42 protein-coding genes, 1 pseudogene, 3 riboswitches and 2 other annotated features are annotated in these 41,371 nt (G+C 38.4%); of the genes and pseudogenes, 16 read left to right on the forward strand and 27 right to left on the reverse strand.

Annotated elements, in window-relative coordinates:
• Positions 1-335: 335 nt before the first annotated feature.
• The 6 genes from menC to H514_RS0111075 are packed head-to-tail and all read right to left on the reverse strand — an operon-like array spanning position 336 to position 7,777.
• Positions 336-1,436, reverse strand: a complete 1,101-nt coding sequence (menC, locus tag H514_RS0111050; protein WP_027447030.1) for an o-succinylbenzoate synthase — start codon at positions 1,434-1,436, stop codon at positions 336-338.
• Entirely contained in the window at positions 1,433-2,920 is a 1,488-nt protein-coding gene (locus tag H514_RS0111055) for an o-succinylbenzoate--CoA ligase (RefSeq protein WP_324604044.1), read from the reverse strand. Before H514_RS0111055 ends, menC begins: the two co-directional genes overlap by 4 nt.
• Before the next feature lie 60 nt (positions 2,921-2,980).
• Positions 2,981-3,799, reverse strand: a complete 819-nt coding sequence (menB, locus tag H514_RS0111060; RefSeq protein WP_027447032.1) for a 1,4-dihydroxy-2-naphthoyl-CoA synthase — start codon at positions 3,797-3,799, stop codon at positions 2,981-2,983.
• A gap of 16 nt (positions 3,800-3,815) precedes the next feature.
• Positions 3,816-4,634, reverse strand: coding sequence for a 2-succinyl-6-hydroxy-2,4-cyclohexadiene-1-carboxylate synthase (gene menH / locus H514_RS0111065; protein WP_027447033.1), 819 nt, complete (start codon positions 4,632-4,634; stop codon positions 3,816-3,818).
• An 18-nt stretch (positions 4,635-4,652) separates the two neighbouring features.
• The gene (menD, locus tag H514_RS0111070; RefSeq protein WP_027447034.1) at positions 4,653-6,392 is read right to left on the reverse strand and encodes a 2-succinyl-5-enolpyruvyl-6-hydroxy-3-cyclohexene-1-carboxylic-acid synthase; all 1,740 of its coding nucleotides are present in this window, start codon (positions 6,390-6,392) and stop codon (positions 4,653-4,655) included.
• Positions 6,389-7,777, reverse strand: a complete 1,389-nt coding sequence (locus tag H514_RS0111075; RefSeq protein WP_027447035.1) for an isochorismate synthase — start codon at positions 7,775-7,777, stop codon at positions 6,389-6,391. The genes menD and H514_RS0111075 overlap by 4 nt, the downstream gene beginning before the upstream one ends.
• Before the next feature lie 480 nt (positions 7,778-8,257).
• On the opposite strand from H514_RS0111075, the gene H514_RS0111080 reads away from it, so the two are divergent.
• From H514_RS0111080 to H514_RS0111090, 3 genes are all read left to right on the forward strand, one after another.
• Positions 8,258-9,205 (forward strand): 1,4-dihydroxy-2-naphthoate polyprenyltransferase, encoded by a 948-nt coding sequence (locus H514_RS0111080; RefSeq protein WP_027447036.1) that lies wholly within the window; start codon positions 8,258-8,260, stop codon positions 9,203-9,205.
• A 286-nt stretch (positions 9,206-9,491) separates the two neighbouring features.
• The gene (glnA, locus tag H514_RS0111085) at positions 9,492-10,802 is read left to right on the forward strand and encodes a type I glutamate--ammonia ligase (RefSeq protein WP_027447037.1); all 1,311 of its coding nucleotides are present in this window, start codon (positions 9,492-9,494) and stop codon (positions 10,800-10,802) included.
• A gap of 153 nt (positions 10,803-10,955) precedes the next feature.
• Positions 10,956-12,371, forward strand: coding sequence for a LysM peptidoglycan-binding domain-containing protein (locus tag H514_RS0111090; protein ID WP_027447038.1), 1,416 nt, complete (start codon positions 10,956-10,958; stop codon positions 12,369-12,371).
• Positions 12,372-12,427: 56 nt separating this feature from the next.
• Here the strand turns inward: H514_RS0111090 and H514_RS0111095 are convergent, their stop codons facing one another.
• From H514_RS0111095 to H514_RS0111120, 5 genes are all read right to left on the reverse strand, one after another.
• Entirely contained in the window at positions 12,428-12,859 is a 432-nt protein-coding gene (locus H514_RS0111095) for a DinB family protein (RefSeq protein ID WP_027447039.1), read from the reverse strand.
• 166 nt (positions 12,860-13,025) lie between these two features.
• Positions 13,026-13,889 carry an RNA polymerase sigma-70 factor gene (locus H514_RS0111100; RefSeq protein ID WP_027447040.1) on the reverse strand — a complete coding sequence of 288 codons (864 nt, stop codon included), beginning with the start codon at positions 13,887-13,889 and terminating at the stop codon, positions 13,026-13,028.
• Positions 13,890-13,894: 5 nt separating this feature from the next.
• Positions 13,895-15,169 carry a phytoene desaturase family protein gene (locus H514_RS0111105; protein ID WP_027447041.1) on the reverse strand — a complete coding sequence of 425 codons (1,275 nt, stop codon included), beginning with the start codon at positions 15,167-15,169 and terminating at the stop codon, positions 13,895-13,897.
• A gap of 358 nt (positions 15,170-15,527) precedes the next feature.
• Positions 15,528-16,064, reverse strand: coding sequence for a GNAT family N-acetyltransferase (locus H514_RS0111115; protein ID WP_027447043.1), 537 nt, complete (start codon positions 16,062-16,064; stop codon positions 15,528-15,530).
• 93 nt (positions 16,065-16,157) lie between these two features.
• On the reverse strand, positions 16,158-16,712 hold the full coding sequence (locus H514_RS0111120) for a GNAT family N-acetyltransferase (protein ID WP_027447044.1): 555 nt from the start codon (positions 16,710-16,712) through the stop codon (positions 16,158-16,160).
• Positions 16,713-16,889: 177 nt separating this feature from the next.
• On the opposite strand from H514_RS0111120, the gene H514_RS0111125 reads away from it, so the two are divergent.
• A complete protein-coding gene (locus tag H514_RS0111125; protein ID WP_027447045.1) occupies positions 16,890-17,267 on the forward strand; it encodes an SET domain-containing protein in 378 nt (125 codons plus the stop codon).
• Between the two features lie 48 nt (positions 17,268-17,315).
• Here H514_RS0111125 and H514_RS0111130 read toward each other — a convergent pair whose 3' ends face one another.
• The 6 genes from H514_RS0111130 to H514_RS0111155 all read right to left on the reverse strand — a co-directional run bounded on the left by H514_RS0111130 (position 17,316) and on the right by H514_RS0111155 (position 21,780).
• Positions 17,316-17,651 carry a hypothetical protein gene (locus tag H514_RS0111130; protein ID WP_027447046.1) on the reverse strand — a complete coding sequence of 112 codons (336 nt, stop codon included), beginning with the start codon at positions 17,649-17,651 and terminating at the stop codon, positions 17,316-17,318.
• An 86-nt stretch (positions 17,652-17,737) separates the two neighbouring features.
• Positions 17,738-18,211: a GNAT family N-acetyltransferase gene (locus tag H514_RS0111135; protein ID WP_027447047.1), complete on the reverse strand. Its 474-nt coding sequence runs from the start codon at positions 18,209-18,211 to the stop codon at positions 17,738-17,740.
• 137 nt (positions 18,212-18,348) lie between these two features.
• The gene (locus H514_RS0111140; RefSeq protein ID WP_027447048.1) at positions 18,349-18,792 is read right to left on the reverse strand and encodes an HIT family protein; all 444 of its coding nucleotides are present in this window, start codon (positions 18,790-18,792) and stop codon (positions 18,349-18,351) included.
• Positions 18,793-18,871: 79 nt separating this feature from the next.
• Positions 18,872-20,221 (reverse strand): DUF4179 domain-containing protein, encoded by a 1,350-nt coding sequence (locus H514_RS0111145; protein WP_027447049.1) that lies wholly within the window; start codon positions 20,219-20,221, stop codon positions 18,872-18,874.
• Positions 20,190-20,732, reverse strand: a complete 543-nt coding sequence (locus H514_RS0111150) for an RNA polymerase sigma factor (protein ID WP_027447050.1) — start codon at positions 20,730-20,732, stop codon at positions 20,190-20,192. Before H514_RS0111150 ends, H514_RS0111145 begins: the two co-directional genes overlap by 32 nt.
• 178 nt (positions 20,733-20,910) lie before the next feature.
• Positions 20,911-21,780, reverse strand: coding sequence for an SDR family oxidoreductase (locus H514_RS0111155; protein WP_027447051.1), 870 nt, complete (start codon positions 21,778-21,780; stop codon positions 20,911-20,913).
• Positions 21,781-21,878: 98 nt separating this feature from the next.
• Here H514_RS0111155 and H514_RS0111160 point away from each other — a divergent pair, with 98 nt between their 5' ends.
• From H514_RS0111160 to H514_RS0111185, 6 genes are all read left to right on the forward strand, one after another.
• Positions 21,879-22,634: a cyclase family protein gene (locus tag H514_RS0111160; protein WP_027447052.1), complete on the forward strand. Its 756-nt coding sequence runs from the start codon at positions 21,879-21,881 to the stop codon at positions 22,632-22,634.
• A gap of 130 nt (positions 22,635-22,764) precedes the next feature.
• A riboswitch (TPP riboswitch) is annotated at positions 22,765-22,875 on the forward strand.
• 137 nt (positions 22,876-23,012) lie between these two features.
• Positions 23,013-24,017 (forward strand): ABC transporter substrate-binding protein, encoded by a 1,005-nt coding sequence (locus H514_RS0111165; RefSeq protein WP_027447053.1) that lies wholly within the window; start codon positions 23,013-23,015, stop codon positions 24,015-24,017.
• 6 nt (positions 24,018-24,023) lie between these two features.
• A complete protein-coding gene (locus H514_RS0111170; RefSeq protein WP_027447054.1) occupies positions 24,024-24,317 on the forward strand; it encodes a thiamine-binding protein in 294 nt (97 codons plus the stop codon).
• Complete coding sequence (locus H514_RS0111175) at positions 24,314-25,084, forward strand: ABC transporter permease (RefSeq protein ID WP_027447055.1); 771 nt, start codon at positions 24,314-24,316, stop codon at positions 25,082-25,084. The genes H514_RS0111170 and H514_RS0111175 overlap by 4 nt, the downstream gene beginning before the upstream one ends.
• Entirely contained in the window at positions 25,077-25,814 is a 738-nt protein-coding gene (locus H514_RS0111180) for an ABC transporter ATP-binding protein (protein WP_027447056.1), read from the forward strand. The genes H514_RS0111175 and H514_RS0111180 overlap by 8 nt, the downstream gene beginning before the upstream one ends.
• The gene (locus H514_RS0111185; protein ID WP_027447057.1) at positions 25,811-26,587 is read left to right on the forward strand and encodes a TatD family hydrolase; all 777 of its coding nucleotides are present in this window, start codon (positions 25,811-25,813) and stop codon (positions 26,585-26,587) included. The genes H514_RS0111180 and H514_RS0111185 overlap by 4 nt, the downstream gene beginning before the upstream one ends.
• Before the next feature lie 31 nt (positions 26,588-26,618).
• On the opposite strand, the pseudogene thrS reads toward H514_RS0111185, so the two are convergent.
• The 3 genes and pseudogenes from thrS to H514_RS0111200 all read right to left on the reverse strand — a co-directional run bounded on the left by thrS (position 26,619) and on the right by H514_RS0111200 (position 30,529).
• Positions 26,619-28,525 (reverse strand): annotated as a pseudogene (thrS, locus tag H514_RS22915) (threonine--tRNA ligase).
• A 48-nt stretch (positions 28,526-28,573) separates the two neighbouring features.
• Positions 28,574-28,794, reverse strand: a binding site (T-box leader).
• A gap of 32 nt (positions 28,795-28,826) precedes the next feature.
• Positions 28,827-29,046 (reverse strand) — a binding site (T-box leader).
• Between the two features lie 61 nt (positions 29,047-29,107).
• Positions 29,108-30,100, reverse strand: a complete 993-nt coding sequence (locus tag H514_RS22920) for an NADPH:quinone oxidoreductase family protein (protein WP_036842414.1) — start codon at positions 30,098-30,100, stop codon at positions 29,108-29,110.
• Between the two features lie 114 nt (positions 30,101-30,214).
• Positions 30,215-30,529, reverse strand: a complete 315-nt coding sequence (locus H514_RS0111200; RefSeq protein WP_027447058.1) for a hypothetical protein — start codon at positions 30,527-30,529, stop codon at positions 30,215-30,217.
• Between the two features lie 183 nt (positions 30,530-30,712).
• Here H514_RS0111200 and H514_RS0111205 point away from each other — a divergent pair, with 183 nt between their 5' ends.
• The 3 genes from H514_RS0111205 to H514_RS0111215 are packed head-to-tail and all read left to right on the forward strand — an operon-like array spanning position 30,713 to position 31,998.
• A complete protein-coding gene (locus H514_RS0111205) occupies positions 30,713-31,096 on the forward strand; it encodes a hotdog fold thioesterase (RefSeq protein ID WP_027447059.1) in 384 nt (127 codons plus the stop codon).
• A gap of 29 nt (positions 31,097-31,125) precedes the next feature.
• A complete protein-coding gene (locus H514_RS0111210; protein ID WP_027447060.1) occupies positions 31,126-31,491 on the forward strand; it encodes a TraR/DksA C4-type zinc finger protein in 366 nt (121 codons plus the stop codon).
• Between the two features lie 18 nt (positions 31,492-31,509).
• Positions 31,510-31,998, forward strand: coding sequence for a TspO/MBR family protein (locus H514_RS0111215; RefSeq protein ID WP_027447061.1), 489 nt, complete (start codon positions 31,510-31,512; stop codon positions 31,996-31,998).
• Positions 31,999-32,042: 44 nt separating this feature from the next.
• Here H514_RS0111215 and H514_RS0111220 read toward each other — a convergent pair whose 3' ends face one another.
• A complete protein-coding gene (locus H514_RS0111220) occupies positions 32,043-32,624 on the reverse strand; it encodes an ECF transporter S component (protein ID WP_027447062.1) in 582 nt (193 codons plus the stop codon).
• Between the two features lie 156 nt (positions 32,625-32,780).
• Positions 32,781-32,948, reverse strand: a riboswitch (FMN riboswitch).
• A gap of 115 nt (positions 32,949-33,063) precedes the next feature.
• The gene (locus H514_RS0111230; protein WP_027447063.1) at positions 33,064-34,122 is read right to left on the reverse strand and encodes a M20/M25/M40 family metallo-hydrolase; all 1,059 of its coding nucleotides are present in this window, start codon (positions 34,120-34,122) and stop codon (positions 33,064-33,066) included.
• 136 nt (positions 34,123-34,258) lie between these two features.
• Between H514_RS0111230 and H514_RS0111235 the strand changes: the two genes are divergently transcribed.
• The gene (locus H514_RS0111235) at positions 34,259-34,729 is read left to right on the forward strand and encodes a ferritin-like domain-containing protein (protein WP_027447064.1); all 471 of its coding nucleotides are present in this window, start codon (positions 34,259-34,261) and stop codon (positions 34,727-34,729) included.
• A 53-nt stretch (positions 34,730-34,782) separates the two neighbouring features.
• Here the strand turns inward: H514_RS0111235 and H514_RS0111240 are convergent, their stop codons facing one another.
• Positions 34,783-36,090: a nucleobase:cation symporter-2 family protein gene (locus H514_RS0111240; protein WP_027447065.1), complete on the reverse strand. Its 1,308-nt coding sequence runs from the start codon at positions 36,088-36,090 to the stop codon at positions 34,783-34,785.
• Positions 36,087-36,674, reverse strand: coding sequence for a xanthine phosphoribosyltransferase (locus tag H514_RS0111245; protein ID WP_027447066.1), 588 nt, complete (start codon positions 36,672-36,674; stop codon positions 36,087-36,089). The genes H514_RS0111240 and H514_RS0111245 overlap by 4 nt, the downstream gene beginning before the upstream one ends.
• Positions 36,675-36,849: 175 nt before the next feature.
• Positions 36,850-36,951, reverse strand: a riboswitch (purine riboswitch).
• A 174-nt stretch (positions 36,952-37,125) separates the two neighbouring features.
• Here H514_RS0111245 and H514_RS0111250 point away from each other — a divergent pair.
• Both H514_RS0111250 and H514_RS0111255 read left to right on the forward strand, forming a co-directional pair.
• The gene (locus H514_RS0111250) at positions 37,126-37,503 is read left to right on the forward strand and encodes a VOC family protein (protein WP_027447067.1); all 378 of its coding nucleotides are present in this window, start codon (positions 37,126-37,128) and stop codon (positions 37,501-37,503) included.
• 127 nt (positions 37,504-37,630) lie between these two features.
• On the forward strand, positions 37,631-38,635 hold the full coding sequence (locus tag H514_RS0111255; protein ID WP_027447068.1) for a potassium channel family protein: 1,005 nt from the start codon (positions 37,631-37,633) through the stop codon (positions 38,633-38,635).
• On the opposite strand, the gene H514_RS0111260 is transcribed toward H514_RS0111255, so the two are convergent.
• From H514_RS0111260 to H514_RS0111270, 3 genes are all read right to left on the reverse strand, one after another.
• A complete protein-coding gene (locus H514_RS0111260; protein ID WP_027447069.1) occupies positions 38,624-39,028 on the reverse strand; it encodes a YugN-like family protein in 405 nt (134 codons plus the stop codon). The genes H514_RS0111255 and H514_RS0111260 overlap by 12 nt on opposite strands.
• An 85-nt stretch (positions 39,029-39,113) precedes the next feature.
• Complete coding sequence (locus H514_RS0111265; protein ID WP_027447070.1) at positions 39,114-39,422, reverse strand: hypothetical protein; 309 nt, start codon at positions 39,420-39,422, stop codon at positions 39,114-39,116.
• Positions 39,423-39,571: 149 nt separating this feature from the next.
• The gene (locus tag H514_RS0111270) at positions 39,572-40,918 is read right to left on the reverse strand and encodes a glucose-6-phosphate isomerase (protein ID WP_027447071.1); all 1,347 of its coding nucleotides are present in this window, start codon (positions 40,916-40,918) and stop codon (positions 39,572-39,574) included.
• Positions 40,919-41,371 lie beyond the last annotated feature (453 nt).

Here is a 41,371-nt window from a genome sequence, read left to right on the forward strand (position 1 = left end):
TCTGGGATGAGGTGTTCTAATTCCAGGTAGTATAATCCTATCATGACAAGGTTTTGAGCAACTTCTGTGAATATAAATTCCAATCAATTTGAGATGGGAAAGTCCAAATTATGGTCCGTTAATCTCCATAATCGCGTGGAGGGAAGGAAACGGCAAACTGTCGTGGTAACAAAGGGAAGACGAGACCCCGCAGGCACGAGGAGGCTCGGCTTTTCTTCCACAACAGGCTTGCCGTTTCACTGACCGGAACAAATTACACAAAAGCAACGGACTCCTCTCAGTTTCAAGTCTTCAACATAACTGCCATAATCTTGAATAAGTTCCTAAGGAAAGCCTTATAACTGAATATCATATGTTTCTTGAGTAACTGACCCCAAGTAGGGTCGATCAATTTCGTAACCTATTCCATCTTGTTGTGACACCTGAACTCTACCATCTTCAACCATAACCTCAGGTACAATAACATCTTGATACCAATACCTCGATGAAGCTGATATATCACCCGGAATTGAAAAGCCCGGTAGAGAAGCTAGAGCAATGTTATGTGCACGGGAAATACCTGTCTCAAGCATTCCACCACACCAAACAGGTATATCATGCTCCATGCATAAGTCATGGATTTTAATCGCTTCTGTTAATCCACCTACTCGACCAACTTTAATATTAATCGTTTTACAAGCTCCTAGTTGAATAGCTTGATAAGCATCATGGTCATTCGTGATACTTTCATCAAGACATATAGGGGTGTTCATTTTTTGTTGTAGCTGTTGGTGAAGATAAAAATCCCCTGCTTTAAAGGGTTGCTCTATCATTAGCAGCCCTAAGTCATCTAGAGAAACTAAATGAGGAATATCCTCTTCTGTATATGCACCATTACCGTCAAACATAACAGATGCTTTCGGCGCTAGTTCACGGACTGATTCCACATCTTCTCGTTCTTTTCCTTTACGTACTTTAATTTTAAAACGTTCATATCCTTCTTCTAAATAATAAGGTATAAGTTCTTCAAGTTTGTCATCTAAACTTAACACAACCCCTGTCTGTAATGAACTTCGAACTCCACCTATTAATTGAGACAAAGGAACTCCTTTTTGTTTTGCATACAGATCCCACGCTGCTCCTTCAAGCCCTGCTTTAGCCATATCGTTTCCTTGATAAGATTTCAAAGTAACATAAATATCGCTCGGGTGAGATATCTCCTCATTTTTGATTTCTGGTAAAAAGACATCTCGCAACATGTGCCAAGAAGTTTCCACTGTTTCAGCAGTATAAAAAGGCAATGAGAAAGCAACGCCTTCCCCCCAACCACTGACACCATTTTCATCAATCATTTCTATAAGAATACTTTCACGATTATGAACCGTCCCAGCGTGCGTACGAAATGGAGATTTTAATTTCATAGCAATTTTATATAATTTGATTTCCTTTACTCTCATTCCATGTGTCTCCTCTGCTTTAACCAATGCACCAATTCTCTTCTCAAAATTTTATTTGAAGCATTTCGAGGTAGATGATCTACAAAATGGATTTCTTTAGGGACTTTATATTTCGCCAACTTCTCTCTGCAATACTTCACAACCAAGTCCTGGTTCAAATCTGCCTTGCGGTCCCCAACTATAAAAGCAACGGGGACCTCTCCCCACTCGCTACTTTCTTTACCAATCACACCAGCTTCAATCACTCCATCTATCCCACTTAACATACTTTCAATTTCAGCAGGATATATGTTTTCACCACCAGAAATAATAAGGTCCTTACGACGGTCTACTACATAAAGAAACCCTTCTTCATCTACATAACCTAGATCACCAGTTGCAAGCCAGCCATCTTTAATCGTTTCCTCATTTGTTTCAGGTCGTTTAAAGTACCCTTCTGTTACCATAGGACCTTTCACTGTAATTTCCCCCACTTCATTGGCACCAGCTTCCCGATCTTCATGTTGAATGGAGAGTTGAGCCGGGAAAAGCGCCTTTCCAGCAGAACCGAGTTTCTTCAGGGCATCTCCAGGACTGAGGGTCACAATTTGCGAGGATGTTTCTGTCATTCCATACGTTTGAAATACAGGTATCTCTTTTGCTTTCGCCTTTTCCAATAGCGGTTTAGGAGCTGGTCCACCACCTAAGAGCATACAACGAAAGGCTTCCGGGTAACGCTCCTCACCTAAACGATCTAGCAAACGATTCAATATGACCGATACAACGGAGACCATCGTTACACCTTCATTCATAATCGCATTATGAACACGCTCCTTATCAAAAGAGGAGAGAAGATAAACTGGCATACCATATATGACACTCTTCATTAAGATCGAAAGTCCACCAACATGAAATAAAGGAAGAGCTGCTAACCACTTATCGTTCTCGGTCAGTCCTAAATTCAAAGCTGAACTAACAGCACTCCACCAGTGGTTTCCATAGGTTAAAACCACCCCTTTTGGCGAACCAGTAGTACCAGAGGTATATAAAATCGTGTAGGGTTTATCTTGAGGAAGCTCTGTATAAAATGAGCAAGGTTCTGGCTCTAATTTAGATAGCTCATTAAATGAAATGAGTTTTGTAGTTGAAGGAATATCTTGAATGTTCGGGATATCACCATCATGAACAACATGTGAACATTCAGCATCAGAGACTTGGAATGAAACCTCTTTATCTGTTAACCGAGTATTCAACAAAACACCTACGGCTCCCAAATAGGTTAACGCATGGACTAAATAAACCATCTCCACACTATTTTTAAAATAAATTGCGACATGATCTCCATCTTGGACTCCAAAAGCATGTAATTGAGAAGATAAGGTTCTGGCTTTTTGTTGTATATCTTGAAATGAATACGTATTTCCATCAAAAACGATTGCTGTTTCATGTGGACTTAAAAATGCTCGTTTGTCTAACCAATGTGGAATCATTTCGGTGCTCATCATGAATCGTTCCTTTCTAGTTGAGATAAGAAAAACCCTTGCTTGAGCAAGGGCTTAATCTTCTTATGGGAAACGAGGGAATTGTTTGAAGTCTGGCTTACGTTTTTCTTTAAACGCATCGCGACCTTCTTTTGCCTCTTCTGTTGTGTAATAAAGTAACGTAGCGTCTCCGCCCATTTGCTGAAGACCTGCTAATCCATCTGTATCTGCATTGAAAGATGCTTTTAAGAAACGTAGGGCTGTAGGAGACTTTTCAAGCATCTCTTCACACCATTGAACTGTTTCTTCTTCAAGCTTGTCCACAGGAACAACTGTATTTACTAGTCCCATGTCTTCTGCTTCCTTAGCAGTATATTGACGGCATAAGTACCAAATTTCACGAGCTTTCTTATGTCCAACCATACGAGCGAGTAGGCCAGCACCATATCCAGCATCAAAGCTACCTACTTTCGGGCCTGTTTGACCGAAGATCGCATTATCTGCTGCAATCGTTAAGTCACACACGACATGAAGTACATGTCCTCCCCCAATCGCATAACCCGATACCATTGCCACTACTGGTTTAGGAATAACACGGATTAAGCGTTGTAAATCAAGTACATTTAAACGTGGAATCTCATCTTCTCCAACATAACCGCCATGGCCGCGTACTTTCTGGTCACCACCAGCACAGAATGCATCGTCACCAGCACCCGCTAACACGATTACGCCAATGCTAGAATCGTCGCGTGCATATGCAAATGCATCAAGCAACTCTTGTACTGTGTGTGGACGGAATGCGTTGCGCACCTCTGGACGGTTGATTGTAATTTTTGCAATACCATTATAAGTCTGATATAGAATATCATCATAATGACGCTCATTAATCCATTCAACTGTCATATGATCTCCTCCTCTATTAAGCGTTTTCATATTCTTCTACTTCTAAAAGAAATTCCCTAACTATTGTACCAAAAATTCGTGGTTGTTCCACATGAATTGCATGTCCTGCTTGAGAAATTATTTTATGCCTAGAATCTTGGAAGTGTTTGTTCATTTCCTTGGAAATATTGTAGAATTTGTCGTCCTTCTCGCCTGTCAACAATAACACTTTTCTCGGAAACACAGATAACTTGTCCCACCATGACGGTTGAATCCCCGTCCCCATTCCTCTAAGCGATGCGGCTAGTCCTGAAGCTGACTGGCTTAATCGTTCTTGACGAATGGATTCCTTTATATCTGTTGATAAACTTTTTTGAGTTTCAAACATTGGTAAGTTTTCCCACTTACCGACGAACTGCTCTATTCCATTAGCTTCAATTTCTTCTGCTAACCCTTCATCCTTCATCTGTCTAGCTAATTGTTCATGCGTTGAATCAAGACCAGGACTGGCACTCTCTAAAATAAGAGAATGCACACGAGCTGGATGGAGCATCGCAAATGATAAAGCAGTTCGTCCTCCCATTGAATACCCCAGAACATGGATAGCTGGTAGCGAGAGCTCATCAAGTAAATCATTCAAATCGCCACATACAGATTCCATTGTAAAATTCGCATCCCCAATGGTCTCTCCATGTCCCGGCAAATCTACCCGAATAAATTGAAAAGAATTTTTGTGAGTTTCAACAAGTTGATCCCATGTATGTAAACTTCCTGTGAAACCATGTAAAAGTAATACAGGAGGCCCTTCACCTTGTATATCAACCCTATACTTAATTTGATTTATACGTCTATACAATGTGAAGTCCTCCTCATTTTATAAGTCTTCAATTTCTTGACCTATGGCTTCTTCAACGGCTCTCCATTTGGATCGATGCCAATTTGCATTTTCATCTCTTCTGGTTATGACTTCTATTACGGACAAGCCTTCACGTGTTTCTAATAATTCATTACGCAAATGAGACCATGATTCCACACGTGAAAATGCCCCTCCATACATGGAAACGACTTTTTCAAAATCAATATCGAGAGGAGTTCCAAATAAGGCCTCAAAATGATCAGGATGCTGTGCTTGAGGAAGAAAAGAGAAGATCCCCCCACCCTGATTATTAATTACAATGATCCGTAGACGTATACCATATTGTTTTGCTACAAGTAATCCATTTAAATCATGGAAGAACGATAAATCACCTAATATCAAGGTTATCTCTTCTCCATGTGCAGCAGCTCCAAGTGCACTGGAAGCTAATCCGTCAATTCCATTTACACCTCGATTAGCTAATACGCGTATGGACTTAGGACTTGTTAACATAAATGTATCCAAATCACGCACAGGCATACTATTCCCTACATAAATCGTACCTTGCTCTGGTAACAACTCCATTAATTCACTAAATACATGCCCTTCCGTTAAAGGCTCTTTACCTCTATCTTCTAGCAAAGTAGCCTTGGCGATGCGATTCGATTCTTGCCAAAAATTTAACCATTCTTTATCAAAAAACAAATCAGAGCTCTCCTGTGCCAAAGCTTTACAAAATGCTTTTCCATCCGCATAAATAAATTCAGTAGGGCTTGTCGTAGGCTCACGATGCCCTTCAAAATCCTCTACAACGAAGTGTGATATATCCTGATACTCTTTTAACATAAGCATATAAGGTTTGGATACAGGCATAGCACCAAAACGAATGATAAAGTCAGGCTTCATCTTTTCTCTTAACTTAGGACTTTTTAGAATAGCATCGTATGATTCGATAACATGATCTTTTTCATGCTCCCCTGCTCTAATCTGTGATAAAGGATCTGCTAGAACAGGTAACTGCAATACCTTTGCTAATTGTGTAACTTGTTCTGGAAGTTCCTCGTCCCACTGAGGTCCACATACGATTAGACCTTTTTTGCGCGATTGAATTTTCTGTTTCAATTCCGCCAAATTTTGAGAGTCTATATGACGCTCTCCTGTAATGTGAGTATGAAAGCCATTCGTCCGGGCACCCCAGACATTCTCGAGCGTGAAGTCTGGAACAAGAGGTTCACGAAAAGGAAAATTCAAGTGAACTGGACCCTGATTACCATCTGAGGCAGTATGACAAGCACGAGCGGCTATACTCCGAATATAACGGAGCATACGCTCGGAGCTTTCAGGCAGTGCGACCTCTTGAAACCATTTCACGAAATGACTATACATATGAATCTGGTCAATGGCTTGCGGAGCACCAACATTCCGAAGTTCGTGTGGTCGATCTGCAGTTAAAATAACTAGCGGAACTCGACTATAATAAGCTTCCACAATTGCAGGATAATAGTTCGCCGCTGCTGTCCCAGAGGTACAAACTAAAGCTACGGGTTTCTTTTGTTGCTTCGCCATACCAAGAGCAAAAAAGGCAGCTGAACGTTCATCAAGCTGGATCCAATGGTTCATACCAGTATGCTCAGCTGCCGTCATAGCAAGAGGGGTTGAGCGAGAGCCTGGTGAAATAACGATATCCTCCACACCACTTGCTACTAGTTCATCAATAAAATGTCCCACGTACCTTGTTAACGATTCTGTATGATTCATGTTCTTCCTCCTAGAGCGTTTAACATAGGGAGGAATTTAATAGCTGTTTCCTCATATTCCGCTTCAGGCATAGAATCTTCTACAATCCCACAACCTGAATAGAGCACAGTTTTGTTCTTTTTGACCAAACCTGAACGGATCGCAACAGCAAATTCACCGTTGTCCTTATAGTCAAACCAACCTACGGGTGAAGCGTACCAACCTCTATCAAAAGGTTCATGTTCTCGTATATAAGAAAGGGCCTCTTGACGCGGATATCCATTAAGCGCGGGAGTAGGATGAAGCTTTTCTACCACCTCTAAAATTGTGTATCCAACTCGAAGTTTTGCTTTAACTGGTGTGTATAAGTGTTGAAGGTTTCTCAACGGATAAATTACCGGTTCACTTGGAATTTGCACTTGATCACAACATGATTCCACTGCCTCTCGAATCATTTGTACAACAAAATCATGTTCCTGAAGATTTTTGTTATCATGAAGTAACTCCTCACCAAGAGCTTGGTCCTCTTCAACCGTATCCCCTCTAGCAATCGTACCAGCCAGGCAAGCTGAATGTAGTTCTCTATTATCCACCTTAACTAGTCGTTCAGGTGTAGCTCCTATGAAGCAAGAATCACCACTCTCAACCGCAAAAACATAACTCTGTTGTTGCTCTCGTTGCAACGCATCAAGCACTGAAACAATATTTACATCTCGATCAAAATTCACTTCTAGTTCTCTAGCCAACACAACTTTACTCATGTATCCTGATTGGATATCATGAGCTGCTTGTTTCACAATATCTTTCCATTCTAAAGGTTGAATCTCTTCCTTACCTATTATAGATGGCATTTCATCTATTGAAGTTCCACCTTCCAAAAACTCCTGATAAGCCTGTGTTACAAACTGATAAATATCCTCAATATCATCTTCAGGATGAACCATGATATTAACTGTAATATAATTTGCACTCTCCGTTTTGGTTAGCAGAAACATCGGAATGCTCACCTTGCTATCAGGAAAATCTTCCCACGCTGTTCTTGAATGGTCGTGAGGATCAAATGAAAAACCACCCAATGCAACAGGGCCTGTTCCTGATGATTCATAAGGATTATCAATAACAGCTTCCTCCATCAAAGCTTTCCACGCTTGTTGTATCGTGTTAAATCGGTCCTCCTCAGCTTCCAATGTATAGGCAGAACCAATTCCAACTAACGTAAAAACCTGGTCTGTACTTGTCCAGTAAACACGTTCCCCTTGATAAGCCTTTCCAGCTTGATAAAAACGAAATGGATTAGCGGTTGCCATTTGTTCCGTTACACTAATAAGCTGAGGCGTTTCAATATGGTGAATTTGCGATAAAGCTTTATAGAGTCTTTCATTATAATGTGTTGTTGTTTTAATCATAAATTGCCCTCCAATCCCTCAAGGACTTCTTCGAGACAATGGTCTATATAGACTAAGCTCGTTCTATAAGATCTAATTTCATAAATTCCCATCTTTTATTTTATTCTCTTTTTCCCGATTCCTCAACCTATGCATATTATTCCCATTCACTTCCTTCTCCGCGATTGACACCATAGGGCACTTTGCCTAAACTAAAGAATGGATTATGTATGAGCTAAAGCGCAAGTGCCCGTTTAGCAACGAAGGGACTGGACTGAGCCCGTAGTACGATAAAGGAAACACGATGAACAAAGTGAATCGATGTTGACTTATCGTACGGAGAAAGAATGATCGACTAAGTTCGTCACGTCCTGTGACAACGTCGATCTGACCCACGTCGTGTGGGCCCAAGTCCCTTCGTTGCTGGGCGCTGGAGTTGGATGGGGTTGCTCCAAACTTAAAGTTCACCCAAACAAGCTTCATACAAAGGGAGAGAAGACCATGACAAACATGAATAAAAAAGACATACAATCAGCATTAAATGAACGAAAAGGCTGGCAAGTTTGGTGGAGATTACTTAGACCTCACACATTAACTGCGGCTTTTGTACCTGTATTCATTGGAACGATGTTAGCAAGCCTCGAAGAATCTATTAACTTTCCATTATTTTCTGCAATGCTTTTTGCCTCTATTTTAATTCAGGCAGCAACAAATATGTTTAATGAATACTATGATTATGTACGAGGATTAGATACAGAGCAATCCATAGGCATAGGGGGCACTATAGTAAGGGATGGAATCTCCCCCAAAACTGTGCTCGGTCTTGCACTCGGATTCTTTGGTATAGCCATATTGCTTGGTGTTTATATTTGTATAGCTACCACTTGGTGGATTGCTGCGATAGGTGCTATCTCCATGGCTTTTGGATACCTTTACACAGGCGGTCCTTATCCTATTGCTTATACACCATTTGGAGAAGTGGTTGCAGGTTTCTTCATGGGAACAGTTATCATTGGCATTAGCTATTATATCCAAACATTATCTTTATCCATTTCAGTATTATTTGTATCACTACCTGTAGCTATCCTTATTGGAGCCATTCTGCTTGCCAATAACATTCGAGATTTAGAAGGGGACAAACAGAATGGTCGAAATACAATCGCCATTTTATTAGGAAAGCGTGGAGCTATACAATTCCTAAAAGTTCTTTTCATTGCTGCTTATAGCTCAGTTGGGATTTATATTGCCCTCGGTATCTTACCGATTTGGTCAGCTATTGTTCTGTTAGCTCTACCTAAAACAATCGGAGCTATTCAAGTGTTTAAATCAGGTGATACACCGCTTGAGATGATGCCAGCTATGAAATACACCGCTCAAACAAATACGATCTTTGGCTTTTTATTAGGCATCTCTATTTTAATTCAGTTACTCATACCATTATCCATTTAATCACTAAAAAACCTCCAAGCAATGATATAAGCTTGGAGGTTTTTTATATACAAAATCAGGTTATGAAATATTTTACAACCATTATTAATAACTATCGCGGGCAACATAAAAAAGCTGACATTACTGCTCTAGTATTAAATTTTAAGTTTATTAAAATTTTTTTACGGGTAATTATTGACCATATGTCAGCTTTAGGTTACACTACATGTAATGTTTCCTGACATAATAAAACGTGTTACTCATATACATAAATGTGTAACAACAAAAAACAAAGCGAGGAGATCTTATGGCTAATACTAAAGAACTCATCAAAAAAGAAGTAGAAGAACATGGGGTAGAATTTATTCTACTAGAATTCACAGATATGCTTGGTTACACCAAAAACGTTGAACTTCCGGTTGAAGAACTGAATAATATCTTAGAAAATGAAGCAATGTTTGACAGCTCGTCCATCGTTGGTTTCTCTGATATTCAAGAAAGTGATATGTATCTATACCCTGATTTAGATACGTTCAAAGTACTACCTTCAATCGTTTCCGAGGAGCCAACTGCACGATTTATTTGTGATATTTATAAACCTGATGGCACACCATTCGAAGGTGACCCTCGCTACATTCTTAAACGCGCAATGCAAGAAGCAGAAAACATGGGGTATACCATTAACGTTGGACCTGAACCAGAATTCTTCTTATTCAAATTGAATGAAGAAGGTTACCCAATCCGTAAAATGAACGACCGTGGTGGTTACTTTGACGCTTCTCCTAAAGACAAAGGGGATTCCGTCCGTCGTGACATCGTTCGTACACTTAAGAAGTTCGGTTTCCAAATGGAAGCTTCTCACCACGAAGTAGCTCAAGGACAACACGAAATCAACTTCCGTTTTGATGATATGCTGAAAACAGCAGACAATATCCAGACATTCAAAAGCGTTGTAAAAGACGTGGCTACAAACCACGATTATCACGCAACGTTTATGCCAAAACCAATCAGCGGTGAGAACGGTTCAGGAATGCACGCTCACTTATCCTTATTCCAAAATGGCGAGAGTGCTTTCTATGACGAGACAGCTGAAGATGGCGTTTCTGAAACAATGAAACAGTTTATGGCTGGTATTTTGAAACACGCAAATGCCATTGCAGCTATTACAAACCCAAGTGTTAACTCTTACAAGCGTCTAGTACCTGGTTACGAAGCACCTGTAAGTGTTGCATGGTCTCACTCTAACCGTTCTTGTATGATTCGCGTACCGAATACACGTGGACTTGGTACACGATTCGAAGTTCGTAACCCAGATCCGTCCGCCAATCCGTATTTAACTTTAGCTGTTTTAATTCAAGCTGGTCTTGAAGGAATCCGTAAAGGTATGGATGCTGGTGAGGCAGAGACTCGTAACCTATATGAGGTTGAAGACGATAGCGTACCAACATTACCTACTAACTTAAAAGAAGCGATTACTGCACTTCAGAAAGATGAACTTCTTATGAATGCACTAGGCGAACACACTTCTTGTGTCTTCATTAAAGAAAAAGAAGCAGAATGGTCTGAGTATTCCCTACAAGTAAGTAAGTGGGAAATGGATAAATATATGCACAACTAATAGTAAAGATAAAGCAGATGTGAATCCTCACATCTGCTTTTTTATTTACTAATTTCCCTCACAATCCTCATAGAATATTCACATTCCTATACATGTATCCCATTTATTCGAATACATTTGTATTATGAATGTCATCTTAGAGGAGGACGTACTTTGATTATTCATGTTGTCCAAAAAGGAGATTCTTTGTGGCAAATTGCGAACCGTTACGGTGTTAGCTACTCTGATATTTCCGCTATTAATGAATTACCTAACCCTAATCAATTAGTCGTCGGTCAATCTTTAGTGATTCCTATACCAGCTAAACAACACACTGTAAAAAGTGGTGAATCACTTTGGCAAATTGCTCAAAACTATGGTGTGTCACCGCAGTCCATTATTCAAGCAAACCAGCAATTAAGTGATCCATCATCGATCAGTCCAGGAATGAATATCGTGATACCAGCTAGAACACACGTCGTTCAACCTGGAGAAAATCTCTCACAAATTGCCGAACAATACGGTATTTCCGTAAATGCAATCGTTGAAGAAAATCAAATTCAAGATCCAAGCGCGATATCACCAGGTATGAGTTTAGTCATCCCTTACCCCAAGCCAACCATTGAGGTAAATGCTTTTGTCACAAAAATGGGAGAAGAAGGTGCTCAGCTCACAAGAGAAAGAGCCCCGACTTTAACGTATATCACACCCTTTGTTTACACAATGAAACCAGATGGAAGTTTTGATTCAATTGATGACACCCCTATTATTCAAGCAGCTAAAAATAATAATGTTGTACCTATGATGAGTATTACGAACTTCACTCCAACGGATCCAGGTTCTGATTTAGCTCAGACTATACTCTCTAGCACGGAACTACAAAACACTTTACTTGATAACATCGTTAATATTATGCAAAACAAGGGTTATGAAGGTATTAACATAGACTTTGAAAATGTGTATCCAGAAGATAAAGAGAATTATAATCAATTCCTTCAACGTTCTGTGGATCGTCTAAAACCATTAGGGTATTTTGTTTCTACTTCTGTAGCCCCTAAAGAAAGTGCTGAAAAGAAAGGGTTATTATACGAGGCACATGACTACGAAGCTCATGGAAGAATCGCTGATTTTGTAGTTTTAATGACTTACGAGTGGGGTTACCGATTAGGACCACCCCAAGCCATTTCACCTGTTAACCAAATGGAAGACGTTGTTCAATATGCTTTATCTGTGATGCCTCCTGAAAAAATACTATTAGGATTCCAATTATATGCACGTGACTGGCTCCTTCCACACCAAGAAGGGCAAGAAGCCGAAACCTTTGATATGCAAGAAGCTATTCGAAGAGCCGCTAAATATAATGCTGATATCCAATACGATGAATTAACGCAATCGCCTTTCTTCAGGTACTACGATGAACAAGGACGACAACATGAGGTCTGGTTTGAGGATGCGAGAAGTACTCAAGCTAAATTCGATCTCGTTACGGACAATAACTTAAGAGGACTCAGTTACTGGGAGCTAGGATTTCCATTCCCTCAAAACTGGGTGTTGCTTCAAGATCGATTTAATACCAAAAAAATTGAATAACAATAACCAAAAAGGGGCGTTCGAACATTCAGTTCATAACGCCCTTTTCATTCGTTTTAAATTGAATCCCATTCCCCTAGTATGCGTCGTATGACTACAACTTGTGCAGCATGATAACTGTTATGCATAACTAGCTCTAAAAATAACTCATTTTTGTCAGTTAATTTTTTATCCGCTAACTCTTCTGCTTTTAAAACCCCAGCTTTAAAATGAGCAACCTTTGTCTCCCATTCCATTTTCTCTGCAGGAAAACTCTCAATTGCCCATTCCTCTTCATTATCCTTAGGTGGAGGTGGGTTGTTTCCCTCTACTAATTCAAGAATAAAATCTTGCCAAAAACTCATGTGATGGAGGATCTGTCCGATGGTGTATGGCATGTTCTCCACTTTTTTACTTGCCTTCTCCCAACTTAAGTCATCAAAAACCTTTGTGGGATCTACATGTACAGACTCCCCATGTAATCCTTTGCTAAAAATGCTTTTTGACATTCTCTCTACTCTCCCATTATGTATTTTGTTAACTATTCTACTATGGTACGTTCGACAATCCTAAAGCTCTAATGGAGAAAGGAATACCACAGCCCAGAATTATATCTCAAAAAGAAGAAGTTCTTCGTTAGTCATTTAGGTACCGTATTATGATACGGTACCATCTTTATTCTACCGGAAGTTTTTCAGGATTCATTGTGATATAAACTTCTTGGATTTCATCTTCAACAACAAAAAAGCTAACAATACTTTGCATACCACCATTCATGAAGTTAACTAATGCAGGCTGCCCGTTCACATTTCGAATTTCATAGTAAAAATCATCAGGAACATTTTTACCAATACTAAATAAAAAAGGAATAACTCGTGCAGATGTAACCACTGGTTTAATAGCAACACGTACTTTCCCTCCGCCATCAGAGTATAACGTGACGTTTTCTGATACCAATTTAAGTAATGCTTCTCGATCATTATTTTGAAAAGCTCTAATAAAATGATTAACTATGGATCTATTTTTCTCGTAAGGTAAATTTTCTTCCTCAACATCTAATATCTTTTTCTTTGCTCTACTATAAATCTTCCTGCAAGCATCACTTTTCTTTCCAACGATCTCAGCAGCCTCACCATGTGAGAATTCAAATACATCTCTTAATAATAAAACCGCTCTCTCTTCAGGAGTTAAATGTTCCATCATGCGTAAATAGGCAATGGAAAGACCCTCTTTTTGCAATAGTCTATCAGCTGGATTTTCGTCGCCTGATTCAGTTAATAATAAAGGTTCCGGATTCCACGGCCCTATATATTGTTCTCGTTTAACCCGTGAGGATTTCAACACATCCAAACACCGATTCGTCATCATTTTACAGAGGTAAGCTTTCTTATTCTCTACTTTTCGTTCATCGACTTGATAAGCCTGTAGAAATGTATCCTGTACGACATCTTCTGTTTCCGCAATGGAACCGAGCATACGATAGCCTAATGAAAATAATAATGGCTGATACGAGCGAAACTCATCATTACTTATTTGCATTTCTATCACCTCAATTCATGCAAAATTTCTTGTGCGGCTCGTTTCCCACTCGTAATAGCTGCTTCAGATAGCATTGAATCTGGACTTGCCCAATCCCCAGCTACATATATAGGTCGAGAAAATAACATGGACTTGGTAAATTCACCCTTATCTTCTACTTTAGGTAGTCTTTGATTAACGGTCATAGCAGGAAGCAGACGACTTGTAATCTTGTATTCTTTCCACCCTGGTTGCATTCGTTCTAGAAATTGTTCTAGTTCTTCCTTTATCTTTCGGTGATCTAAGTCTTCATCTGGGTGTAAATATTTCAAAACATGAAGAACAATTCCTTTGTTATCCTCTGAAAGTCTTGCATAGCCCGAGTGTACCGAAAAATAGAGTGGATCATTTAGTCCCACTGCAAACTTCTTTTTCGGGTTAGGAAGTGTAGATAATGCAACATCCAATGTAGCAGCTTTAACCGGTTCGATTCTCTCTGCTAATTGAATAGATTCTTCGCCATCAGTGATAATTCCTTTCATGTCCTGAGGAGAGCCTGTAAAAATAACACGTTCCGCATTTATTGTCTCACCATTGGATAATTGTAATTCTGTGAGGTCTTCTTCCCGAGTAACGATTTGCTTTACATGAGACTTCTTCTGCACTTCAACCCCTGCCATTATTGCTTGATTGTGCAATTGATCAATCATGAATTGCCACCCTCCATCCAAATAAATCACACCACCATTTACTCTTTGTATGTGAGAAAGAATGATTTTAGCACTAACCTTTTCAGGAGCATGACAATACGTAGCGATTCGGGCCAAAATGTAAAGGAGTTGTTGAACATTTGAGGATCTTACGTTTTGTTGCACCCATAGTTGATAGGTTATGGTAGCTAACTCATTGATATCGATTTTATTTATACGAGCCAGTACACCAATCCACTCCATACGTTCTCTCCAATTTAAAAACCTAGTTGAGAAAAGACCTCCGGGAGTAAACGGGGCTTTATATTCTTGATCTTCTCCCACTAATACACCATTAAGTTTTGGAGACTGTCCTGAAATGTGAATGTCCAGCTCATCTAATATGGGTTTTGCCCTACCCTTTTTATAGAGCGCATGAGGACCGATATTAAAATATTGCCCTTTTAATACATCCGTACGAGCACGTCCGCCGAGTTTCTTCCCCTTTTCTAAAAGCAATATATTTAACGATGTTTTGCCTAAATAATTTGCAGCTACATACCCTGCTAAACCTCCTCCAACAATAACAACATCCCAGTAATTCTGTTCCACAAATATACCTCCTTCATAAATCTTTCATACTCAAGACGAATGAAGGAGGTCATGTGTGACAAAATAAAGTCACTTTTTTAATTTTTTCTAAAGGTTCTCCACGAATTTAAGATTGAAGTCGTAAATAGTATAAAACTTGTTATCATAAAGGTCCTGGCATAGTGAGGGATATTCTCTTCAACAACATGATCATTTACTTCAAAACCCAGCAAAAATACCTCTACTCCACCCCCATCTACATTAGAGTCGAGAGAATATAAATGAACTCCTTTTCTAAAGAGGAAAACAGCTACCAGTATCAACAGGAATGACACACTCCATCGAGTGATCTTATTCATATGCTTCACCCCCATATACCTCACACTTTAAACTCCATAAGATAACAGTCACGATATTCTCCTTCATGAAATTCATGTTGAGGTAATTCTTTAACCTTACTGAAATGACACTTTTCATAGCATTTAACCGCTCTAAAATTCCGCTTTTGAGGATCCATTACAATAACATCCGCATTATGATGTTCTATTAAATACGTTGTCATGGATTGAATCAGTCTACGTCCTATTCCTTGATTCCAACATTCTACTTCACCAATGAATTGATCTAAACCAAAGATTAGATCATTATTCTTGTATCCAAAATTCACTTTAGTTTCATTGTCTAATTTATAAAATTGAATATAACCGACCTCGTTTTGCTCGAACTCAACGATACATCTAATTACATTATCTGACCTACCAAGAAATTTTTTATAAACTTTTTCATAAGAAAAATGTTTATCTCTTCCTTCATAAAACTCTAATAAATTTGGATTAGACAACCATTTCACTAATAAGGGGATATCTACTTCCTGTATGGGGCGTACTAGTAATTTATTATTTTGTAGTATTTTCATTTCTTCCTCCCATCTACATGTCTTCTTTTATAATAAGACGATATTACTTGTAAAATTGTCACAAAAAACACTTACCCTTATAGGATAAGTGCCTTAATCAGTATATAAGTTACGATATTCATGCTCGAGCATACTCATGATTGTTGAATTATAGTATTGGTGATTGTAATAAACGACATCTCGTTTATTACCCTCGACTTGAAAACCTAATTTCTCATAAACATGAATGGCACGTTCATTAAATGAATATACCTCTAACTCAATTCGGTGTAAGTTTAAAATACCAAATCCATACTCAAGCATGAGTTTCATTGCTTCAGTACCGTAACCGCTGTTCGTATAGGAGCTAAAAATAGCAATCCCTAATTCTGCGCTTCTATTATATGGTGGTTGCATATCATTAAAACCAATATCCCCAATTACTTGATCATCTTTTTTAGTTACTATAGCAAAGCTGATGCGTCCTTTATCTTGGGAAAGACTTTGTAGAATACTCTCAATTTCGTTATGTGAAAATGCTCGATGCGTTCCGGTTAGCCTCATGTTTTCAGGGTCATTAAAAGAATGATATAACATCTCTGCATCCTTAACCTCCATTGGTCTAAGGTAGATGTTTTTTCCCTCTAAAACCTTTAATCGGTTGGACAACTATCATACACCTTCCATCATTAATACTTCGCTACCTACCATTATTTCAAATTTTTTCATATCATTCAAATTCCTATAGTAAGAAAAATTAAACAATTGCTTCCTCACCTATAACATGTCAGACTAGGAAGAAGGTTAATTGGACTGACAAGAATGACAAAAAGCGTAGGTGAGAACATGATTGAATTAAAAACTTCTACAATTAACGACGATGAGTTTGATAAAGGCGTATTCGCTAAGTGCGATATAGCAAAGGGGCAGCTTATTCACGAAGCACCTGTACTTCCTTACCCAAATGAAGAGCATGTGCACATTGAAAAAACACACCTGGCTGACTATGTGTTTGAGTACGGAGAAAACCACTCAGCATTTCTTTTAGGCTTTGGTATGATGTTTAACCATTCATACACGCCAAATGCAGATTACGAAATAAACTTTACAAACCACACTTTTGAATTTTATGCTCATAAGGATATTAAAGCCGGTGAAGAAATTCTTATTAACTATAATGGTGAGATCGAAAACGACTCCCCACTCTGGTTTAACGAAGAATAAGAAAAGCCTAATTTCTCTATTTTCATTAAGAGAAGTTAGGCTTTTTACTTATTCAATAATTTTAATCACATTTGCTACTTTATTATGACGATCTTCATCTACCCAAAGCTTTACTTCTTGCCCTTCTTTTAGGTCATCAATAGAATTCCCTTCTCCCTTGACCTTCGTATTTTCGTTAAAATGAATTTCCTGTACACTAAACTCTGACTCATGGTCTACATTTAATGGCTCTAAAGTGAATATACTCCCCTCAAGATCCGTTAGAACACCATGGTAATCTGACTTCATTAAAGACCAAACAACGAAAATCGTAGCAAACAAGCTTAATATGGTAATTAATACAATGAATAATGTTTTAACTTCAGAATTTATATACGAATTCATTCTCTCCACCTTTTCATTCTTCTGTTTCTTTCATTAACTTTGAAATTACAGCCTCCTTCCTACTGCTACTATGGGTTAACCCCTTTTTAATACTTTTGAAAATAACCTAAGGTAGCATATTCATTTAACTTCTTTTCTTCGCCGGTTCTTACATATCCGATCTTTTCATATAGGTGAACATTTCTCTTTTCCTCTAAAATAGTAGCTAACTTCCACATTTCCGCATCAGGTAACATATCTTCTAAAAGGGATAGAGATCTTTGCGCAATTCCCTGGCCTTGATACTCTGGTAAAATAAACATAGGGCTAATCCAGTAATGAGCAATTTCATCTTCTCTTGTCACACATATTGCTCCAGCCACAACATTGCCACTAATACAGATTTTATAAAAGTCGCCATTTGGATTCTTAATTCTTGTAAGGACACGGTCGATTGACTCGTTGGCTGGATTCGTTTTAATATCTTTATACTTCTCTAATAATGGTTGAAAAGCTTCTGCCTGAATGTCAAAAATCCTACTAGCATCAGCCTCTGTTGCTTTCTCTAGTCTTATGTCCATATACACGCCTCCATGAATGATTCATGATTCAATTCAAAATGCTCCTCTCTCAATCTAACCTTGTAATCTAAAGTGCCTGACCCCCACCACGTTAATACTTTAGTAGAGTGGGGGTCAGGTACCTTTTAAGGCACCTTTTAACGGATGTTGTAAGTTATATCTTCAACAACTTTTGAGAGCACCTTAGCCGTTTCTGGTAGTTTTTGCTTCAGTTCATCATTTTCTAACGGGACGTCATTATAAAAGTCAGCAAAATCATCACCTTCATAACGAGGAACTACATGCATGTGGTAATGAGTAAGCTCGTTAAAGGTTCCACCATTTTGGCAGACTGTAATGCCATCTGGTTGATAAGCTAGTTTGACTGCTCTTGATATTAACTTTGTCGCATCCATTACCGCTTTTGTTGTATCTTCATCCATCGTATCAAACTCAACGATATGAGCTTTCGGCAAGATTAATACGTGACCTTCGTTATAAGGATCATGGTCTAAAAAACAGCTAATATAATCATTTTCATAGATTTTATGTACGGGTAATTTGGACTGCGCTAATGAGCAGCCTAGGCATTGTTGTTCCATGTGGTCACCTCATTTCATTTGGAAAATATTATAGCATAGATAAAAAAGCATGTGATTGATTATCACATGCTTTTTCACGCTACTTCACTCTAATTCGAATGTCCCCATATATATAATTTGGATATGAGATGATATCAAATGTTAATGGATTCTTATAGTCTTTATCATCTAAGAAAAAGTAATAATCATTATTTGATGAATTTCTCACCCTAAAGTCGTATTGTTTTCCTGTAGCATCTTTAAATTGACTAGATAGAGAAAATGTATTTATACTTTCGTCTTCATCATTAGAATCAACTTTAAAATGGAGACTCATGTCTTCTTCTGGGAAGATTTCTTGCTTATGATTAACTTCAAAAAGAGTAATCTGATCATCTGGCGCTTTCGCTAGCTTCTCTTCCTTAAGGTCAACAACTACCTTTTGATTATTTTTATCCAAAGCACTAGCTTTTGTTAATACAAGATACAATTCTTCATTATTTTTGAAGTAATTCCCTGATAAGAAGACTTCTGTTTTCCCTTCACTAGTCTGAGTCCCTTTTTGCGTTGATACAACTTCTCCTTTTTCATTCTCAAGGTGCAGATCATTAAAGCTTAATAACTTCATCTCATTATCTTCATCAAATTGTAAATGCAACACTTCTCGAGTAGGATATGAGACTAATTTTTCAAAAAGAATAGCTTGCCCAGCAATAGATTGGGTTTGGTTAATCTCATATGTTTTACTTTCTTCGATCTTTGCCTGTTCAATAGGGAAAGATATAGAGAATGGCTCTTCCAATAATTTTCCCTTGTCCTGATGCTCTTTATAAAACTCTTCTATTTGAAAAGATAGGGTTAACCTATCAGTAAAATGTACTTCATCTCTCCATGAAAAATCTAAACTTCCAGATACCTCTTGGTCTTCGAAGGAAAGCCTACCGCCATATGAAGACCAAGAGGTATTGAGTACCTTTCCTTCTTCATTCTTAATACTCGTACGTCTTACAGCTATTTCACGATTGGATTGTTCAGTAGTTAATGTGTAAAACAAGATCAACCTACTTTTGTCCACTATTACATGATCTACGGTGAACGTTATTCCGTCTCTTGTAACACTCTTATCAATCACTTGTACGTATTCATTCTCAACAGCATCTTTTAACCCTTCATCATATTTAACACGTTCTACTATTCCATCCAATCCAGGAACCTTACCAGCTAGGTTGCTGAATCCAGGGATGAAGTTAACAGAGAGAATAAAAAGAATACAAGCAGCTACGGCAGATAAACCAGCGTTCTTAAATGCATCCCATCTCTTTCGGCGCTTTTTCCCTCTTTCCAATCCAGCTTGAATTTTATAGTCAATCTTCTTAGGAACATCTTCGTTTTTAAAGGTTTTCAAGCCCTCTTCTAACTCATTGGAAAAGTTGTCCTGATTCATGTTCATCAAAACCTCCTTTCTTCATATAGGCTTTCAGTTCTTTTAATGCCCTGTTGATATATGTTTTGACTGTTCCTTCAGGTATAGATAGGCTCTCGGCTATCTCTTGATTTTTCATGTCTTGTTGATATTTCAACACTATGACTGTCTGATACTTAGGCTTTAAAGATTGAATAGCATCTGATAGCAAAAACGATGTTGTGTGATCATCATCTGTTTTTGGAACATTTTCAATATAATCCTCATCTTGTTTAAAACGTTTATTTTTCTTGATCTCATTTAAACAATAATTAATGGTTATTCGAACTAACCACGCTTTAACAGCATATACCTTTTTAATCTTATGACAGTTTTTATAAGCTCTAAATGTCACTTCTTGTACAGCCTCAAGAGCTTTTTCTTCGTCCTTAAAATAGGTCAGTGCAGTATAATATACAGTATTTTTATAAAGGCCCATCATATATAAAAACGCTTCTTCATCACGTTTTTTCACCTTTTTAAATGTTTCCTGATCCACAGGGCTCTCCCCCCTTTTTCATTGACTCACTATAGTAAAGACAACCGACTATTGGTTTTCGTTTCAAGTATTTATATATTTTATAAAATTTTTCAATAAAAGCAATATAAAAGATCCCAGGTCTACAACTCCTGGGATCTTACCAAATGAATTTTACGTTTTGTTTAGTACATCCAATTTACAAATCCACATTCTCTTCAAAATACTTCCCCCAATGAGGCTGAGAGCCATCGATATCTGTGAAGTTATACACCTCAGACAATCCCCATGTACTTAATGCTTCACCATTAAATCGCTGAACATCCTCGTCCATGGCTAGGTGTTTCACCGCTTCCCCGATGTAATAAGGTGTCTCAGATGCAATAAAGTGCTCATCGACCTTCGTTGCTTCTTTCCAGTTTTCTTCGGTTACACCAAAGTGATCAAGCATTGCTTCAGAACGAAGGAACCCTGGTGTTAATGCGACTGTCGTAACCCCATGATCTTTGAGGTCTGCAGCCATCGCTTGTGCGATATGGATGTTTGAGATTTTAGCAAGGCTATAATATAAATTCCCACGATACTCATAATCTGTACCATCTGTGATCTCAATAACTAATCCACCTTCACGCTTCTTTATGAGAGGTACTCCATAATGCGATGTAATCAAATGAGCATGCACAGCTTGCTTTTGAATTTGAAGTCCGTTTGACAAATCATGCTCGCCAACTGTTTTGCCCCATTCAGTTAGTGGGTCCCCACCCCAAATATCATTAATTAAAATATGTAGTTTACCTTGCTCTTGTTTGATTTGTTCAAAAAGGGTTTGTACCTGATGTTCTTCTGTATGATCAACCTGAACCGGAATCCCCTTACCACCTGCTTCTGTAACCTTTTCAGCAGTGTCTTCAATCGTTTCTTTACGTTCCATAGGAGATAGCTTCTCTCTAGTCGTACGTCCTGTTACATAAACGGTGGCTCCTGCTTCCCCTAATTTTATAGCTATTGCACGTCCAGCTCCTCTAGTTGCTCCTGCTACGAGTGCTACTTTGTTCTGTAATGATTTCATGGAATCCAACCTTTCTGAAATTCTTCATCATAATTCTCCCTTACTATCGTATTTTTCACTAAACTGATACTTTATAAGTTAAAAAGGAGTTATGTCATATGAAGATGATTGATTTAAGTGTACCATTAAGTCCTAAGGTCAAAGAACCAACACCACCATCTATACAGTACAAGTCTCACGAGGATGGAGCTCATGAAGCTATAAAGCATTTGGGTATACAAAAAACAGATTTACATAACGGGAAAGCCTGGGCAACAGAAGAAGTAACAGCAAGCACCCATGCCGGAACACATATAGATGCACCTTATCACTACAGTGAAACTTCTGAAGGTAAGCCAGCTAGAACGATCGATCAATTACCCATTGAGTGGTTCTATGGAGATGGAGTACTTTTTGATTTTAGTGATCAATCAAAAGGATATGAAATTACATCTGAAGATTTTAAAAAACAATTAAGTGAAATGAATTACTCCTTAAAAAGGAATGATATTGTATTAATTCGAACAGATGCTGACAAGAAGTTATATGAAGACGGCTATGCTTTTTGTAATGCAGGTGTAACGGCTGAAGCGACACGTTGGTTAATCAATCAAGGAATAACAGTAATGGGCATAGATGCATGGGGATGGGATATACCGCTCGATGTACAAGTGATGAACTACAAAAAGGATCCTAAAAGTACTCGAATATGGGATGCACATCTAGTTGGAATTGAGCAGGAGTACTGTCAAATCGAGAAATTAGCTAACCTCGATCAAATTCCTAAACGTCACGGATTTAAAGTGAGTTGTTTTCCTGTGAAAATTGAAAATGCCAGCGGTGCATGGGCGCGTCCTGTTGCAATTATTGATTAAAATAAATTCGAATGGTTGCTTGTGAGCAACCATTCTTTAATGTTTATATTTAACTGAAACGCTTGCAATCTATAAACGATTATGGCAAAGTCATAAATGAACAAGGCGTTAGTCTACAAATCTATAATTTCGTGAAATGTAGGGGGACCAGTGTTGCTGGTTGAGACTGTATGCATGAACATACTGACCCTTCGAACCTGAACTGGTTGAGACCAGCGTAGGAAACATATTCAATCCATAAATGTATTGAGATATGCACCCTAGGTATGGTCCTGGGTGCATTTTTTATTGGCCTTTTCTCGGGATCATACTCAACCCTTTTGACCTCATTTCACATATGGATTAACGCAGAATTTTAATATTTGAGGAGGATTCAATATGAAAAAATGGGTTGTATTCATTATAGCTCTATTTGTTTTAGGAGCATGCTCGAGTGACGAACAGACGAATTCACAAAATGGAGATGCTTCTAAAGAATTAAAGGACATTACACTTGTATTAGATTGGACACCAAACACGAATCATACAGGTCTCTATGTAGCCCAAGAACAAGGTTATTTTGAAGAACAAGGACTAGATGTCGAGATTATTATGCCTAGCGAAACGGGATCAAATCAGCTTGTTGCATCTGGTAAGGCAGATTTCGGTATTAGTTATCAAGAATCTTTAACAAAAGCTCGTATTCAGGATATTCCTGTTGTATCGATCGCTGCTATTATTCAACATAATACATCTGGCTTTGCTTCACCCAAAAATCGAAATATCACATCCCCTAAAGACTTTGAAGGCAAAACTTACGGTGGCTGGGGAGATCCTGTTGAAAAAGAAATGATCTCTACTCTTATGAAAAAAGATGGTGGCGACATTAATAAAGTAGACATCATCAACATGGGGAATACCGATTTCTTTACAGCTACAGAGCGAGGAGATATTGATTTTGCTTGGGTTTATTACGGTTGGACAGGTGTTGAAGCGGAACTTCGTGGGAAAGATCTTAATATGATCTATTTAACGGATTATTCCAAGAAACTAGATTACTATACACCAATCTTGACTGCGAATGAGAAAAAGATAAAAGAAGACCCTGAAACGGTTAAAGCATTTGTAAAAGCTGTTTCACAAGGATATCAATACGCTATTGATCAACCTGAGAAAGCCGCAGATATCTTGATTGAAGCTGTACCTGACTTGGACCCTGAACTAGTGAAAGCAAGTCAGAAATGGCTATCTCCTAAGTACCAGGATGACGCCGATCAGTGGGGTGTGCAAAAGAAAAGCGTTTGGAAAAACTATGCGGACTGGATGCACGAAAATGACCTACTTGATCAGGAATTGAATGCTGAAGATGCCTTTACAAATGAATTCTTACCAAATAAGGAGTGATCAATTATGGCGAACGCTCTAGTAAGTATCCAAATCCTTCCCAAGACACCTAATGGAGACAATGTGATCCCTTATGTAGATGAGGCCATTTCTGTTATTGAGGAAGCTGGGATAAAGTATGAAGTCCACCCACTTGAAACCACAATGGAAGGAGAACTTCCTGAGCTTTTCTCTGTCATTGAGAAGATGAATGAAAAAATGGTTCAAATGGGCTGCAGTAATGTGATCTCCCAAGTAAAAGTTCTTTATAAACCAAGTGGAGCTTCAATGGATCAGTTAACGGAGAAGTACCGAGGATGAGAAACATTGTACAAAAAGGATGGCGACCGCTTCTGGTCATCATCCTTCTCTTTGTCATTTGGGAGGTAGCAACCCGTGTGTTTGAAATTCCAGCCTGGCTAATCCCTTCTCCATCTCAAGTAGTAGATGAAGGAATATCAGGTTGGTCTGTATATGAACATCACTTATACTCTACAATTCTATTAACTTTAATAGGATTTATAATTGGAACAAGCTTTGGAATTTTAGTGGCTATATGCTTGCATTTGATTCCAACGGTTCGAAATATGTTTTACCCACTCATTATTTTTTCTCAAAATATCCCGATCATTGTATTAGCTCCTCTACTTGTTATTTGGTTTGGTTTTGGGATGCTTCCAAAGTTAATTGTCATTACATTGGTCTGTTTCTTCCCTATAGCTGTTTCAACCCTAGATGGGTTAAGACAGACGAGCACGGAACTTATGCATTATATGAAGATGGCCGGGGCATCAAATGGACAAATCTTTTGGAAGTTAGAATGGCCGCATGCACTTCCTTCATTATTTTCCGGTCTGAAAATTTCAGCTACATACAGTGTTATGGGTGCTGTCATTTCTGAGTGGTTGGGTGCAAAAGAAGGCATTGGGGTTTATATGACACTAGCCTCCTCTTCATTCCGAACGGATCGTGTATTCGTTTCGATTTTTGTCATTATGGCATTAAGCTTAACGTTTTTCCTTTTGATCACTGCATTAGAGAAGTGGTTTATTCGTTGGAAATCGAAAGGGGTTGAGAATAGTGGCTGAGTTATCCTTAACAGGAATCGCTAAATCATTTGAAGATACACGTGTGCTTGAAGGCATTTCTTTTGATGTCCATGATGCTGAATTTGTTTCTATTTTAGGTCCTTCAGGTAGTGGTAAAAGTACAATTTTTAATTTGATTGGCGGACTCTACCAACCTGATGAAGGGGATATTAAGCTAGATGGGGAATCTATAGCTGGTAAAAGAGGATCCATTAGCTATATGCCTCAAAGCCCTTCCCTTTTTCCTTGGCGTACATTGCTTGATAACGTCATGCTAGGAAGTGAGATAGTGGGGCAGCAGGACCGTGAAGCATCTCTTCAAATGATTGAAAAGGCAGGCCTTGGAGGATATGAGAACGCTTATCCCCATCAATTATCTGGTGGCATGAAGCAACGTGCTGCTTTTATTAGAAGCTTGTTAAGCCCACAACCTTTAATCTGTCTAGACGAACCCTTCTCTGCCCTAGACGAATTCACAAGACTCGAAATGCAGAAGTGGCTCCTGTCTTTGTGGAGTGAATACAAACGGTCAGTTTTATTTGTGACGCATAATATTGAAGAGGCACTGTTTTTATCAGACCGTGTAATGGTTTTATCGGATCGACCAGCAAGGGTAAAGAAAGAGTTCAAAATACCTTTTGAGAGACCAAGAGATGAATCGTTACTTTTAACGGAAGAGTTTTTAGAATGGAAAAAAGCGATCTACAATGAATTAAGGATGATAACATGAAACACCGAATTATAGATGCTCATATTCATTTAGATATGTATGAAGTAGAAGATCAAGAAAAGATCCTACAAGATTTAAATCATGAAAACGTTGAAGCGCTTATCGCTGTTTCGAATCAAATTGAGTCTGCTAAAAGAAACTTGGAACTTGCTCGTCTTGATGAGCGTGTGAAACCAGCAATCGGCTGGCATCCTGAACAATTACTCCCATCAGAGGATGAGGTAGAAGAATTGTTGAAGATGTTAGAGGAGCATAAAGGTCAAATTGTTGCAGTTGGCGAAGTAGGATTGCCTTATTATATGAGGAAAGAGTATGGCTGGATAGAGATGCAACCTTACTTAGAGCTGTTAGAAACATTTGTGAAAAAAGCCGCCATTCTAGACAAACCGGTTGTATTGCATGCGATTTATGAGGATGCAGATTATGTGTGTGATTTGCTTGAGAAGCATGACGTGAAGAAGGCTCACTTTCACTGGTTTAAAGGGTCTAAACATACTCTGGATCGAATGATGAGAAATGGTTATTTGATTTCAGTTACACCTGATTGTTTGTATGAAGAAGAGATTCATCGATTGATTGAACAGTACCCTTTAAAACAATTAATGGTTGAAACAGATGGACCTTGGCCATTTGAAGACAAGTTCAAAGGATCCATTACACATCCATGGATGATTCACGAGTCTGTTAAGACAATTGCTGAATTGAAGCAAATGAATGTGGATGATGTTTATGGAATCTTGTTGGAAAATACAAAGAGGTTTTATGAGATTTAGGTAATTAGAAAGAACTCGCCGGGGCGAGTTCTTATTTTTTTAACTCAATTTCTTCACAAACACTATGCACAAATTTCTCCATCCCTATTTGCAGAGAGCTTTCTTTTCCATACTCTCTAACATTTACAGCCCCCTGCTCCATTTTTGATCACCGACAACCAAGATATAAGGTATCTTTTTCATTTGTGCCTCTCTAATTTTGTAACCCATTTTTTCTTCACGTAAATCCACATCCACTCGTACATCAGCTTTCTTCAATTTATCCAAAATATCAAGAGCATACGAAGCATGAACCTGATTGGATACTGGAATAATTTTAGCTTGCACAGGAGCTAACCATGTTGGAAATGCACCGCCGAAGTGTTCAATCAGGATTCCTAAGAAACGATCAATGGAACCAAATACAGCTCTGTGAATGACAACTGGACGAACTTTTTCATTATTTTCATCAATGTAGTTGAGATCAAATTTCTCTGGCATTTGGAAGTCTAACTGAATTGTTCCACATTGATGGCTGCGATTTAATGCATCTTCAATATGAAAATCAATCTTCGGCCCATAAAACGCTCCATCTCCTTCATTGATACGGTAATCAAACTCTAAAGCATCCAGTACATTTTTTAAAGCTCCTTCTGCTTGATCCCATAATTCGTCGCTCCCCATTGCCTTTTCTGGACGAGTAGATAACTCAAGTTCATATTCAAACCCCATCACCTTATAAACGTGGTCAATCAACTCAACAGCTGTCTTGATTTCCCCTTCAATTTGCTGAGGTGTAGCAAAGATATGAGCATCATCCTGGCAAAACGAACGTACGCGAAGCAAACCATTTAAAGCACCACTATATTCGTGTCGATGCACCTGTCCGAATTCAGCCATGCGAAGAGGAAGATCTCGGTATGAATGAAGCTGATCGTTGTACATAAGCATGTGCCCTGGGCAATTCATCGGCTTTAAAGCAAAACTTGCATGATCGACATTTGAAAAATACATGTTTTCTTTATAGTGATCCCAGTGTCCAGATTGTTCCCAAAGACGCTGATTCATAAGTTGAGGAGTACGAACCTCCTGATAATCATAATGTTTATGAAGATCGCGAATAAAGAACTCAAGTTCATTTCGTAACACCTGACCATTGGGTTTATAAAAGGGCATCCCTGGTGCTTCCTCCGAAAACATAAATAGCTCTAATTCCTTACCTAGTTTTCGATGGTTTCTTTTAGCCGCTTCATCTAGAAACTTCAGATAATCATTAAGCTCTGTTTGTGATGAAAATGCTACCCCGTAAATACGCTGGAGCATCTGATTATCACTATCACCCTTCCAATAGGCACCCGCTACACTCATTAATTTAAAAGATTTAATATAGCCAGTAGACGGAAGATGCGGTCCTCGACATAGGTCAAGAAATTCTCCTTGTTGATAAACTGTTATAGGTGCACCCTCAGGCAGTTCTTCTAAAATCTCTAGCTTTAGTGCATCCCCTTCTAATAGTGATCGCGCTTCCTCACGAGTAACTTCTTTACGTTCCACCAACAAATTTTCTTGAACAATCTTGTTCATTTCTTTTTCAATCTTTGGGAGATCTTCCTCTGAGATACTTTCTGGCAAATCTATATCGTAGTAAAAACCGTTCTCTATAACAGGCCCTATACCAAGCTGCACATTCCCATACAATCGTTTAACTGCTTGTGCCATGACATGTGCTGATGTATGACGGAGAAGTTCTATACCCTCATCGGAATCAGCTTGTAATAGTTCCACTTCTGCATCTTCTTCCATTGGCCTGCGAAAATCATATAGTTCTCCATTGACTTTTCCAGCAACCGATTTTTTTCTTAAACTTGGACTGATTGATTGCGCTATTTCCTCTAGAGTAATCCCTTTTTGATACGCTTTCTGATTTCCATCTGGAAACTTGATTTGAATGTCGTTCATGTTCACCACTCCTATTTTGATAATAAAAAAGCACGTATTCATCCCTAAGAAAGGGACGAGTACGTGCTAACCCGTGGTTCCACCCAAATTCCCATCAATATATGATGACTCATGTAGCCTTTAACGTGGCTTAACCCGGTACAAGATACTGGTTTTCCCCTGTACAGCTCAAAGGTGGTAAGTTTCTTTTCCTGCGTTGGGAAGTTCTCAGCATCCTTCCCTCTCTGGAAACCGTAAAAAGAAACTGTTGTCCTTATCAAAGCTTACATATATCCATTAAAAAACACGCACTCATCCCTAAGAAAGGGACGAGTGCGTGTTATACTCGTGGTTCCACCCAATTTTTCATCCGTACTTGGATGACTCATTGAAGCTGTAACGTAGCTATACGATACTGGTTTTTGAATTCCCCAGTATAGCTCAAAGGTGGTAAATGACTCTCCTGCGTTAGGAAGTTCTCAGCAGTTCTTCCTTCTCTGGAAACCGAATAGAGTCATTCATGTCCTCTTCATTGCTTTCATCTTCAAATATTATGAAATATCATATACCAGAATATTCTGGAAGTCAATAAGCGTTCATGAATTATTTTGAAAGATCCACAATCGTGCGGCCACGAACCTTACTTTGTAAAATATCCCGCAAGGTTTGGGGAAGTTCTTCTAACGAAATTTCTTGTTCAATAGAATTTAGAGCTTCGGGTTTTAAATCATTAGCTATACGATCCCACACTTCACGACGAATATTCATTGGACAATAGACGGAGTCAATGCCTAATAAATCTACTCCACGTAAAATAAAAGGCATCACAGTAGTTGGGATTTCAACACCAGCTGTTAAGCCACTAACAGCAACAGATCCACCATACTGCACTGAGCCTAAGACAGAAGCTAGTGGCTTTCCACCTACAGGATCTACAGCTGCAGCCCATTTTTGAGATTGAAGAGGTTTCATTTTTTCTGGCGTTACATCCTCACGACTAAGAACTTCATGTGCTCCAATCGATTGTAAATAGTCACTTTCAGATTCTTTTCCTGTAGCTGCAACAACCTGATATCCGCGTTTTGCAAGCATAGCAACAGCCATACTACCTACACCACCTGTTGCCCCTTGAACAAGCACAGGACCATCTTCAGGAGTTAAACCATTTTGCTCCAGACGATGAACAGATAAAGCTGCGGTAAATCCAGCTGTTCCAAAAACCATAGCCTCTTTAAGTGTTAGCCCCTTTGGAAGAGGAACAATCCAATCCCCTTTCACTCGAGCATATTCACTAAAGCCTCCGTCATGTGCTACACCAAGTTCATAGCTTGTTACGATCACTTCGTCGCCTTCCTGAAAACGATCATCTTTGGATTCAACCACTGTCCCAGATAAATCAATCCCCGGAACAATTGGATAGTCTTTTACAACTTTTGATTTTGGTATAGTAGCTAATCCATCTTTATAATTCACACTGGAATAAGCTACTTTTATTGTCACATCTCCTTGAGGTAGATCCTCAAAATTACGTTTGATCACCTTTGTTTTCACTTGATCTTCTTCTTTTATTGCTTGTAATGCACGAAATGTCAAAATGCATTCTCCCTTCGTGAATCATTCCATTCACGTTAAATGTATAAGATACATATTTTCATTTGCAATATATTTGTTTATACAAGCTCGAAGATCAATTATGTAAGGAGATATGAATTAATGCCCAGACCCACCTTTTTCATCAAAACTACCAATAAATTTAACTACAGGTGGGTGTGCATCAGAATATTCATACTCAATATCGTAATGTTCTCCCTCATGAATAAGGTTCCATGTATTATGATCCTTAATTTTCAACGCTCTTCCGTCAGCAAAAATGTAATAATTCGTTTTATGATTAACCTCTTTTTTATATTTTTCTGTTACCTCTCCATCTTTAATTTTTTCATGGTGGGCAATTTTCGTTTGAAGGTAAAAGCTCACCACAACAATAATGACAATGGATAAGATCGTCCATAAAGCTTTTTTCACGATACATTCCTCCGTGTTGTTGATAGTAATTCAAGTTTTAGTCTATTGTAATGACAGATTAAAATCAACATGAAAACCTTTTAAGAAGGAATTTCACCAACATAATAGAATGTAAAGGAACAAGAGATGTTTCATGAAATTGATATAGAGGAAATACTAAAGAGAGGAAGTTGAAATATGAATATGAATTATGACAATACAATGCTACAAGCACTTGGTATGGAGGAAGTATCCTTAGAAAAGGATCGCGTTGTACTATCAATGCCAGTTGATGAGAGAACTCATCAACCATTAGGTTACTTACATGGGGGAGCTAGTGTTGCTTTAGCTGAGACTACTGCTAGTATTGGCTCTATTTTAAACGTAGATATGGAGCAATATAAGGTATTTGGACTTGAAATTAATGCAAATCACCTTAAAAGCAAGCGAAGTGGAACCGTTTATGGAATTGCAACACCTGTCCATATTGGCAAAAGTACAATGGTGTGGGAAATTCGCATTGAGGATGAAGAAAAAGAACTCATCTGCCTATCCCGATGTACAGTAGGCGTGGTCCCTAAAGGATAGAATACTCCACCAACGAAAGGAGTATATATATGTTAACAGATGCCCAAATCAATGAACTTAAGAATCAATTAGAAGAGATGAAGGACGAAGCTTATAAAGAACTAAACAACCATGATGGTTATCGCAATACGGAAGGGGATCCGAACAATTCTGTCGGAGAGCTTTCAAGTGTTGATAATCACCCAGGAGACCTTGGAACAGAGAAATTTGAACGTGAAAAAGATTACACATTAAACGAGCATGCCAAAGAGCAAATTCAAGAAATCGAAGCTGCATTAGGACGTATAGAAAAAGGAACGTATGGGTATTCTGAAAAATCAGGTAAGCCTATTCCTTATGAACGTTTAAAAGCTATGCCTACCGCACGTTATTTAGTGGAGGAAGAAGAAGAATAGGCTCAGAGGAGTCGATATATGAGTAGATGGTTAAAAGGGATCATTCTCTTTGTAGTAATCTATGGATTATTTAGTTTATCTGGATTGTTATTTCAGATCGATCCAAGTTGGTATAACGCATTACAAAAACCTTCTTGGACACCTACAGGAGCTGTAATCGGGATTATATGGGGAATCCTTTATGCTTTTATTGCTGGTGCTTTTACTCTTTCCTGGTACAAGCACGGATTTGAAGGGATGTCTCAAGCTTTTTATATTGTGTTTGCCATTAATTATGTTACCAATCAATTATTCAGCTTTTTTCAATTCACGCTAAAGGATTTGCTTCTCGCCACAATTGATACAGCGATTGTAGCTATAACTGCAGGAGCTTTGGTGTTGATATATCGGAAATATAGTCGAGTTAGCAGTTTAATGATGATCCCATACTTTCTATGGGCCTTGTTTGCCACATATTTAGCTTTTACCATCTATCAGTTGAACTCAAGTGAGACACTGTTGAAATAACAAAACCTCCAGCGTTATTATGCTGGAGGTTTCTTTATATGATCTTACGTTGTAGATAATCGTTTGTGGTCAAACCACGGTTTTAACTTCAGGAATACTGGCACAAATAATACGCTAATAAAGATTCCTTTAATTACATTAAATGGCAATATACCCGCTACGACTAACATTAGCGTTTCTGAGCCAAAATCTATTCCCATAAACATAGAATAGAGTGGTAGAAACACAAAGTAGTTTAATACACTTAATGCAATAGCCATAATAATAGTTCCTGTTGCTAATCCAGATACAATGCTTTTAACGGATTTAAACTTATGATACAACAGGGATACAGGAAGAATAAATATTACACCTGCCACAAAATTCGCTGCAGCTCCCACTGGCTCACCACCTGCTAAGACCAAGTGTAGGGCATTCTTCAATAGTTCCACCGCAACACCTGCTAAGGGTGAAAACAACAAAGCTGCCAGTAATGCTGGAATCTCACTAAAATCAACCTTCAAAAATCCTGGTAGCATTGGCAACGGAAAGTTTAGTAACATAAGAACCGTTGAAATACTCCCAAATAACGCAATTACAATCAGCTTTAAAAGCTGTGATGACGGACCTGTTCTTGGTTTCATCATCGATCTCCTCCTTCATCTTCTTTTCCGATTCACATCTCGATGAAGGTGAGCGATTCTCTCTAGTTGATCCCATCAAAAAACCCCGAAGTAATTATCACTTCAGGGTAAAAAAGACCATAGAGAACTAAAGGTGATATATACACCTTTTAAATCGCTCTACATCTTCTCCCATCCAGACTGTAACTGTCGGTCCCGGAGTTTCACCAGGTCCACCGATCGGCATGGAGTTAAACACTCTCGTAGCGCCTCCTGGGTCACGGACTAAGAACACCAAGTGGGTTCATCACCGTCGGTCGGGAATTTCACCCTGCCCCGAAGATGGAATCGTATTGAATTTACACTTTTTAGTTTATAGGATCCTGAATAATCCAGCAACTAAATCAGCTTAATTCATACTATATAGGAATCGTATGAGCTTCGCATGATTTTCATATACCATTTAATCTTCTAGTGGATTTAAACTTTCATTACCTGTCATTCCAGCAATCATCTCTACTAACAGTTCAATCTCTTCATCAATATCTTGAATGCTCACGGTCTCAACTGGAGAGTGCATATACCTTAATGGTAAAGAAACTAACCCAACAGGAACGCCGCGTCCAGTTAAGCGCATTTTGTCTGCGTCTGTCCCTGTCATCCGCGGCGTCAATTCATATTGTACGTCCATGTCCAGAGATTGTGCAGTTTTTTCAAGCATTCGATTAATTTTAATGTTAATCGGAGCACCTTTTGCTAGTACAGGCCCTTTTTCCAGTCTGACATCGCCGTGTTTCTGTTTATTCACATGTGGATAATCCGTTGAGAATGTAACATCACATGCAATAGCCATTGTTGGTTCCAGACCAGCTGCTGCAAAATATGCTCCACCCATGTTGGTTTCCTCATTTACAGTACTTGCTGCATAAACGCCAACATTAAGATCTTTTTCAGACAGTTTACGTAGTACTTCAGCTACGATAAAGGCTCCTGTACGATTATCAAGACCTCGGCCAGATATATAACGATCCATTAAAAACTCTGGCTCAAGCTTGTACACAGCCAAATCCCCTACTTGTACAAACTTTTCGACTTCATCACGAGACTGTGCACCACAATCAATAAACAAGTCATCTAAGCCAAAGTCGCCTTTCAACCCTCCATGATGTTGTGCGTTCACACCAATCACACCTGTCAGCGTGCCACCTTGACCTAAGATCATAACCTTCATTCCTACTGCCGCTTTAGGATTTACGCCTCCCATTTTGTCCACATAAACAAAGCCATGGTCATCTATGCGTGTAACAACTAGCGCAATTTCATCACAATGACCAGCTAGCAATATTTTAAAATCTGCATCAGGATTTAAGACACCAATCGCATTTCCTGCATTATCCGTACGTATTTCATCTGCATAGGGTTTAACATACTGTATCCATTTCTTTTGAATCTCCATTTCCATACTTGAAGGAGATGGTGTTTCGAGTAATTCAACCAAAAAATCTTGTTGTTTTTGTTCCATTATGTAACCTCCACTCTTTCTATTTCTTTTATCTTATCAATTCTAAGAAGACTAGACCAATTTTGGGCGTATGAATCATACACGTTTGTCACGGGATGAATACGATAACGGGAAACAAATTTTAAGAGGTGAAATAATGTTCCGACCCCAACAACAAGAATTAAATGACATCTTAAAAGGCTTAAATGAAGATTTAGCATGGGAATATACAGCAGCTACTCAATATTTACAACACGCTGCCATGCTAAGTGGATCCGAGTATTATGTCATGATTGATGAACTAAAAGAACATGCACATGACGAATTTTCACATGCAGAAATATTAAATGACCTAATTCAATACCTAGGTGGCGTTCCAACCGTTGAAGCCGCTCCTGTTATGACTTCAATGAACAATAGAGAAATGTTAATGCAAGATTTACAAGGGGAGTATGATGCGATCAATCGCTATCTACAACGCATCCAGCAATTAGAGTCGATGGGACTCTATGACTCATCAGAAAGAATTCGTAATATCGTTGTTGATGAGCAAGAGCACGCAAATGATTTAGAGACTGTGCTCGGAATAAATCAAAATACGATGCCTAAATCTTCGTATTATTATTGATAATGAACGTAAAAAGCAGCTTCACCTTTTAGTCGGAGAAGCTGCTTTTTTTCTTAAGATGCGATTGATTGAGAAGAACTTGTCTCTTGTTTTCGAAACTTTTGCGGCAAAATATTCATAAATAGATTGAGTAAGATCGCTGTAATACTCCCTGCTACAATTCCATTATCCGTTAAGATTTGCACCTGCTTTGGTAGCTGTGCAAATAAGTCAGGTGCTACTGTAACACCTAATCCCATTCCAACGGAGCAAGCAATAATTAATAGATTCTCTTGTTCTTTTAAGTCAACATTCCCTAGCATCTTAATCCCGTATGCTACCACCATACCGAACATTGGTACCATAGCTCCACCTAAAACAGGAGCTGGAATCAGCGTTGTGATCGCACCAATTTTCGGCACTAAACCAATTGTAATTAACATAGCACCTGCTAGGTAGATCACGTTACGAGATTTGACACCAGATAACTGAACAAGCCCTACATTTTGAGAATAGGTCGTGTAAGGGAAGGCGTTCATTAATCCACCAAAGAAGATAGCTAGACCTTCAGCTCTGTATCCGTTCGTAAGTTCTTTTTGACTAAGGTCTCGGTCGCATATATCACTTAAAGCAAAATAAACACCTGTAGATTCTACAATGCTCACCATCGCTACTAAGATCATGGTAATAACAGGGGCCACTTCAAAGGTCGGTGTCCCGAAATAGAATGGTTGCGGCATATGAAACCAATCAGAACTCGTTAAAGGAGAAAAATCTACTTTTCCCATAAATGCAGCCACAACTGTACCTACCACAAGACCAATTAAAATGGATACAGCACGAATAAATCCTTTAAATGCCCTTTGTAAAAATACGATTAGAATAAGCACTCCAAACGCTAATAATAGATTCGAAGCCGCTCCATAATTCTCACTACCCGCACCACCTGCCATATTATCCATTGCCACTGGTATCAGAGTAATACCAATAATCGTAACCACAGATCCTGTTACAACTGGTGGAAAGAATCTGACGAGCCTACCAAAAATCGGAGCTCCTATTAAAACAAATAAACCTGCTGCAATGATCGCTCCATATATAGATGATATTCCAAAATCACTTCCAATAGAAATCATCGGGGCTACAGCTGTGAATGTACACCCTAATACAACAGGCAGACCTATTCCAAAGAAACGATTACTCATAACCTGTAATATCGTTGCGATTCCACACATCAATAAATCAATTGAGACTAAATACGTTAGCTCCTGCTCAGTTAAACCCAGTTGTCCTCCTACGATTAACGGAACCACTACGGCTCCTGCATACATCGCCAAAACATGTTGAAACCCAATCGATCCCATCTTCATCATGTTTTTCATACAAGGGCCTCCTCTTCAACAAACGTGATTTTCCCTTTTGCCATTGAAGAAATCTGTGCCAACGATTCAACTCTTACATCATTTTCACGAAGCTTCATACCACCATTTTGAAAAGCTTTTTCTATGACAATACCAATTCCTACTAGTTGAGCATTAGCTTTAGCTACCATTTGCATTAAACCTAGAGCTGCCTGACCATTTGCTAAGAAGTCATCGATCACTAATACTCGATCATTTTCATTGATAAAATCAGATGAAATACTGATCTCTTTGCTTTCTTCTTTTGTAAAAGAATAAACAGATGATGTAATCAAACCATCTTGTAATGTAAGAGATTTACTTTTACGTGCAAAAACAACTTGTACGCCTAGCTCAATCCCTGTCATAACAGCAGGTGTGATCCCTGACGATTCAAGCGTTATAATTTTTGTTATATTCTCATCCTTAAAGCGACGAGCAAACTCTTGGCCTATTTCTTGCATAAAAACAGGATCAATTTGATGGTTTAAGAAGGAATCAACTTTTAAAACATCTTCACTAAGTGCTCTTCCTTCAGTTCTAATTTTTTCTTGTAAAGCTTTCATAATAACCCTTCCCCTCTTAATAACGCGGCCGGACTCAGAAAAAGGGTATGATGGAGAGTTTCAAGTAAAAGTAAATAAAAAACCTCCATAAATAGCACGAGTATCGCACTATTCATGGAGGTTATCTTAAACAATATTAATTAAGAAACGTGTCCCAATTACGATTGAGACCATCATGAAATCTTGCAATACCCATAGTCGGATCATTTACGGTAATCCGGTAGAAACTTGCGAGCCATATCCTCGCGATTATATGAGTACGTCCGCATCATTTTAATGTAATCCAATTATAGCAAGTGATGTTCAAAATTCAAGACTTTCTTGTTAATCAAATCATTTCAGCATGCTCTTTGATGTTTTGATAGAGGTATTTAGGGAAATCTAAAAATATCATACATAGCAATCAAGACACTCAAACAAAGCAGTAAAAAATTACAGGAGGAGTTCAACAATGAGAGTATGTAATATTAACATTTACGTAAGCGATTTAGATTTTGCTATTGAATGGTACGAAGAGGTATTAGGTCTAAATGTTGCAAGCAGAAGAAATTACCCAACCTCAGTGTTTTTACAACATGAGAGTGATACTCCCCTTGTGCTGCATAAAGCCGAAAAAGACACCGACCTTGATATTTGGAAAGATTCAGCTACTATTCTTACATTTGAAGAAAAGAATTTACGCGAAAAAATGAAAGATTTGAAAGAACGTGGGGTTATTATGATGAATGATGAGCCCCAGTGGTTCCCAGATGGTGAACGCATTGCATTTAAAGACCCTTTTGGGAACATCCACGAATTAGCAGAAATGCGATCTGACAATAAAAAATAAAAACATTTATTATAAGAAAATCCTACTCTTTATCAGGGTAGGATTTTCTATATGATCTTTGTCCTGATTGAATTATATTTGATGGAAAATTGGTCCATACTGATAAGAAAAATTCGGAGGAGAAAACATGAGTCTCAATCAATTAATACAATGGTACTTCAGGACTCCCATTGTCTTACGATTACTTGCAACCGTAGCATTTTGTATGATCTTTTTTGGTTCCATTGTGCATTGGATCGAACCTGATGTCTTTCCAACCGTATTTGATGGTGTCTGGTGGGCAGTTATAACTGGCTCAACAGTTGGATATGGAGACTTTGTGCCACTTACCTTTTGGGGGAAAGTTATTGGAATTTTTCTTATCCTTGCTGGTGGTGGTGTCGTCACCTTTTATATGGCAACCGTTTCAGCGTCTACTGTGAAGTACGAACAAGACCTTTCAAGAGGGAAGTTAGAATATAAAGGTAAAGACCATGTTATCATTATTGGGTGGAATGAACGCACAAAGCAGCTAAATCAGATGATTGAATCTTATGCTAAAAACGAACATGTAGTGTTAATCGATAATTCTTTAAAAGAGATAGAATATAAAGATCACGACTTTCATTATGTCAGAGGAGATGCTACTGAAGATGAAACACTAAATAAAGCTCACATAAAAGATGCAAGGTGTGTCATCATTACATCAGATCCCTCTAAAAAAGAGAGACAGGCTGACCAAACAAGTATATTAGCAACTGTTGCAGCGAAAGGACTAAACCCAAATACGTTCATCATTTGTGAAATATTAACAAAAGAACAAATTCCTAATGCCAAACGTGCTGGTGCAGACACTGTAGTACGATCTAACGACTTCATGAGTACCTTGTTTTTTCATGAGCTATACCGAAAAGCTCATATTAAACCATTCGATACACTAGTAAAACAGTTATCCAATCAGCAATACAAACAAATTACAGTACCAGAAAAACTTGTAGGAAAAACATTTCAGAATTGTTCATTTGAATTCATGAAACAAGAGGAATTGCTATTGGGGATGGAACAAGACGGAGAGTTACAGATCAACCCTCCGGCTCAAACCATACTTAAAGAGGACGCGCATTTAATTATGTTATCAACTTTACGAAAGTAATGTTCGTTCCAACTCTTGAACAAGTTCTTTACCGACCTCTACATACTCTTCTGGAAATTCTGCGTCCGGATCAACTGGTTCTGAGAATTGGTCAAAAGAAGCTCTAAAGTTACTCTCGCGTACATTGTCATCAAGCCCACGTTGGTATTTATGGGATAATAAAAATGGTTCTCCCATTTCTACTGTTACTTGTGGAGCATCTAATTGTCCATTTACAGCTTTAAATGGAACACGTAGAAATTGATAACCTACATCATCAGCAATTTCATAATCAAAAGATCCATGGTCATAATCCCAATTGCCACCAATCACATATCCAAGTGGCTTTAACTTCTGTTCCAAATCATATAAAGAAAAGATTTGCGATTCAACTTTTGACGGGATTGGAATCATGCTATCCCTCCTCATTCTTTTAGGTTTAGCATGTCCTGAAAAATGATTTTTACTAATGAAAAAAGCTCTCGAATTCGAGAGCTTTTTATGATTCTTCCAATTTTTTCATACTGTTTTTTCCTGCATCTAGTAATAGAACAAATGCTGTTATGATGTGTAAGGTTATCCCAACAAATGGAATAATACCGACAATGGATGTAATGATTCCTAAAATACTTCCTGTTCTTTTCGTTCCTTCTCTAGAAGCAATGAATAGAGTAAAAACGTGTAATCCTAACATCAATAATAAAGGCACATAAGTAAAACCCACAATAATTGATGCCCCAACAATCGGAAACCCTAAAACTGCTTCAGCTCCACCTGATACCCACTTCATAAGAGTAGATAATTTCATATATATCATCATCCTTTGATTTAACTTTTTCCTTAGTATATGTACGATTTAAGACAAAATTGGTTCCTTATTTTCATCCATTTTAACAAAAAAATTAAACAAGCTCACGGTACCTTAAAATTAAGACACCGTGAGCTCTCTTTTGTTTATTATAAACGCTTTTCTAGTTCTTCTTTTTGCTCTTCAAAACCTGGCTTACCAAGTAATGCGAACATATTTTTCTTATAAGCTTCTACCCCTGGCTGATCGAACGGATTTACACCTAATAGGTATCCACTAATTGCACAAGCTTTTTCAAAGAAGTACACCATATAACCAAATGTATAAGCATCAAGCTTTGGAACGTGTAAAACAAGGTTTGGTACTTGTCCATCTGTGTGAGCGATCATTGTACCTTGATAAGCTTTTTCATTAACAAAGTCAACTGTCTTACCAGCAAGGTAATTTAAGCCATCAAGATTCTGCTCATCTTCTTTTATCTCCACGTCACTCTTTGGCTCTTCAACATGAAGGACCGTTTCGAATAGGTCACGACGTCCATCCTGAACATATTGCCCAAGAGAGTGAAGATCCGTAGAGAAGTTAGCAGATGCTGGGAAAATTCCTTTTTGGTCTTTTCCTTCACTTTCACCAAAGAGTTGCTTCCACCATTCAGAGAAATACTGAAGAGCTGGCTCATAATTGATTAACATCTCAATAGTTTTTCCTTTGTTATAAAATATATTACGAACCGCAGCATACTGATACGCTGGGTTCTTGTCCAGGTCTGATTCACTTAGTTCATGTTGTGCATCCTGTGCACCTTGCATCATCGCTTCAATATCAATACCACTTGCAGCGATTGGTAAAAGACCTACTGCTGTTAATACAGAGAATCGTCCACCAACATCATCCGGGATGACAAAGCTTTCGTAACCTTCTTCTGTTGCAAGTGTTTTAAGAGCACCTTTTTGCTTATCTGTAGTCGCATAAATACGCTGACGAGCTTCTTCTTTTCCGTATTTGTTTTCTAAGAATTCACGGAATACACGGAATGCGATTGCTGGTTCTGTTGTAGTTCCGCTTTTAGAAATAACGTTAACAGATACATCTTTACCTTCTAGTGCATCAAAAAGATCATTAATGTAAGGAGCGCTAATACTATTACCTACGAAAAATACTTGTGGTGTTTTTCGCTGGTCTTGGGATAGTTCATTGTAGAAAGAATGGTTTAACATTTCTAGAGCTGCGCGAGCTCCGAGATAAGATCCACCAATACCGACAACGAGTAAAACATCGGAATCACTTTTAATTTTTTCTGCAGCTTTTTGAATGCGTTCAAATTCTTCTTTATCGTACTGCTCAGGTAGGTCAAGCCAACCTAAGAAATCGTTCCCAGCCCCAGTTTTCTGGTGAAGCGCTTCATGGGAAAGGGCTACTGTATCTTTAATATTTTTCAGCTCATGTTCGCTGAAAAAGGATAATGCTTTATCATAATCAAAACGAATATGGGTCATATGTAAATCCCTCCAAAGATTATCTTTCTGTAAACACTTTATCGAAACGGATACCCCAAATCAAGTCAAAGCCAAAATGTAAACGAATACAGAAAGGATTTTTATATTTTTGTAATATTTCTTCCGATAGAAGACCTATTCAAGATAAGCCCCTTATCTTGAAGACTTGAATTCGAGATATATTGTGGTGGAGGTCCGTTGCTTTTGTGAGAGTAAGGGGATCGGTGAAACGGCAATACTCCTGCGGAAGACCGGCCGAGCTTCCTCGTTCGCAAGCTCTCTGCGGGATCTCGTCCGCCCTTTCTACCGCGGGAGTTTGCCGTTTCCCTCACCCCTTTGCTGTTATGAAAGTTAACGGACCCATGGCTGAGATCATTTTATCTCTTGCTTAAGGAAACTGTATTTTAGCTCTACATATAAGGCTTTAGATCACTTTGGTGCATATATGACTCA

Origin of the sequence: Pontibacillus marinus BH030004 = DSM 16465 (assembly GCF_000425225.1) — a bacterium.
In the GTDB taxonomy this organism is placed as follows: domain Bacteria; phylum Bacillota; class Bacilli; order Bacillales; family BH030062; genus Pontibacillus; species Pontibacillus marinus.

Coding starts and splice junctions, on each gene's coding strand:
- menC (WP_027447030.1), bottom strand. CDS start 1,436: ATGAGAGTAAAGGAAATCAAATTATATAAAATTGCTATGAAATTAAAA.
- H514_RS0111055 (WP_324604044.1), bottom strand. CDS start 2,920: ATGATGAGCACCGAAATGATTCCACATTGGTTAGACAAACGAGCATTT.
- menB (WP_027447032.1), bottom strand. CDS start 3,799: ATGACAGTTGAATGGATTAATGAGCGTCATTATGATGATATTCTATAT.
- menD (WP_027447034.1), bottom strand. CDS start 6,392: ATGAATCATACAGAATCGTTAACAAGGTACGTGGGACATTTTATTGAT.
- H514_RS0111075 (WP_027447035.1), bottom strand. CDS start 7,777: ATGATTAAAACAACAACACATTATAATGAAAGACTCTATAAAGCTTTA.
- H514_RS0111080 (WP_027447036.1), top strand. CDS start 8,258: ATGACAAACATGAATAAAAAAGACATACAATCAGCATTAAATGAACGA.
- glnA (WP_027447037.1), top strand. CDS start 9,492: ATGGCTAATACTAAAGAACTCATCAAAAAAGAAGTAGAAGAACATGGG.
- H514_RS0111095 (WP_027447039.1), bottom strand. CDS start 12,859: ATGTCAAAAAGCATTTTTAGCAAAGGATTACATGGGGAGTCTGTACAT.
- H514_RS0111100 (WP_027447040.1), bottom strand. CDS start 13,889: ATGCAAATAAGTAATGATGAGTTTCGCTCGTATCAGCCATTATTATTT.
- H514_RS0111115 (WP_027447043.1), bottom strand. CDS start 16,064: ATGAAAATACTACAAAATAATAAATTACTAGTACGCCCCATACAGGAA.
- H514_RS0111125 (WP_027447045.1), top strand. CDS start 16,890: ATGATTGAATTAAAAACTTCTACAATTAACGACGATGAGTTTGATAAA.
- H514_RS0111130 (WP_027447046.1), bottom strand. CDS start 17,651: ATGAATTCGTATATAAATTCTGAAGTTAAAACATTATTCATTGTATTA.
- H514_RS0111135 (WP_027447047.1), bottom strand. CDS start 18,211: ATGGACATAAGACTAGAGAAAGCAACAGAGGCTGATGCTAGTAGGATT.
- H514_RS0111140 (WP_027447048.1), bottom strand. CDS start 18,792: ATGGAACAACAATGCCTAGGCTGCTCATTAGCGCAGTCCAAATTACCC.
- H514_RS0111145 (WP_027447049.1), bottom strand. CDS start 20,221: ATGAACATGAATCAGGACAACTTTTCCAATGAGTTAGAAGAGGGCTTG.
- H514_RS0111155 (WP_027447051.1), bottom strand. CDS start 21,780: ATGAAATCATTACAGAACAAAGTAGCACTCGTAGCAGGAGCAACTAGA.
- H514_RS0111160 (WP_027447052.1), top strand. CDS start 21,879: ATGAAGATGATTGATTTAAGTGTACCATTAAGTCCTAAGGTCAAAGAA.
- H514_RS0111165 (WP_027447053.1), top strand. CDS start 23,013: ATGAAAAAATGGGTTGTATTCATTATAGCTCTATTTGTTTTAGGAGCA.
- H514_RS0111170 (WP_027447054.1), top strand. CDS start 24,024: ATGGCGAACGCTCTAGTAAGTATCCAAATCCTTCCCAAGACACCTAAT.
- H514_RS0111175 (WP_027447055.1), top strand. CDS start 24,314: ATGAGAAACATTGTACAAAAAGGATGGCGACCGCTTCTGGTCATCATC.
- H514_RS0111185 (WP_027447057.1), top strand. CDS start 25,811: ATGAAACACCGAATTATAGATGCTCATATTCATTTAGATATGTATGAA.
- H514_RS0111205 (WP_027447059.1), top strand. CDS start 30,713: ATGAATTATGACAATACAATGCTACAAGCACTTGGTATGGAGGAAGTA.
- H514_RS0111210 (WP_027447060.1), top strand. CDS start 31,126: ATGTTAACAGATGCCCAAATCAATGAACTTAAGAATCAATTAGAAGAG.
- H514_RS0111215 (WP_027447061.1), top strand. CDS start 31,510: ATGAGTAGATGGTTAAAAGGGATCATTCTCTTTGTAGTAATCTATGGA.
- H514_RS0111220 (WP_027447062.1), bottom strand. CDS start 32,624: ATGATGAAACCAAGAACAGGTCCGTCATCACAGCTTTTAAAGCTGATT.
- H514_RS0111230 (WP_027447063.1), bottom strand. CDS start 34,122: ATGGAACAAAAACAACAAGATTTTTTGGTTGAATTACTCGAAACACCA.
- H514_RS0111235 (WP_027447064.1), top strand. CDS start 34,259: ATGTTCCGACCCCAACAACAAGAATTAAATGACATCTTAAAAGGCTTA.
- H514_RS0111240 (WP_027447065.1), bottom strand. CDS start 36,090: ATGAAAAACATGATGAAGATGGGATCGATTGGGTTTCAACATGTTTTG.
- H514_RS0111245 (WP_027447066.1), bottom strand. CDS start 36,674: ATGAAAGCTTTACAAGAAAAAATTAGAACTGAAGGAAGAGCACTTAGT.
- H514_RS0111250 (WP_027447067.1), top strand. CDS start 37,126: ATGAGAGTATGTAATATTAACATTTACGTAAGCGATTTAGATTTTGCT.
- H514_RS0111255 (WP_027447068.1), top strand. CDS start 37,631: ATGAGTCTCAATCAATTAATACAATGGTACTTCAGGACTCCCATTGTC.
- H514_RS0111260 (WP_027447069.1), bottom strand. CDS start 39,028: ATGATTCCAATCCCGTCAAAAGTTGAATCGCAAATCTTTTCTTTATAT.
- H514_RS0111265 (WP_027447070.1), bottom strand. CDS start 39,422: ATGAAATTATCTACTCTTATGAAGTGGGTATCAGGTGGAGCTGAAGCA.
- H514_RS0111270 (WP_027447071.1), bottom strand. CDS start 40,918: ATGACCCATATTCGTTTTGATTATGATAAAGCATTATCCTTTTTCAGC.